This is a genomic window from Gordonibacter sp. RACS_AR68, from assembly GCF_030418485.1.
In the GTDB taxonomy this organism is placed as follows: Bacteria; Actinomycetota; Coriobacteriia; order Coriobacteriales; family Eggerthellaceae; genus Gordonibacter; species Gordonibacter urolithinfaciens.
Window position 1 is genome coordinate 342,913 of the sequence record NZ_JAIPUP010000004.1, and the last position, 57,671, is coordinate 400,583.

Genomic DNA, 57,671 nt, shown 5'->3' on the forward strand with positions numbered 1-57,671 from the left:
ACGCCGCGCGCCAGCCGGACGCCTCGATCATCGCGCTCGTGGCCGGCGAGAGTATCACGCCGCCGATGCCCGACCCCGAAAGCGCGATGGACACGGCCAGCCCGCGCTTCAGCGTGAACCAGTTCGAGATGATCACCGACACCAGAAGGCGCGTGCCGGCCACCACCACCATGCCCGCCACCACGCACAGCGCGTACAGCTGCCACACGGCGGTGATCTGCGACAATCCCACGAGCACCACCGAGCTCGTGAGCACCGTGACCGCCCCCAGCACCCGCGCGGAGCACTTGTCCGTGAGCTTGCCGATGACAAGCGACGCGAACACCGCCACCACGGTGGTGATGGACACGCCCGTGTTGAACTGCCCCACCGTGAGGCCCAGGTCCTCCACGATGTGCGTCTGGAACAGCGGGATGCAGTTCACGAACACCGTGTAGCAGGTGGCCATGATCAGCAGGCCGCCGATGACGATCCACCACCCGTAGAAGAACTTCCCCTGTTTACGCCCCTGATCGGCCATGGTTCCTCATTTCCCCAACTGGTCGAGATGCCGTATGAACTCCACGTAGAACCCCACCCCGCGCTTGAAGCTGTCCACGTCCAGGTTCTCGTCCTGGCCGTGGATGCGGGCTCGCTGGTCGCCCTTGAACAGGAAGCCTGCGAAGCGGTACGTGCGCGGGCAGACGCGCGCGAAGTGGCGCGCGTCGCTGCAGCTGGACTGCACGTAGGGCGCGATACCGGCCTCGGGGTACGCGGCGTTTATCGCGCGGCGCAGGTAGTCGAAGGCGGCGTCGCCCTCGAACGGCGACACGGGCGACGGCTCGCTCACCTCGAAGGTCGAGAACTCCGTGCGGCCGTCGAAGCGCTCCTCGATGCGCGCGAGGGCCGCCGCCACGTCCTCGCCGGGGTCCACGCGCACGTTCACCGTGGCCTTGGCCTGCTTGGGGATGATGTTGTGCGCCGGCGCCCCCGCGAGCTGCGTGAGCGCGTAGGTGGTGCGCACCATGGCCGCCGTCTCGGGGTTGCCCTTCATGATGCGCACCACCAGGCGGCGGAAGAGCCAGAGGTTGCCGAACACGATGCGCAGCGCGAAGCTGCCGTGCGAGGCCAACTCCCGCAGCATGGCCGCCACCGGGGCCGACAGCGCCGCGCGCGGCGGGTTCTTCTGCAGCGCGTCCAGCCCCGACACGAGCTTCGCCGTGGCGTCCTGGAGCGTGGGCGTGGCCGCATGGCCGCCGTCGGCGTTCGTGGTTATGCTCGCGTTGAACACGCCCTTCTCGGACACGCCCACCACGGCGAACGGGATGTCCACGCCGAGCGGCGGGTTGTCGATGACCGCGCCGCCCTCGTCCACCACCATGTACGGCACGCGCCCGATGCGCTGCAGGTGCTCCACCATGTGGGGCGCCGTGTCGCCGCCGTCCTCCTCGGTGTTCGACGAGAAGAAGTACACGTCGCGCGGGGGCGTGAACCCCTCGGCTATCAGGCGCTCGGCAGCCTCCATGAGGCCGGCCCACACGCACTTCGTGTCCACCGCGCCGCGCGCGTAGATGCGGCCGTCGTCGATGTCCGCCGCGAACGGCTCGTGCGTCCAGCCCACGGGGTCTGCGTCCACCACGTCGTGATGCGCCATGAGCACGATGGGCGCGAGCTCGCAGTTGGCGCCCTTCCACAGAAGCGAGATGCCGCGGCCGTCGATCAGCTCCAGCTCGCAGGCTTCGAACACGGCCGGGTACAGCCGGCGCAGCGCGGGCACGAACCCGTCGAAGGCCGTGCGGTCGGCATCGGGGTTGCGCAGGTCCCACACCGTGGGGATGCGCAGCAACGCGCGGAAGCGCTCGACCGCGGCGTCGTCGCCCGCCGCCGCGGACGGCGGCAGCGGATCGGGCACGGGCGTTGGCTTGAGTCGGGCGGCGTTCGCCACGAGGACGACCGCCAAGACGGCGACCGCCGCCGCCAGAACGATGAGAACAACCATGGAACCCCCTCCTTGGACGCCCGGCTCGTGCAGGCGGCCGACAGCCCCGCCCCCTGCGGCAAGCGCAGGGGGCGGGGGCGATGCCTTGTGCTGCCGGCCATTATACGCCCTGCGCAGACGGTTGCCCGGCTACTCCTTGTCTCTCAGTTCCCTTAGCCTTCGGAAAAACGTCGAGACGCTGATACCGAGCTGCGCTGCGGCCTCTTCGGCGCTCGCCTCGCGCGCCTCATACGAGGCTATCGTTTCGCGTAGCACCAGCTCATCGATCGGCTTGCGCTTACGACCATGATAGGCGCCTCGCTCGGCAGCAGCCTGCACGCCCGAAACACGAGCCTTTTCCCGGTAGCGGTAGGCCTTCTCGTACAGGGGCAAGAGCACTCCATGCAGCGCCGCCCGACCTTCAGCGGAGACGTCCTCGCCATCCAAAACAAGTCCGTCACCTCGGCACAGCGCAACGAGCAGCACCCTGAGAGCCTGCTCGGAGCTCACCGCACGCCCGATCGATCCCGATACGTCGACGCAAGCCGCGCCGCCGTCTTCGCGAGCCTCTCGAACGTAAAGACCGTCTCCGATGTAGCGTGTATCCGTCCTGATAAGCCACTCGATTTTGTCAAGGTACTCCATATCCAATGCATCGAGAAGCCGCCAGAGATCTTCGCGATTCTCCGAAGGAGCCCGCTCGCTCACGAATGTCGGAGTCAGGTTTTCGCGAACATATTCTTCCTTGCGCAACGAGAGATCGAATCCCGGAACGCCCTGGAAATCCGGCGGTTGCAGCAAGTCGATAACCGCCCAATTGGGCACAAAGACGTATCGGAACGTCTCGTCCTCGCGCACCGTGCACGCTATCGTTCCCACGTCATAAACCAAGCCTCCCGGCCCGTCCAGACTTATCGTGCCCTTCGTCGTTTTTTCCTTCATACCTTCCTCCCCGCAAGCGCCGCATAGGACGTTTCGAGAATGAGCTCAAGACGCGCTTCGATGATATGGTTGTAAAAGTCTCTTCGGCGATCGCTTATACCCGGCACCGATGCTATCAGCCGATGGATCGAGCTGCGGTCAACCCGCCCCAAGACGCTCTGCAAAGCGCGATTGCACTCGTCGAATTCCAGACTCGCTATAACGTCGTAATACGAGCTTTTCCGACCTCGCAGTCGAATTTGGCTTGTGGGGAACCGGTACACCCGTTTGGCCGTCTCATCTTCCGAATCCATGATGTGCGCCATCTCGTCCTCGTCGACAAGGCTGGGAAAGAGGCACGACCCGTTGTCGAAAACGGGCGCGAGCGAATAAGCGCCGCCTTGCTTGATAAACCCCCAATTCGAGCCATGGCGGTCGAAGTTGCCAACCAAGGCATCGACGACGAACATCTCCCAAAACATGCTTATGGTTCCGGATACGTCGGTGAGCTTGGAGTTGTCGCGGAGCATCTGCATGATGTCGGCATATTCGTACTGGTACCGCTCCTTGTCCTGATCGAGCGTGCTCTCACCCACCTCGTTGAAGGGGACGAACTGCTCCCCGATCCCAACGAAACTCTTGCAGGCAACCACCTCCTCACCCGCGAACGTACCGAGGAAAGTTTTCTGCACATCGAACCCGAGCAATTCGAAAATATGAGATCCAAGGTATTCCGAAACATGGTTGAACCGTGCGCCGAACGGCGTTCTTTTTCGGAACTTTATCATGTACTCGCTAAACGTTCCATCCCCATTGGGAACGCGGACAGACTCCTTGCGCTCTGACCCGCCGTAGTTTATTGCGCCACGTTCGAATTGGGAGAAGTCGATTATGTCCAGAGCGCTCATAGGCAATCACTCTCATTAATGTTAGATTTACTATTTGATAGTATACTATGAGGAAGAGAGACTATCAAAATTAATTTCTATTGTTAATGATAGTAATCGGCGGCGTGAAAGGCGCGCGACAACCTTCGACCTCCTTACGGCAGCGCCACCAGCAGGCCCAGAACCACCACGGCAATGCCGCTCAACAGGTTCACGGCGTCGTTCGTGACCCAGGCGTAACCGGACACCAGCGTGTAGCCTGCTGCCCCGCGCGCGGGCGCGGCCTCCACGAGCGCCCCGTCGGCGGCGAGGGCCGCGGCGCCGGCGCCGGACAGTGACCCGGCCTCGACGGCCGCGCCGGGGCCGCCGCCGTCGCCGGCCGGGCCGCCCGCGCCCGAGCCGCCCGGCACGCGGTACTTCGCCTGCAGCAGCACGCCCAGGTAGCTGTCCACCACCGAGCCCACGATGCCGCATGCGATGACGAACAGGAACGCTGTCGGCCCCGCAGGCACCGCGAAGCCGAACGCATGGAACAGCAGCATGGCCAAGAACGCCGAGCTCACGGCGCCCACGGCCGTGGCCGCCAGCCCAAGGGGGCTCACGCCGCCCGAAAGGCCGCGCTGCATAGGCTCGCGCGTGACTATGTTCACCGGCGGCTTGCGGCTGTACATGCCCACCTCGGACGCCCACGTGTCAGCCGTGCTCGCGGCCAGCGCACCGGCCGACACGATGAGGAACCATGCCTCGCCGGTGGCCGCGTACGCCAGCGCGCACGCGAGAAACGGCACGCTGTTCGCCAGCACCTGGCGCAGCTTGCGCGGGCCGCCGCCCTTCTCGGCCGGATGCGCCCCGCGCACCCGCCGTATGAGCTTCGAAGCCACGTTCGAGCTGCCGAAGAACCACATGAGCAGAAGCCACAGCGGCCAGCCGCCGAACACGAAGGCGAGCACGCCCACGACCACGGCTCCCAGCGTCCCCGGCACGGTGAGCAGCCCGAGCCGCAACGCGGCCAGCGCCACAGCGCCGGACAGGAGCAAGCCCGCAAGCGCCGGCGTGAAGGGGCTCGCGGGCAGGAACAGCACCGCGTACAGCCCCGTCACGCCCAACGGCACGCTCAGGTTGTCGAGCCCCGCCGGCGACACAGCCTCCAGCGCCGTAGCGGCAACGGCCAGCCCCAGCGCGGCGAGCACGGACGCCGCCGCAACGCCCGGCGTCAGGCCCGCGCCCGCCGCCGGGCCCGCCGCGAACCATGGCACCGCGCCCTCCCAGCCCGCCGCGGCAGCCGCCAACAGCACGCCTGCGCACGAGACGAAGCTCACCCCCAGCATGGCGGCGCTGCCCGCAAGCGACTTCCCGTCGCCCGCGCCCGGCAGCGGGCGGCTACCGAAGCGCCTGCCCAGCACGGCTGCAAGGCCGTCGCCGAACGCCATGCAGAACACGCCGAGCGCGCCTGCGTACGGTGCGCCCAGGCCGAACGAGAACAGCGCGAGCAATGTGAGCGACACGGCGTAGTACACGGTTCCCGGCGTGTCCTCCCCCTCGCCGCGCGCCATGAAGGCGAGCTTCTGCCTGCGCCAGGCCAGCGCGTTCACCACGATGAACGCGGCCGGCAGCGCAGCCGCCCACCAGGGCGAGGTGAAGGACAGGGCCGCGACCACCCACCAGCCGCCCAGCGCTATGTGCACGAGCTTGCGCGTGCCCTCCTCGCCCATCCCGCGCCGTGCGAGCAGGCTCGAAGCCGCCAGCACCGCCAAGACGTACACGAGGGACAGCCCCATCCCCACGGCGTTCTGCATGACCGTCACCTGCCTTCCGCGGCCAGCGCCGCCTTCTCGTCCCGCGCGAGCAGCGCCCGGGCCTCGTCCACGAGCGCGGCCGCGCGCTCCTTCGTCACCGCGCTTCGCCGCTCGAGGCAGCTATAGCCGTCGGCGCGCACCTGGTCCATGATGCCCCGGTACAGGAACAGCGACGAGAGCGCAGGCAGCCGGCTGTCCTCGTCCAGCCGCAGGATATCGCGTTGCAGGGGCAGGTACAGTTCCTCGGACCTCCGCGCCACGCGCTCCCATGCGCTGCGGAAGGCGGCATTCGCCCGGTGCGCCGCCAGATCGTCGCGCGTGAGGCCGGCCTCCTCCATTACGGCGGCAGGCAGGTAGACGCGGCCGGCGTCCCAATCCTCGCCCACGTCGCGCAGGATGTTCGTGAGCTGCATGGCCACGCCCAGCGCCACGGCATCCGCCCGCAGCGCGTCGTCGACGGGCCGCCCGGCGCGCAGCAGCGGCAGCAGCATGAGACCCACCGAACCCGCCACGTAGTAGCCGTAGTCCTCCAGCTCCCCCAGATCGGCGGGTTGGCGGAACGACAGGTCGCGCCGCTGCCCCTCCAGCATATCGAAGAAAGGGGCCGTGTCCTCGTCGAAGGCGCCGAACACCACGCCCAGAGCCTGCCACAGCGGCCCGCGCGGCATGCCGCCGGCGTCGAACCGCTCCAGGTCGCGCTGCAGGCCGTCCAGCCGCTCCCGGCTGGCCTCCACATCCACGCAGTCGTCGGCTGCGCGGCAGAACGCGTACACGGCATACACGCCCTTGCGCTTGCGCGGGGGCAAAAGCGAGAACGCGCGGTAGAAGCTGTGCGAGTTTCGCCTGATCACATCTTCGCACCAGGCGAAGTCGTCCGCGTGCTCCTCGAACGGGTCGCGTGCGGCGTACATCACGCACCGCCTTCCGCATCGCCGGGCACCGCGCGGGTCGCGGCGCCCGGCGCGCCTCCCGGCGCCACCGAGCCGCCTGCCGCGGCCTCGGCGGCGGCACCGCGCGCGGCCACCACGGCCACCTGGCCGGCCACCTCGCGCTCGGCCGAGGCGGCCTCGGCGTCGTCGCGCAGGAGCTCCTCGGCCGCCAGCCGCGCGCTCAAGAGCACGATGGGCACGCCGGCCCCCGGATGCGTGCTGCTGCCGCAGAAGTACAGGTTGTCGCACGCCTCGGCCTTGTTGTGCGGCCGCCAGTAGTTGCTCTGCCGCAACGTGGGCCGCAGCCCGAACGTGGCGCCCCGGGCGGCGTTGAACCGCTCGGCGAAGTCGTTCGGCGTGAAGACGCGCTCGAACGCTATGTGGTCGCGCACGTCCTCGTACACCGTCTCCCGCTCCACCAGGTCGAGCACCTGCTCGCGGTACGCGGCCACCTCTTCCGCACCCCATGCGGGGCCGCCCTCCGCCAGCGGCGGCACCGGCACCAGCACATAGAGCGTCTGGCAGCCCTCGGGTGCGAGCGACGCATCGAGCGAGCACGGCGCGTAGCAGTAGAACGAGGGGTCGTCGGGGAAGCGCCCGTCGTCGAAGATGTCGGCGATGTTGCGCTCGAAGTCGGGCGCGAACCGGATGGAGTGCACCGCCTCCGCCGGGTAGCGCTTGTCCAGGCCCAGGTACAGGATGAAGCACGAGCACGAGTACTCCATGCCCTCGAGCTTCTCGTCGGTGTAGCGCCCACGGGCCTCGTCGGCCAGCAGGTTCTCCATGGCGTAGGGGAAATCGGCGTCGCACACCACGTAGTCCGCGCGCACCAGCTCGCCGCCTGCCACCACGCCGACGGCGCGGCCGCCCTCCACCGCGATGTGCTCCACGGGCGCCGACGTGTGCAGCTCGCCGCCCATCTCCTCGAACAGGCGCGCCATACCCTCGGCCATGGCGTACATGCCGCCCGGCATGAACCACACGCCGTACAGGAGCTCGATCAGCGGGATGATCATGTACAGCGAGGGCCCCTCGTACGGCGAGATGCCGATGTAGAGCGTCTGGAACGCCAGCGCCTTGCGCAGCCGATCGTCGGACACGTAGCGCGACACCGACGAGTACGCGTCGCCCAGCGTGTGCAGGCGGAAGCCGGCGATCAGGCTCTTCGGGTTGTAGAAGTCGGTCGGCTTGCGGAACGGGCGCTGCAGGAAGTTGTCCTTGGCAATGCGGAAGCGCTTGTAAAGCAGCGCCAGGTACTCGAAGTAGCCCTGCGCGTCGGCCTCGCTCACGCCCTCGAGCGTGGCCGTCAGGTCGGACAGGTCGTTCGACAGCCGCACGCGCTCGCCCGGGCCGAAGGATATCTCCATGAGCGGCTCGACCTTCTGCAGGGGGATGTAGTCGTCAGGATCGCGGCCGGCAAGCTCGAACACCTCGCGATACAGCGCGGGCATCATCACGATGGTGGGACCCACGTCGAAGGTGAACCCGTCGCCGACGATGCGGCTCATCTTGCCGCCTACCTGCGGCTCCTTCTCGTACAGCGCCACGTCGTACCCGGCATGCCGCAACCGGACGGCCGCCGCCAACCCGGCGGCGCCCGCCCCCACCACGATTACCCGTTTCATGCAACTCCTTAGCCGCAACCGATATGCTATCCGGTTATGGTATGGGTTGTCGCACGGGAGCAGTCCCCGGGCGCGCCATCGTAGGGCAAGCCGTTTCGGCTGCGTCAGGCGTCCGTTGACGGGCCGGACCATTCCAGCGGCCCGGCATCCGCCGACAGAGGTCCCCCCTCCCGCTTGATCGCCTCCTTAGCGGCCGCGGTGCTTCCGCTTGCGCTTGGCGGTGCGCAGCTCGAAGACGCGGCGGGCCTCGGCCTCGCGGCGCGTGCGGGCGTCGGCGCGGCGCTCTTCCTTACGCTCCTCGTAGGCGGCGGCGAGCGCCTGCTGGGCCTTCGTTCCCACGCCGTGGCGTGCGGCCTCCAGCGTCTTGCGCGCCTCGCGCTGGGCGCGCTTCGGATTGCGGCCGCCCGCAGCCACGGCCGACGCGGCCGACGCACCGGCCTCCTCCCCGCCGTCCGCGCACATCCTGAAGTCGAGCCGGCCCCATTGGCCGCACACGAAGGCGAGCACGTCCTCGTCGGCCGGCTCGGGGCCGAACACGAAGCGGCACGCGCCGTAGAGCGCGCCGTCGCGCCGCTCGCATATGCCTATCCAGAATTGGCCGTCGTGAAGTATCGTCAACGTCGATGAGATGCTGACCTGCATGATTCCTCCTTATGTCGTTGTGAACGAACGAAGAAGGGACAACCAGGAGGCAGGTTACAGGCAGCAGGGAGACGCGCGCCGGGGCGCTTTGCCAACCGGCCGCGCGCTCCGGACGGCCGCGCGCCGCCCTGCCGCACCCCGACTACCCGACGGGGTCGTGTTTTTATCTTCGCACGCGCGAGTATAGCACGGCCCGCAACCTCCGTCCCGAACCTGCTCGGGCGCCGCCCACCAACCGGCGGATCGCCCACGGCGCGGGCACGGTGCAGCCGATCCTCGCCGATCCGCCGCACCGCTCGACGCCCAACTGTGGCATCATGAGAGCCGACGAACGAACCGAGGAGGACCGCACCCATGCCGAACGACAACCCCGCCGAGCGCCCGCACCCCAAAGACCCGCTGCACGGCGTGACGCTGGAAGCCATGCTCACCCGCCTGGTGGACAAGTACGGCTGGGACGAGCTGGCCCGCCGCATCCGCATCAACTGCTTCGCGAAGGATCCCAGCATCAAGAGCTCGCTCAAGTTCCTCCGCAGAACCCCGTGGGCCCGCAAGAAGGTGGAGGACCTCTACAAGGGCACGACGTTCTAGCCCCCCAGCACGCAAAAGCGCCTCCCCCGCAGCGGGCGGGAGAGGCGCTTCGCGCAAGCGAGACGGCTGCAGCCCTGCCGGCTGCCCTACCCGTTCGCCGGGCGGATATCCTCCAGCGGCATGGGCACGTCCGGCATCTCCTCGGGCTCGCGCGGCGCGCCGACAGCCTCCTCGTGGCCCGGCAGAATCACGTTCATCAGGATACCCACGATCGACCCCACGGCCAGGCCCGACAGCGAGATGGTGATGCCGCCCATCGGCAGCACGATAGCGCCCGCCGCGCTGTAGGCAATGCCCAGCGACAGCACCAGGATCAACGCCGTGATCAGCACGTTGCGGCTCTTCATGAAGTCCACGTGGTTCTCAACCAGGTTGCGGATGCCCACGGCCGATATCATGCCGTACAGCACGAGCGACACGCCGCCCACCACGCACGCCGGCATGGCCGCCACGAGCGCCGCGAACTTCGGCGAGAACGAGAACACGATGGCGAAGAGGGCCGCAATGCGGATCACGCGCGGGTCGAACACCTTCGTCAGCGCCAAAACGCCGGTGTTCTCGCCGTACGTGGTGTTCGCCGGTGCGCCGAACAGCGATGCGATGATGGTGGCCAGGCCGTCGCCCAAGAGCGTGCGGTGCAGCCCCGGCTCGGCGATGTAGTTGCGGTTGCAGGTGGAGCTGATGGCCGACATGTCGCCGATGTGCTCGATCATCGTGGCGAACGCGAGCGGCATGATGGTGATGATGGCCGTGATGGCGAGCCCCGCGTCGAACGTTTCACCGAACAGCGAGAACACCGTGTTGTCCCACGCCACCGGAAGCCCGACCCACGGGGCCGCCGCCACGGTGGAGAAGTCCACCTCGCCCGCAAACGCCGCCACGGCATACGACACGATCACGCCCAGCAGGATGGGGACGATCTTCACCATGCCCTTGCCCCAGATGTTGCACACCACGATGACCGCGATGGCCACCACGGCAATGAGCCAGTTCGACGAGGCGTTCGTGATGGCCGAGGAAGCCAGGATGAGCCCGATGCAGATGACGATAGGCCCCGTGACCACCGGCGGGAAGAACCGCATGACCCGGTCGGGCCCGAACACGCGGAACAGCGCCGACAGCACCAGGTACAGAAGGCCCGCACACGCGACGCCCAGGCACGCGTAGGGCAAAAGGTTCGCCTCGCCGTTCGGCGCGATGGCCGCATAGCCGGCGATGAACGCGAACGAGGAACCTAGGAACGCCGGCACCTTCCCCTTCGCCAGGAAATGGAACAGCAGCGTGCCCAAGCCCGCGAACAGGAGCGTCGCCGACACGGAAAGCCCCGTGAGCGCCGGCACGAGCACCGTGGCCCCGAACATGGCGAACATATGCTGCAGGCCGAACACGCCCATCTTCGGCACCCCGAGCGGGCGCGCGTCATACACCGCGTCCGGGCTGTCCTTGGCTCCCATGGTCGGTACCGGTCGATCCTTGCTCATCGGCAAAACCCCTCTCGTATCGCTCCCCTGCGCGCGGCGCCGCCTCCCGGCCGCGGGCGCGCGCAAACCTTCGATATTATGCTACAAGAAAGGCCCGTCGGATGCGGCAACGGGGGAAAGCGTCCTGCTTTCCCGTCGGAAGGCGCACGCGGCGCGCGGCGTCTGGCCGGCGGCACGACACGCGGAGTTTGGCCGGGCAGTGCGGCGCACGGCGCCCAGCCGGGCAGCAAGCCGCTCCTTTTCCGGCGTCGGGAACCGTCGCGCACGCCCGCCGTCGCGCCTGTCCCCTCTCAGCGGCTCGCCTTCACCGTTTTCACGATGGAGTCGACGGCGTCGATGGCGAGCGCGAGCACGATGAAGCCGCAGAACGCGGTCTGCGCGTTCGACACCGCCCAGAGCACAGGCCCGTTCGGCGCAGCGCCCGACGCCTGCATCGCCTGGAGGATCGCCTGGCTGTCGACCAGCTGGAAATTCGTCAGCCAGAAGACGGCGAGCGCCGCGACCACGAGGTCGCTCGCGAGCGTGACAACCAGCAGGCGCGGTGTGTAGCGGCCCTCCACCAGCTTGAAGCTCTCGGCCCCGATGCACACGACCGTCCAGGCGATGATGACCCATGCCGACGAGCGGATGGCCTCGGTGTTGAAGGGGTCGAACGGCACGCCGTCTCCGCGATGGCTGAGCGCGTTCAGCACGTCGGGGAACAGCAGGAACACGATGGCGCCCACGATGGAAAACACGATCCCAGCCACCGCGTCGCCGCGCGCCGGGTTCTTCGACTCGCGCGGCACGGGCGGCAGATCGTCGAGCGAGCCCATCACCTCCACGTCGACGCCGCGACGCGAGAAGAAGGCGAACAGCAAGGTGACGAACGCGAAGGCGAAGACGAGCGCCGCGATCAGCGAGCCGACCGCTTCGAGCACGCTTCCGAGCACGCCGCCCTCCGCGCCCGTCGCCAGCGACAGCGCGCCGGCCACGAGCATGCCGCCGGCCACGCAGGCCAGCACGATCTTCAGCACGTAGAGGTACTGCGCGTAGTACGGCTGGCCGATGAGGCACGCGTCCTCGTCGGCGGTGTACTTGCGCACCACCTCGCCGGGGGTTCCCAGCTCGGTGAGCACGACGCGCACGTCCTTCGCCGTGGGCGGCAGGTTCCCGCAGCGCTCGTCGAGCATGTCGGAGATGAGCGTGCGCAGCTCCTCGGCCACGTCGGCGCGCTGCTTGGCGGGCAGCCGCCGCGTGATGGCGTACAGGTAGCGCTCGATCAGGTCGTTATCGTTCGGCATCCTTGACATCCTTTCCTTGTTCGCGCATATCAGCACCCGGAGCATCTGCGTCCTCGCCCGCGCGCAGCAAGGCATTCACGCCGCTGCACAGCGCATGCCACTGGGCCTCCACGTCATGCAGCACGCGCAGGCCTTCGTCAGTGGTTCGGTAGTACTTGCGCGGCTTCGAGCCGCCGTTGTCCCATTCGCTTTGCAGCAGCCCCTGCGACTCGAGCCGCCGCATGAGCGGGTACAGCGTGTTCGCCTCGATGGGAATGCCGTGGTCGGCCAGCGATTTCACCAGCGCATAGCCGTAGGCCGGCTCACGCAGCTGGCCAAGCACCAACATGACCAGCGTGCCGCGGCGCAGCTCCAGCACCATGCTCGACACCACGTCGTCGTGCCCCATGCCCCCTCCTCTCGCTTACTGTGTGTTGCACACTATAACATATATTGCACAGTAGTGTGTGGCGCACAGTAAAAGGAACTGCAGCCGAGGGATCACTGACGCCACGGGCGCCTGCGAGCAGCTTAGGGGCGCCTGTCGCGTTTTATCGGCCCAACTGCCAAAAACGAGCCGGTTTGGCAATCACGATGGGTTTTCAGGCCCTTTGCGCGCAATCGCGAAGATGGCCCTCGCGATCACAGGTCATGGTTTCTCCAGATCGCAGCCCCGCATCGCTTCCCAGCCTGCCAATCGGCGCTCTCGGCCGATTGCCAAAACGGCTCGTTTTTGACAGTTAAGGCCGTTTTGCCGTACAGACCGCATGCCCACGCCTTCGGCTATACTCGAGGCGATGGAATTCGCGAACAAGCGACAGGAGGCAGCCATGCCCCGCATGACGGACGAGGAGTTCGAGGCCGCGGTCGAAGAGGCCCTGGAGAGCATTCCCGAGCGGTTCCTCGAGGCGCTGGAGAACGTGGCGGTGGTGGTGGAGGACGAGCCCGACGACTACCATTTCGATATCCTTGACGAGCCCGAATGCCGGGGCGCGTCGATACGCGGCGACGAGCTGCTGGGCCTGTACGACGGCGTGTCCCTCCCCGACCGCGCCGACGGCTACGACGGCGACCTGCCCGACGTGATCACCGTGTTCAAGGGACCGCATGAGCGCTGCTTCGGCTCGCGCGCGGAACTGGTGGCGGAGATCGGCAAGACGGTGGTGCACGAGATAGGCCACTACTTCGGCATCGACGACGCGCGCCTGCGCGAGATGGGCTATTAGGCGTTTCCGGAAAAGAACGCGCGACCTGCATGGACGCGCGCGCCGTTTCACGTATAATCTCCCCAGAACATCACCGAGAACGAGGAGGATACCGCATGGATCCCAACAAGCGCCCCGAGGACATGGAGCGAATCACCACGCCTGAGCTGGCGAACGCGTTCATCGACGAGCAAGTGGAGGCCATCCGCGCCCAGATCGGCGACCGGAAGGTGCTGCTGGCGCTGTCCGGCGGCGTGGACTCGTCCGTGGTGGCGGCGCTGCTGATCAAGGCCATCGGCAAGCAGCTCATCTGCGTGCACGTGAACCACGGCCTCATGCGCAAGGGCGAGAGCGAGCAGGTGGTGGACGTGTTCCAGAACCAGCTCGACGCGAACCTCGTGTACGTCGACGCCACGGACCGCTTCCTCGACCTGCTCGAGGGCGTGGCAGAGCCCGAGGCGAAGCGCAAGATCATCGGCGCCGAGTTCATCCGCGTGTTCGAGGAGGAGGCCCGCAAGGTGGGCGACGAGGTGAGCTTCCTCGCGCAGGGCACCATCTACCCCGACATCCTGGAGTCCGACGGCGTGAAGGCGCACCACAACGTGGGCGGCCTGCCCGACGATCTGCAGTTCGAGCTGTGCGAGCCCGTGAAGCTGCTGTACAAAGACGAGGTGCGCGTCATCGGCCGCGAGCTGGGGCTCCCCGAGGGCATGGTCGAGCGCCAGCCGTTCCCGGGCCCGGGCCTAGGCGTGCGCTGCCTCGGCGCCATCACGCGCGACCGCCTCGAGGCGCTGCGCGAGGCCGACGCCATCCTGCGCGACGAGTTTGCCGCGGCCGGCCTCGAGGGCAAGGTGTGGCAGTACTTCGTGAGTGTCCCCGACTTCCGCGCCACCGGCGTCCGCGACGGCGTGCGCGCCTTCGAGTGGCCCGCCATCATCCGTGCGGTCAACACCGTCGACGCCATGACCGCCGAGGTTCCCGAGCTCGATTGGTCGCTGCTCAAGAAGATCACCGCGAGGATCCTCGCCGAAGTCCCCGGCATCTGCCGCGTGGTCTACGACCTCACGCCGAAGCCGATCGGGACGATTGAGTGGGAATAGAAGAATCGCTGAAAGGAGTTGTCATGAACAAGGAGACGTTCGATTACGTGGCCGAGCGCGTGGACGCGCTCGCGGATTCCGAATTCAGCACGCAGGTGACTAAGGATGCTGCACAGGCATGGAGGGATGCGGTAGCAGCCGATTCGAGCGACGCTGCTATCGACACGGCAACGAACGACCTGCTCGACGTCCTCGAAGGGCGTCCGACGACGATCGACGGCGTGATAGCCTTCCTGCAAGGGCCGGCAATCGAGATGCTTGGCGAAGACGCGGCTGCAAGCGCGCTTGCAGCCCAACAGCAACGCAAGGAGGCGAGTGCGAAGTACTGCGATTGCGAGGCATGCTCCGCAGCCACGGAGATCCTCGCGAAGTTCGACCGCATAGAGCTCTGATAGCGAGATATCGGAGCCTCCCACCGAGTCCGATAAACGATCACGAGCCATCGATGCGAAAAACGGGGGCTGCGTACCTTGCGACGCGCAGCCCCCGCTGTACAGGCTTGCTATACCCGCTTTCGAACTACGCAACTCCCGCTGTCGCTCGCCATCCGTGCGAGCAGCTTCCTGCGCACGGGAGAGCATCCGGAGCGGCATTAGAAGACGGCGGTCAAGAACGCGGCGGCCGCGAGAAAGATTCCCGGCACGTTGGCCACCACGATCGGCCAGTCCCGCTCCTTCTTGAAGAGGCCGTAGATGGTCCAGAACAGGCAGTTGAAGAACGCTGCCAGGGGCTGCACAGGATTGCCGGGGTGCCCGGCCAGGTTGTCCATGATCTGCGGAATGTAGGAGACGTACATACACACCGACAGCACCGAGGCTATGCGCCCCACTATAGCGATGGGCCTCGCATGGCGCTTGTCGCCTCCCTGGTGCACCGATGCCTTCTGCACCATGCGTCTATGCGTACCGGCCTTCACGTTCATCGAGCACCCTCGTGTTCGCGGATGGGAATCTCTGCAACTCGATGATAGATCGAGGCATTCGAGGCCCCCGCGGGCGCGATGAACCGTGACGCAAAGGCGAGCAGGGGGTAAGCGCGCCGTTTACCGCGCTAAAAGCCGCAGAGCCAGTCCGCTGCCCTTGCGGCATCTACCGAAACGCCATCCGACAAGCCAACGTTGCGCTTTTGCCAGACCGCAAAGTGCGCGTTCACGCGCGACGCCGAAGGGAGCTACGGGTCGGCGACGGTCGACCTTGCCGCCCCTCGACATAGGTTCAGCTGATCCCCCCATCGGAAGACTTTCCTACCATCTCCCTCCGCACGAAGCAATCCGCCACGTGGTCGTTCACCATGCCGATGGACTGCATATAGGCATACACGATGGTGGAGCCGACGAATTTGAAGCCGCGCTTCTTGAGGTCCTTGCTGATACGGTCGGACAGCGGCGTGGTGGCCGGCACATCCGCTTGGGTCTTCCAATGGTTCACGATAGGCTCGCCGTCCACGTACCCCCAGATGAACGCGTCGAAGCTGCCGAACTCTCGAGCCACATCCAAGAACAGCCCCGCATTGGCCACGGCCGCCTCGATCTTGCGGCGGTTGCGAACGATCCCTGCGTTCGCCATGAGCTCCTCGACCTTCGCCTCGTCGTAGCGCGCCACTTTGGCGGGATCGAAGCCGTCGAAGGCCTCGCGGTACGCCTCCCGCTTCTTGAGGATCGTAAGCCACGACAGGCCCGCCTGCGCGCCCTCCAGAACCAGCAGCTCGAACAGCTCGCGGTCGTCATGGGTGGGTCTTCCCCACTCGTTGTCATGGTAGTCAACGTAGATCGGCGTGTCGCCCGCCCACGAGCACCTAGTCCGCTCCTCCACTGAGCCTCCTAGCGAAACGTCATCCGGTACGCAAGCGTCGCACGCTCGCCCGGCGCGAGCACGCGCACGCCGGGCCTCTCGGCCAGCTCGCGCGGGGAGAAATGCGCATCGGGCAGCGCCGACCAGGGCTCGAGGCACAGGTAGCGGGCATCGGCCTGACCCGCCTTCGTCCATATGCCCAGGTAGGGGAAGTCCGGGAACTCCACCTCCACCTCATGCGGATTCGCGGCGCTGGCGAGCACGACCCTGCCGCCGGGCACGTTCTCCAGCACGACGGTGTCGATGCCCAGCTGCTCGGGGGTCTTCGTCAGGCGCCCGTCCTCGAGCGGCACCTCGATCTTCGGCAGTGCGAGGATACCCTCCTCGTCCATGTCGAACATCCCGAGCGCGTCGGCCCCCTCGAAACGCACGTAGTAGTCGGCCATGCGCTCGCCCGGCAGCAGGCGCGTCTCGTACGCCTCGTGGCCGCCCAGCTCGAACGGCATCGGAACCTCGCCCGCGTTCTCCACGGTGTGCGTCTTCACGATGGTTGCACCCTCGAGCGAGAAATCCACGCGCAGGAGGAAGTCGAAGGGAAAGACCGCCCGCGTCCCCTCGTCGGAGGTTGTCTCGAAGCGCGCATGCGTGCCCGACACCTGCTCGGCCGCGAACGCGCGGTCGCGGCAGAATCCGTGCATGGGAGCGTCCACGCGCTCGCCGCCGTTCGCGTACCAGCCGTCGCGCAAGCGCCCGATCAGCGGGAACAGGAGCGGCGCCCGACGGCCCCATACCGCAGGGTCGCCCGACCACATCCGCTCGATCCCCTCGCACACGACGCTCTGCAGCTCTGCGCCCTTGCTCGATATGCGCACCGCAAGCGCATCGTTCTCCAAGACCATAGCCGTCGCTTCCATCGCAGGCCGCCTTTCGCTTCGATTGCGTGTCCAGAACATGCTAGCGCATACGCACGCATCCTGCAGATCCGTCGGCACATTGAAGTCTGCGGATCCTGCAACCGCCCCTGGTATCCACCTCTTCACCGAAGTCCCTATTTCTGCTCATTTTGCAACCTACCCGTTATCTGACGGTATAATGGACGCGAAAAGACCGAACACCGCACCCAACCGCATAGAATTCGCTCGCGCTCCGTCCGGGCCTCCAACCTGGACGGAGCGCTTTTTCGCGCGCGCCGGACGGACCGACACCAAGAAGAGCAGGGCATGCAACGCGACAAGATCAAACCGATACTTTTCAGCATCATCAAGCACTCCAGCAAAGAAGAGCTCAAGCGGCAGCTGCCCAAGGACGTTCTCTCGGGCGTCATGGTGGCCGTGGTGGCGCTGCCCCTCTCCATCGCGCTCGCCATCGCCTCGGGCGTGAACCCCGAACAGGGGCTCTACACGGCCATCGTCGCCGGGTTCCTCATCGCCTTCCTCGGCGGCAGCCGCGTGCAGATCTCGGGGCCCACGGCGGCGTTCGCCACCATCGTGGCGGGCATCGTGGCAACCGATGGCATCGACGGCCTGGCCGCGGCCACCGTCATCGCCGGCGTGCTGCTCGTGCTGATGGGCTTCTTCAAGCTGGGATCCCTCATCCGCTTCGTCCCCTACACCATCACCACGGGCTTCACGGCGGGCATCGCCGTGACCCTTGTCATCGGGCAGGTCAAGGACTTCGCCGGCCTGGCATTCCCCACCGGCACCCCCACCGTCGAGACCATGGACAAGCTGCAAGCCGTCGCCCAGAATATCGGCACGGCGAACTGGCAGGCCCTCGCCGTGGGCGCGGTGTGCCTTGCCATCCTCTTCCTCTGGCCCAAGGTGAGCGAGAGGATCCCCGGATCCCTGGTGGCGCTCATCGTGGGAATCGGCATGGTAAGCTGCCTTGGGATGCAGGCGAGCACCATCGGCGACCTGTACACCATCGGCAGCAGCCTGCCCACGCTCCACGTTCCCCAGCTAAGCGTGGAGCTGCTAAGCGACCAGCTGCCGAACGGCATCACCATCGCCATCCTGGCGGCCATCGAGTCGCTCCTGTCCTGCGTCGTGGCCGACAGCATGATCAGCTCGCACCACCGCAGCAACATGGAGCTGGTGGCGCAGGGCGTGGGCAACATCGGCTCGGCGCTTTTCGGCGGCATCCCGGCCACCGGCGCCATCGCGCGCACCGCGGCAAACGTCAAGAACGGCGGGCGCACGCCCGTTGCCGGCATGACCCACGCGCTGGTGCTGCTCGTGGTCCTGGTGTTCTTCATGCCCTACGCCGCCCTCATCCCCATGCCCACCATCGCGGCCATCCTGCTGCACGTGGCCTACAACATGTCCGGCTGGCGCAACTTCGTGCACCTATGCAAAACGGCCTCGCGCGGCGCCGTTGCCACGCTGCTGCTCACCTTCGGGCTGACCATCGTGTTCGACCTGGTGGTGGCCATAGGCGTGGGCATGCTGATCACGGTCGTCCTGTTCATGAAGACGGTGAGCGAGGAGACCGAGGTGCGCGGCTGGAAATATTACTGCGACGAGGACTCCGAGGTCACGCACCTGCGCGAGCTGCCCGCAAGCGTGCGCGTGTACGAGATCAACGGCCCCATGTTCTTCGGCATGTCGGACCGCATCTCCGACATCTCGGTGAAGGAGTTCACGAAGTACCTGATCATTCGCATGCGCGGCGTGCCTTCGCTCGACTCGACGGGCATGAACGCGCTCGAGAACCTCTACGAGCACTGTCGCGAGAACGGCGTCAGCCTCATCTTCTCGCACGCGAACGAGCAGCCGATGAAGACCATGCGCCGCGCAGGCTTCGTGGGCCTTGTGGGCGAGGATCACTTCCGCAGCAACATCGACGACGCCATAGCGTACGCGCGCCAGCTGCTCGACGAGGAAGGGAGGGCAAAAGGAAAAGCCAGGGCCTCGCTGCCGTAGCTTCTCCCCTAACGCGCATCCAGATTTCGGCAATTCCAGATGACGAGGCGGGCCGCCATCAAGAGGAGCGGACTCGCTGGCAAGATCGCCAACGGGCAGCATCAAGGCGAACGAAATCCTCATCGAAACCTTCGAGGGGACGATGCGCGTGCTACCATGTATTCATAATCTAGCCAATCATGATAACGTGATCGATCTCAAACGCGGAAGCGCGTGCCTCCGCACCTGAACGCGCGCGTAGAGGGGACAATGCTATGAAGCAGAACGCGAACGCATCGGTCTGGCTGCCGAGGGCAATCGCCGTTATCCTAGCCGCTCTGATGACGCTGTTCTTCGCGATCACCATAAACAACACGATGACCCTCGGCGCCGAAACGGACCGGACAAAGAACGGCCCCTACCCCGTGTCCGTGGCAGCAGGGCGCGTGGAAACGCTGCTCGTGCAGTGCCGGACCCTTGCAGACCGGCCGCTGTTCACGCGCACGGACAGCGCCATCAACGACATCGAGCGCTCCTACGCCGTAGCTGACGCCGATTTGCGCGAGAAGCTGTCCTTTATGGCAACGGCACACGAGTCCGACCCCGAAGCCGCCCGCAAGCTTGAGCAGGGCTATGAATCGCTCGACGTCGCGCAACGGGAATACGTCGCCTTGTGCCGCAACGCCGATGTAACTGACGAGGAGATCGAGGCCTATGTGGACGGGATCATCGACCCCGCCGTCGAAGAGCTTCTGCGCATAGACGCCGGCATCTTGGACGAGTCGACCGAGTCGGTGGAGCAGCTCTATAGCATCGTGAAAGAAAGGGGGCGGCAGACGGTAGGCTGGGCGGTGGTGCTCATGGCAGGAGTAACCGTGTCGCTGGCGGTGTACCTCACGCTCATGTACCGCAACCGCATGCGGGAAGGCCGCCTCAAGGCCGACCTGCAGGAGGCGCTCGCCCTCGCGCAGTCCGCCAGCGCGGCGAAATCGCAGTTCCTCTCCAACATGTCCCACGACATCCGCACCCCTATGAACGCCATCGTCGGACTCACCGCCATCGCCAAAACCCACCTGCACGAACCTGACCGCATAGCCGCCTGCCTCGACCGCATCCAGTCCTCCTCACGGCACCTTCTGAGCCCGATAAACGACGTGCTCGATATGGGCAAGATCGAAAGCGGCAAGATCGTGCTGAACGAGGACCGCTTCAGCTTTCCCGAATTCGTCAACGGCGTTATCGCCAGCGTCCAGCCCCAGGCCCGCGCGAAGAACCTGTCGCTCGACATCACCGTGGGCACCATCCAGCAGGAAACCGTGATCGGCGACTCCATGAGGATGAACCAGGCGCTCATCAACCTTGTCAGCAACGCCTTGAAATACACGCCCGACGGCGGATCGGTGCGCCTTTCCCTAAGCGAGGGGCCGTCCCGCCGCCCCGGCTGTCGTGACTACCGCTTCGTGGTGCAGGACACGGGCCTGGGCATGTCACCGGAGTTCATCGAGCGCCTGTTCGACCCCTTCGAGCGGGAGGAAAGCGACATGACGGAGCGGATCGAGGGCACCGGCCTGGGCATGGCCATCACGAAGAACGTCGTGGATATGATGGGCGGCTCCATCGAGGTGGAGAGCGCTTTGGGCAAGGGATCGACCTTCACCATGACGGTCCCCCTCGCCCCGATCGACGAGGAGGAGGACTTCTCGCTCGCAGGGCTGGAGTCTGCACGCGTCCTCCTGGTAGACGACGACCGGGATGTGGTCGAAGGAACGCTGCTCATCCTAGACGAGCTCGGCCTTTGCGGCGACGCAGCCTCTTCGGGCCTCGACGCCGTGCCGCTGGTTGCACGTGCCCATCGCGAGGGGAGGGACTACCGCTTCATCATCGTCGACTGGGTCATGCCGGGCATGGACGGCATCGAGACCATCCGGCGCATCCGCTCGGAAGTGGGAGACTCCACGCCCATCGTATTGCTGACAGCCTACGATTGGCACGAGATAGAAGATGACGCACGCGCCGCAGGCGTGTCGGCTTTTGTATCGAAACCCCTGTTCAAATCGCGCTTACATCGCGTTCTGAAGCATTTCTCCCACCCGGACGACCCGGCCGAGGACGCCTGCGAGCCAGCCGAGGCGCATGTTGAGGGACGCGTGCTGCTCGTAGAGGACAACCAGCTGAACCTCGAGATAGCCTCGGAGCTTATTCGGCGCATCGGCGCCGAAGTCCACCAGGCGAGCGACGGGCAGAAGGCCGTAGATGCCATGGCGAACGCTCCCGAAGGGTATTACGACCTCGTGTTCATGGACGTGCAGATGCCCGTCATGGGCGGCATCGAGGCAACCCGCGCCATACGCGAGCAGGAGCGCGAGGTCGGGCGAAAGCCCGTTCCCATCGTGGCCATGACGGCCAACGCCTTCAACGAGGACCGAGAGCGTGCCCTCGCAGCCGGCATGAACGGCTTCATGACCAAGCCCATCGACACGGCGAAGCTCAGGAGGATCCTCGAGGAATACCTGACAAATCCCCTATAGGCAGACGCAGGGCGACGAGGAACGGAGTCAGGGAGGGGGAGGTGCGCGACGGCGCCAATACGCACCACGCCCCCTGCTGCGCGCCGCTCCCCTACATGGCGCCTTCTGCGATCTCGCCGGTGCGATACGCCTCCAGCAAGCGTTCAAGCTCCGCGATCTGTCGTTTGAGCTCGGCTCCGTTGTCGGTGTCGGCCACGAGCGTGCGCTTGTCCGGCTGCTCCACCACGCTGCGCGACGAGTGGATGTCCAGCTCGTTCACCACGGCGGCGCGCGCCGACGAGAGCGGCTCATGGGCGGCCAGCACGAAGCCGTACGAGTTCGAGATGAGCGTGTAGCCGGCGATGCCCGTGGTGGGCTGGTAGGCTTTCGAGAAGCCGCCGTCGATGGTGAGCACCTTGCCCCCGCACTTCACCGGATCCTCGCCGTCCTTCACCTTCACGGGAATATGGCCGCACACGATGCGCGAGGTCTCGGGGTCCATCCCGAAGTCCTCGAAGACGCCGGCCATCACGCGCTCGTCGTCAAGGTAGGTGTAGAACGGGTTCTTGACCTCCTTGCGTGCCTCCTTCTCGGCTATGAGGTACAGCTCGAACGTGGCCATCTTGCTCTTCGCGAACAGGGGCGACCCCTCGCCCAGCCACATATACCACAGCAGGTCGCGGCCGCGCTTGCGCATCTCGGGGTCGGGGTCGTAGAACGCCGCGCGCACGTAGCGCTCCATGACGTCGTAGAGCGCGCGCCCCTTGTACTTCTGGCCGAACACGTCCGTCTCCCTAAGCGAGCCGTCGGCGTTCAGCGGCACGCAGGCGTGGAACAGCAGGCTGCCGTTGTACACCTTGTAGAGGCTGCCGACCTCCAGGAAGAAACGCATGTGGCGCTGCAGCTTCTCGCAGCCCGTGAACGCCTGCTCCAAGCGCTGCATGACCTCTTCCTCCTCGGGCGTGAGGCGGTAGGGATCGCCCGGGTTCACCGTGGGGAACACCGTGTCGGTGAGCGCGTACTCCACGCCGTCCAGCATGACCGTGCCACGCTCGTGGTCGATCTTGTCCAAGAGCTTGCGGTCTGCAAGGCCGAATCCGGGATTCTCGTCGATGAGCTGCGCCTCCACCTTGAACTGGATGATGGCCATGGCCTTCTGGATCTTCACGTTCATCTCCAGCTCCTGCGGCGGCAAGTCCGGGTTGCCCTTGAGGCCGAACGCGACGCACGGGTCGTCGGCGTATGCGCTCGTCGCGAACGCCGCGAGCGGCAGGATGTTGATGCCGTAGGCGTCCTCCAGTATGGACAGGTTGCCGTAGCGCGCGCAGTTGCGCACCACGTGCGCGATGCAGCCGCGCTGGCCGAGCGCGGCGCCCATCCACACGATGTCGTGGTTGCCCCATTGGATGTCGAGCGAGTGGTAGCCCATGAGCGTGTCCATGATGACGTCGGGGTACGGCCCGCGATCGTAGATGTCGCCGATGATATGCAGGTGATCGATGGCCAAGCGCTGGATGAGCAGGCAGAGGGCCTCGATGAGCGCGCCCACGCGGTCGGTGCGGATGACGGCGTCGATGATGGCCGCGTAGTAGGCCTTCTTGTCGGCACCCTGGCTGTTCTCGGTCATCAGCTCCTCGATGATGTACGCGAAATCGCGCGGCAGCGCCTTGCGCACGCGGGAGCGCGTGTACTTCTGAGCGGCGCGCTTGCACACGGCCACGAGGCGCGGCAGCACGGTCTCGTACCATGCCTGCGGGTCGTCCACTTGGGACAGCACCAGCTCCATCTTCTCGCGTGGGTAGTAGATGAGCGTGGCCAGCGAGCGCTTCTCGGCCGCGCTCAGCGTGTCGCCGAACACGTCGTCGATCTTGAGCCTGATGGAGCCCGAGCCGTTGCGCAGGATATGCGAGAACGCCTCGTACTCGCCGTGGATGTCCGAGGCGAAGAACTCGGTGCCCTTAGGCAGGTTCAAAATGGCGCTCAGGTTGATGATCTCCGCCGAAGCCTTGGCGGCGGTAGGGAACGACCGCGAGAGAAGTTCCAGGTACCGCTTTTCCATCGCATCCATGTAGGGCCTCCTTGTGGGTGTTGCCGCGCTTGCACGGCCCTATGGTACCCGCATCAGGCCCACACCGGGCGAAGCGACACCGAAACGGCGCGATTATTCGACGGAAGCGCTGAAGTCCGACTCCCGGACGACACCCGGACAACGTAACGAAGATCACGCGAGCGACGCGCACGAAGTGTCGCCGCCATACTACTGCTCCGGCGGGCTACTCCCACCCTTTCCACACGTCGGGCGCGTAGCCCACCGTGGCCTGCTTGCCGTTGCGCACCACGGGCTCGGCCAGCACGTGCTGGTTCTCCAGCAGCTTGTCGAACTTCTGGTCGGGCGAGAGGTATGCGAGCAGCGCCACCGTGTCCTGGTCCTTCGCCTTGGGGTCGACGAGCGCATCGATACCGCCCACCGCCCGACGCACCGACTCCAGCTCGCCCTTGCTCATCCCCTTCTCCGCCAGGTCGATGAACTGGAACTTCACCCGCCGCTCCTTGAAGTAGCGCTGCGCCTTCTTAGTGTCGAAGCTCTTCTTGGTGCCGAACACCTGGGTTAATTGAATTTTGTAAAGCAATGAATTGTGTGATGAACAGGTATTTTGCGTTTAGTTATTCGACTTCGTGGAAAGAGGCAGTTTCGTTTTTGCGTTTACTATTTCCAAAGTCGTTTTTTTGCTTTCGATTGTGAAGACTCTTTCGAATATAGACATACCTGTTTAGACCCCCTGTTATAAAATCGTAAGACTTAATGCAACGATTATTCCGCAGGACGGCGCAGATGTTCCTATTCGGTTGTCCCCCCGCTCGGGCGGCTTGGCAGTTGCTTTCCTTGTCCTATCGGGCCAGTATGTCCTTGATCAGATAAGGCCTCATGACCACTTCGTCGGGTTCGAGGAGCGCGTAGCTGAGACCGTCCACCAGCTCACCCAGCCCTGCCTTCCTGGCATTGGAGATGGGAGACGTGTAGTTGAGCCGTGGCCTCAGGTACGAGTTGAGGTGCGAGCCCAGCACGGCCATGTCCGTCTTCTCGAACTTCCTGAGCGAGGTCCCCTTCGGGATGATACGCCTCAGCTCGGCATGGTTTCGCTCGCAGAAGCCTTTCTGATCGGAGCGTTGCGGATCGCAGTAGTAGACGCTGCAGCGCTTCACGCCGTTCTTCCCGTATTCGATCTTCTGATGGTCTTTGAACTCGCTCCCGCGATCCGTGAGGATGACCTCGAAGAGCTCGGCGAACGAGTCCCCCAGCAGCGATTGAATCTGGTCGATCGCCAGTTTCACATGGATCTGGTCTTTGCGCTCCAGGTACATCAGCACCTGGAACTCCAGCAAGGGGAACGTGAGCGTCAATATCGCCGGCACCTCTCCCTGCCTCCCCTCGACGCAGTCCATCTGCACCGCCTTGGCGCGCTTCTCCTCCGGCAGGGCGAGGAAGTCCTCGTACAGATGTCCTTCCATGCTGGGCGCTTCTTCCTTCGGCCCGTCCTTCTTCTTGCGGGGCTTGTAGCGGTTGCGTTTAGGAAGGTGGAAGTTGATGACGTCCACGATCCCGGCCTCGACGTAGTTGCGATAGGTGCGGGGGGGGTTATCGAAAGCTCCTGGGCATGGGAGGCCCAGACGTGCTCGGGGCTCTGTCCCTGGTGGACCAGGGGGGTCACAATGAAGTTGATGCGCTCCAGCTCCTCCTCAGTGCAGTCGATTCCCGCCCGCGATTCGGACCTCCGCTTCTTGGCAAGCTCGTTTGCCATGTAAGGATCGTAGAACATGTAGGGGTGATCGCACCCGTGCCCGTAGCGGTTGGCGCATTCGTTGCAGCAGTACGGCGGCTTTTCCAGCATCGGGCACGGGTCCGCCAGGAAGTCGGAGCACAGCTCGTTGCATTTGCCACCCTGGCAGTTCCTGCAGAACATCATGCAGCCGTTATCGCATAGCCCGGCCTTTTTGCACAGGCGGGCGCGAAGGCAGATGTTCCTGGCCTGCGCCACGAGGTACCTCGAGGACTCCGGAACGCGGTTCCGCTTGATTTCCCTGATCACGCTGGAGGGGGAAGCGCCGATCTCCCTCGCGATCTTCGACATCGAGTCCTTTCTCGCAATCCCCCGTTCGATATGCAGCCTGTCGTCGATGCCGATCTGAGCGTTTCTTCCTGTGTCGGGCATGCTCGATCACCCCCTTCCGAGCCCGAGCGGTTACGCAGATGCTACACTACGGATGAACTGCGGGCAACGGGAGTAGCGAGGAAGGGGGCATGCGGCGATGGCGGACAGCCTGGAGGATCCGGAGGCCCTCGTCATGCGCTTCCGCAAGGACAGCGGCTTGACGAGCGCCGTATCGTACGCCTACGCCAACAACGCGCTGAGGTTCGTGCGCGACCTCGAGGCGAAGGGGATCGGGCTGGACGACGTCACGCCGGATTTGCTCGAGTCCTTTCTCAAGAGGCTGGCGAGGAGTAGCGGGCAGCACTCCTGCGAGAACGTCCGCTCGGCGGTCAGATCCTTCTTCAGGTGGTTAGAGTCCGAGGGAATCCTCGCCGATGCCGCGGGAAGGGTCGGGCGGCGCGGCGGCCACGGGCCGAACACCCGCCGCTCGATGAAGTCCGCCAAAGGAGATGCGCCGCGAGGCGAGCGAAGGGGCCGCTTCGGGTCAATCGACCTCCAGATCATGGAGTCCTTCGAGATGGAGCGCAGGTCGCAAGGCTACAATCCGAGGCCCTACCTTAACGCCGTGAGGATCTTCTCCCGGTACCTGCAAGATACGGGCGTCTCCTTCGACAAGGTGAGCCCCGCTACCCTTAAACGCTTCATGGCATGGGCGGAAGAGGCTTATTCGGCGAACTCCATATCCACCATAGCGGGAGGGGTCAAATGCTTCTATCGCTGGCTTGAGGCCAAAGGGTACTGCGACGATGCCGCCCGCAATCTGACCGCGCCTGCAGCCAAGAGGAACTCGACCCCTCGCGCCCCGCTCGGCGTCGACGACGCGCGGCGGGTCATCGACGCCGCGGGGGACCAGCCGGGCGAGGAGGTCTCGCTTAGAGACTCCATGGTCGTCAAGCTCATGCTGCTCGGGACCTTGCGCCAATGCGAGCTGTACCGAGCCGACGTGGGAGACGTGTCCTACGTCCGCGACTTCGCATTGATCAGGCTTCGAGGTTCGGCCAGCCGGCCCGGAACCGTCGCCTACCTGCCCCCTACGGCGGCCTCGGCGGTCGCCCGCTACACGGCTTTCAGGAAAGCGGGCCCGGAAGACCCTCTCGTGGCCGCATGCTCGAACTCGCATCGCGGCACCAGGCTCACCGACGTGTCGATATCGGTGATAATCAACGGCGCCTTCAGGCGAGCGGGGATAGAGGGGAGGCCCTCGGAGTACAACCTCTCGCAGACGGCGATCGACATCGCCATGGCCGAGGGCTACGGCAGGGCCGCCACGCTGCAGCTGGCGAGGCCGGGGAGCTTCTTCTCCCTCCTTCGTCTCGAACAGGGGCACTCCAAGGCCTCCGAGCCTATCCAGGACCAGATAGAGCGGATGCTCGCCGTGCTGGACGGCGGGAGGAGCGTCCTCGCGAGCGCCGGCGAGATCCGGGCCATGCTGGACGGCGTCCCCGACGAGGGAGAGGTCGTCGTCTCGATAGGCGACGGCGGCGGGCTCTCGATCGAGCGTGTCAGGCCCGCCGGCTCCTGACCCAGGCCCTCGTCTTTCGACCGCGGCATGGCTCGCCTTGCGGTCGCTTTCCCGCCTTGCCGTTCGCGATGCCCTACGTTGAAAGACTTATTGCAACGGCTTTGCAATTCTGATTTCAATTGAGCTGCCGAACACCTGGATGTTCATCGCCTTCGCCTTCCCGCTCGACCGCGCTTATACTGTTTCTCGAAACACTCCACCTAAGATTTTAAGTCACGAAGGGAAGCCGCGCATGGAACTCGTCGAAATCCCCGAAGCCGACAAAGAGAGGCACCTCGACCTGCTGCTCATCGCCGACGAGTCGGCGGACATGATCGAGCGGTACCTGCACCGCGGCGATCTGCTGGCCCTCATCGAGGACGATGAGGCGCGGGCGCTCTGCGTGGTGACGCAGGAAGAGCCCGACGTGTTCGAGATCAAGAACATCGTCACCGTGCCCGAGCACCGGCGCAAGGGCTACGGGCGGCGGCTCATCGCGCTTGTCGCCGAGCGTTACCGGAACCGAGGGGGCTGGCTCCTCGTCGGCACGGGCGACGTGCCCGGCATCCTGCGCTTCTACGAGCGGTGCGGGTTCGAGCGCTCGCATGTCGTGGAGAACTTCTTCGTCGACAACTACGACCATCCCATGTACGAGGACGGCCACAAGCTCATGGACATGGTGTATTTGAGGATGCGCCTCTAGCGCACCGGATCGTAGTTCAACTCGGCGGGAATGTCGGTGGCCTCGAGCTTCATGATGACGGGGCGCAGGCCGTCGTTGCAGCTGACGATGGCGCATCCGGGCACGCGCATCCAGTCGTCGAAGTAGAACGTGAAGTCGCCGCCGCCATGGGCAAGCGCGAACACGTACTGGTAGACGGCCTTCCACGCCTCGTCGCAGAAGTCCTTGGGCTTGGCGTAGTCGGCGAGGAAGACCTGCCCGGCCTTCATCATGGGGCACGGCGCGAGCCCCTCGGCGCCGTACTCGGCAGCCAGCTCCTCGTCGAACGTGGCCTTCAAAACGGTGATCCTCACCTTGGTCATGGACATGGCGCATCCTTTCGCGAACATCGTCCTTTCTTTGCCGCCTCTCGTTATACTGTATGGGACGACCGCAAAGGAAGTACGGTCTTTTAGAACAGGTACTATCCCGAAAGGAAGCGCTATGAGCATGGAGCCCTACGAGGGAAGCCTCTCGTCGCTCGCCGACACGCCGTTCGGCTACACGCTGTCGATGATCGGCGGGAAGTGGCGGCTCGTAATCATGTACTGGCTCGTGGAATGCGAGACCATGCGCTTCAACGAGCTCAAGCGCAAGATCGGCCGCATCACCGACAAGACGCTCAGCAGCCAGCTCAAGGCCATGGAAGCCGACGGGCTTGTCGTGCGCACCGAGTACCCCCAGATCCCGCCGAAGGTGGAATACCGCCTCTCCGAGAAGGGCAAGTCGCTCTACCCCCTGATGGAGGCCATGTGCGAATGGGGACGCGAGCACGGCACTTTCTATTAGGGTGGCTACTGCGGTCGCTCCGCTTGCTCGGCATGACAACATGTCGATCTTGCCTTAGCGCCGATACGGGCTTCTAGTCACAGTTTTGGCCGCTCTGAAGCCTTTTCGTGCGCGCAGAGTTCGGTTTCGACGGCCGGACGGCTGTCCTCTGCGTGTTTGCGCAGGTCGCGAATTGCGCCGAAGCACCTGCTAACCGCCGAAAAGCTTCAGAGCGGCCAAAACTGTGACCAGAAGCCCGCGATTCTGCGAAGGACCCCAACACGGGGTGCCAGACAGCGCAGCCAAGCTCGTCCAATCCCACGCAGAGGTAGCGGGGAGAGTCGCGCTATAATGCAAGGCCGACGAATCAGCCGCTCGAGACCTCAGGAGTTCGCTCCATGCCCACCATCCAAACCACGCTCGCGTGCGAGCTCAACCTGACCGCGGCGCAGGTCGCGGCCGTTATCGCCCTGGTCGACGAGGGCAACACCATCCCATTCATCGCCCGCTACCGCAAGGAGGCCACGGGCGGCATGGACGACGCCCAACTGCGCGCGTTCGACGAGCGCCTAGCCTATCTGCGCAACCTCGAGGCCCGCAAGGACGAGGTGCTGCGCGCCATCGACGAGCAGGGCAAGCTCACACCCGAACTGCGCGCGAAGATCGAGAACGCCGCGGTCATGCAGCGCGTGGAGGACCTGTACAAGCCATACAAGAAGAAACGCGCCACCCGGGCGTCGAAGGCGCGCGATGCGGGGCTGGAGCCCCTTGCGCTGCTCATCCTGGCGCAGGGCCGCTCCGACAAAACGCCGCTCGACCTCGCGGCCGGGCTCGTGAACGCCGAGGCCGGCTTCCCCACGCCCGAGGCGGCGCTGCAGGGCGCCCAGGACATCGTGGCCGAGGTCATCGCCGACGACGCCGAGCACATCGAGGCCCTGCGCAGCTTCACCAAGCGCACCGGCGCGCTGGCCGTGGAAGCGGTCGACCCGCAAGAGAAGACCGTCTACGAGGCGTACTACGACTTCTCGGAGCCGCTCTCGCGCATCCCCAACCACCGCGTGCTCGCCGTGAACCGCGGCGAGAAGGAGGGCAAGCTGCGCGCGAAGGTGCGCGTGGACGCAGACGCCGCCATCGAACAACTCGAGCGCCGCGTGGTCAGGAACCCGGCAAGCCCCTTCGCCCCCGTGCTGCGCGAGGCCGCGGCCGACGGCTACAAGCGCCTCATGGCCCCCGCGCTCGACCGCGAGATGCGCAGCCTCCTCACCGAGCGCGCGCAGACCGACGCCATCAAGGTGTTCGCCAAGAACACCGAGAGCCTGCTTTCGCAGCGCCCCGTGCGCGGCGCGCGCGTCATCGCCATCGACCCGGGCTACCGCACCGGCTGCAAGGTGGCGGTGCTCGACGAGTACGGCAAGCTGCTCGACTTCACCACCGTCTACCCCACCCCGCCGCGCAGCGAGGTGCGCAAGACGCAGGACAAGCTGGCCGGGTTCGTGAAGCGCCACCGCGCCAACACCATCGTCATCGGCAACGGCACGGGCAGCAGCGAGACGGAGGAGGTGGTGGCCGACCTCATCGCCAAGTCGGACGCGCCCCTGCGCTACACCATCGTGAACGAGGCCGGCGCGTCGGTGTACTCGGCCTCCCAGCTGGCCAGCGAGGAGTACCCCGACCTCGACGTCACCACGCGCGGCGCCATGAGCCTGGGCCGCCGCCTTCAGGACCCGCTCGCCGAGCTGGTGAAGATACCGCCGCAGTCCATCGGCGTGGGTCAGTACCAGCACGACCTCAACCAGGCGGAACTCGGCCGCGCACTCGCGGGCGTGGTGGAGCGCGTCGTGAACCGCGTGGGCGTCGACCTCAACACGGCCAGCGCGAGCCTGCTGGGCTACGTGTCGGGCGTGAGCGCCGCCGTGGCGAAGAACATCGTGGCCTACCGCGAGGAGCACGGGCGCATCTCCGACCGGCGGGAGCTCAAGAAAGTACCGAAGCTCGGCGCCAAGGCCTACCAGAACTGCGCCGGCTTCCTGCGCGTGACCGGCGGCGCGAACCCGCTCGATGCCACGAGCGTCCATCCCGAGAGCTATCCCGTGGCGCGCGAGCTGCTGAAGCGCGCGAAGGTGAGGCCGGAAGCGCTCGCGCGCGGCGGCGTCCCCGACATCGCAGGTCGCCTCGGCGACCTGCCCGCCCTCGCGGCCGAGCTGGGAGTGGGCCTGCCCACCCTGCGCGACATCGTGGCCGAGCTGGAGAAGCCGGGGCACGACCCCCGCGACGGCGCGCCGGAGGTGGTGTTCAGCAAGGGCATCCGCTCCTTCGACGACCTCGTGCCCGGCATGGAGCTCACCGGCACCGTGCGCAACGTGGTGGACTTCGGCGCGTTCGTGGACGTGGGCGTCAAGCAGGACGGGCTCGTGCACGTCTCCAAGCTGGCCGACCGCTTCGTCAAGCACCCGAGCGAGGTCGTGGCCGTGGGCGACACTGTCACCGTCTGGGTCACCGCCATCGACAAGGACCGCGGCAAGATCTCGCTCTCCATGGTGAAGGGAAAGGCGTAAGGGGGCGGTAGCCGCCCGTCCCCCGTCATAGGTAGTCATAGGGCATGCGGCGGGCGAAGGCGTAGAACAGGAGCAGTGCCATGGCAACGAGCGGCGGGAGCGCTACGGCGGCAGCCAGCGTCAGCACCCGCGCCACGTAGAAGGCGAGCCGCTGCCAGCCTGCGCGGGGGCGCGTCTCGCACGTCATGCGCACGAAGCCGCCTCCGAGCGTGCGGCCCTGCCGAAGCCACGGGACAACGCCCTCGAACACGACGAACACCGCAATTGCGGCCGCTCGCTCCCACCAGCCGCCGTCGGTCCACGAGGAGTCCCCCGCCGCATGCAGCACGACGCTCGCGGCGGCGAGCAGGACGACAAGGACGGCCCCCATGACGGTCAGGTCGATCCAGTACGCGACAGCGCGACGCACGAAGCCGGGCCGGTCAGTCACGCGTCCCTCCCGGGCCGACTCGCTCGGCGGCAGCAGGCGCCCGGCGAGCACGGTGCCGGACCACCCGAAAGCAGCGCCCATCGTGTTGCAGAACAGGTCCAGCACGTCGAACATCCGGTACGCATAGGGATACAGGCCGAACAAGCCGGTGAGCTGCGCCGTCTCAATCAGCAGAGAGGCGCCGAAGCCCAAGGCGAGCGTCGGTGCGAACCGCCAGCGCAGCAGGCGCCCTGCGATGAAGCCGAGCGGGACGAAGAACGCCACGTTCGCCACCATGTCCGGCAAGGCGCGGACGCCGTCTTTCGCGAGGTCGTCCAAGAAGCCGAGCGGATTGAACCGCGGCTCGATGCCGTAGGTGATGCCGGGGCCGGAAGCGCCGTCGGGCAGCGGATAGAGCGTGAAGCACCCGAGTCCCAGCACGTAGAGCACGGCGAGGTAGGCCGATACCGCCGAAGCCGCGCGCAATCGCCCGTCCCGATGGTACAGGTAGGCGAGGATGGGCAGCGTGAGCACCATCGATGCGAGCGGCCAAAGCGCCACCGCCGCCGCGAAGCTCTCGCTGAATCGTCCGAGGAACTGCGCAAGGTATCCCATCTCCTCCTCCTTTCCCCGTTGTCCCGCGCGCGGGTTCCAGTATGGTGCAGCCTCCTTGCGTCGGCCTTGCCTGTCGCTTACGGCGCGCTTACTTCTTTGTAAGGCGCAGGTGGAGAAGAGCAGGCATCTCGCGACGAAACGGGCCGAGCGCTACAATAGCGGAATGGATACTTCTCGAAACATCCAACCGCCCGCTCCGTATGCGCCCGACCACATCCAGGTGCGCGGCGCCCGCGTGCACAACCTGAAGAACCTCGACGTGGACATCCCGCTGAACCAGTTCGTGGCCATCGCGGGCGTGTCGGGCTCGGGCAAGTCGTCGCTCGCGCTCGGGGTGCTGTACGCGGAGGGCTCGCGGCGCTACCTCGAGGCGCTCTCCACCTACACGCGCCGCCGCCTCACGCAGGCAGGGCGCGCCGACGTGGACGAGGTGCTGCACGTGCCCGCCGCCCTCGCGCTGCACCAGCGGCCCGCCGTGCCCGGGGTGCGCAGCACGTTCGGCACCTCCACCGAGCTCTTGAACAGCCTCCGACTCCTGTTCTCGCGCGTGGGCAGCCATGTGTGTCCCAACGGCCACCGCGTGCCGCCCACGCTGAACGTGGCTGCCGAGCGCCCCATCACGTGCCCCGTCTGCGGCGTGGAGTTCTTCGGCCCGAGCGCCGAGGCTCTGGCCTTCAACGGCGACGGCGCCTGTCCCGAATGCGACGGCACCGGCATCGTGCGCACCGTGGACGAAAGCTCCCTTGTGCCCGACGAGTCGCTCACCATCGACGAGGGCGCGGTGGCGTCGTGGGGCACGCTCATGTGGGACCTCATGAAGCAGGTTGCGCGCGAGATGGGCGTGCGCACCGACGTGCCGTTCAACCAGCTCACGCCCAAGGAGCGCGACATCGTGTTCCACGGCCCCGCCGAGAAGAAGCACATCCTGTATAAGACGAAGAAGTCCGACACCTTCGCCGAGCTCGACTTCACCTACTACAACGCCGTCTACACCGTGGAGAACGCGCTGGCGAAGGTGAAGGACGAGAAGGGCCTGGCGCGCGTGGCGCGGTTCCTCAAGCAGGGCACCTGCCCCGTGTGCCACGGCACGCGCCTGTCTGCCGACGCGCTGAAGCCGCAGGTGGCGGGCGTCAACCTGGCCGAGGCCACCGAGAAGACGCTCGACGGCCTCACCGGTTGGGTGGACGCCGTGCCGGGCGGGCTCGCCCCCGAGATGCGCCCGATGGCGCGAAACATCTGCGAGTCGTTCCAGCACACGGCGCGCCGTCTCGTGGACCTGGGGCTGGGGTACCTCTCGCTCGACCGCGCGGGCTCGACGCTCTCCACCGGCGAGCGGCAGCGCGTGCAGCTGGCCCGCGCCGTGCGCAACCGCACCACCGGCGTGCTCTACGTGCTGGACGAGCCGTCCATCGGCCTGCACCCCCTGAACGTCGACGGCCTGGTGGAGGTCATGCGCGACCTTCTGGCCGACGGCAACTCGGTGGCCATGGTGGACCACGACGCGCGCATCCTGCGCGCGGCCGACCATATCGTGGAGATAGGCCCTGGAGCGGGCGCCGCGGGCGGGCGCGTGATCGCGCAGGGCTCCGTGGCCGAGATCGAGGCCGACCCCGCCTCGCTCATCGGGCCGTTCCTGTCGGGTGCGCGCACCGTCTGCGTGCGCGACCGGGCAGATGCGGACAACGTGTTCGCCCTCGGCCGCATCCATCTGGAGACGGACGCGCTCCACACGGTCAAGCCGCTTGCCGTGGACGTTCCCCGCGGCCGGCTCACCGCCGTCACCGGCGTGTCGGGCTCGGGCAAGACCACGCTCGTGCTGGAGAGCCTCGTGCCTGCGCTGAAGGCGTGGGCCGCCGGCGAGAGGCCGCCCGCCCACGTGCGCGCCCTCGAGGCTGCGGGCATCGAGCGGGCGAACCTCATCGACGCCTCCCCCATCGGCATCAACGTGCGCTCGACCGTGGCCACCTACGCGGGCGTGCACGACGAACTGCGCCGCGCCTTCGCCCGCACGCCGGACGCGAAGGCGGCGGGGCTCAAGGCGGGCGACTTCTCGTACAACACGGGAAAGCTGCGCTGCCCCGTATGCGACGGCACGGGCTCCATCAGCCTAGACGTGCAGTTCCTGCCCGACGTGGACATCACCTGCCCCGCCTGCCGCGGCTCGCGCTACGCCCCCGATGCCGATCGCATCCGCCGCCCGCACGCCGACGACCCGGTGGACCTCGTGTCACTGCCCGACCTCATGGCCATGAGCGCGAGCGAGGCGCTGGCCGCCACCTCCGACCTCAGAAAGGTGGCCGCTAAGCTGCAAACCCTCTGCGACCTGGGGCTGGGGTACCTCACCCTCGGCGAGGCCACGCCGGCGCTTTCCGGCGGCGAGGCGCAGCGCCTGAAGCTGGCCAGCGAGATGAAGCGCACGCAGGACGATGCCGTGTTCGTGTTCGACGAGCCCACCATCGGCTTGCACCCGCTCGACGTGGCGCAGCTGCTCGAGGTGTTCGACCGCCTGGTGGTGCAAGGCGCCACCGTGGTGGTGATCGAGCACGACCTGGACGTCATCGCAAACGCCGACTACGTGATCGACCTCGGTCCCGGCGGCGGCGCGTCCGGCGGCCGCGTCGTCGCCGCCGGCAGGCCCGAGCAGGTGGCCGCCAACCCGGACAGCGTCACGGGAAGGTACCTGTAGAGGCGTGGTAGAATCTAAAAGTGCGACCTTCGAACAGCCTCGAAGACAGGGAAGGCCTCCATGACAGAACAGGACTTAAGCGATCTCGATTACGCCACCGGCTATGAGAAGATGTACGGCGTCACCGGCGAGCGCGAAGATTATCTGCGCCTTCTTCAATATCAACTTCATCGCTTCGACAATCACCCCGCAGCTCCGAACAGCGACAAAGCCCTTATCGAGCGTCTTGGGGACCAGAGAACGATCCTCGCCGAGCACGGTTTCGACCCCACGAAGGAAGACCATATCTTCGAGACCGTCAAGGTTGACTTCGTACATACCACCGCGCGCATCGAGGGCAACACGCTCTCGCTTAAAGAGACCGGATTGGTGCTCGAGGAAGACGCCGTCATTCCCGGAAAACCCTTGAGCGAGCACCTGGAGGTCGTCGACATCGCCCGTGCGTTCGACCTCATGGTCGAGTTCGTGCGCAACGGCACACCGGTTTCAGAGAAAGCCGTCCTCGCCATCCACGAAGCCGCGTCGGCGCATTTGGACGACTGCGAGCCGGGGGAGTACCGCTGGGACCAGCGCTATATCTCATCCTCCCCTATCATCCCACCGCCTCCCGCACGCGTTCCCCAGCTTATGAAAGGCCTGATCGCCTGGGCGGCGAAGGCCGAGGGCCCCGCGATCGAGACGGCGGCGCTCTTCCACCTCGTCTTCGAGGACATCCATCCCTTCCAGGACGGCAACGGTCGCACGGGACGCGTGCTGCTCAATTTCATGCTGATGAGCGCCGGCTACCCCGCCGTGAGCCTCAAAGCGGACGAAGCGGGCATCGCCGCGTACTACCGGGCCATCGAGTCGTTCACGCGCGACATCGAGGGTCGCAACGGCTCGGCGATGGTCGACCTCGTCGCCCATCGGCTGGAAGACTCCGTCGGCCAGCGCATGCTGCAACTGGAGCAGGCGAGAAGCTAACGCCCCTCCCCTCCGAGTTCCGCAGACGGATCTCGCTCCTCGGCGACGATCTCCCAGATATCTTCGAAGGCGATGCGGGTGCGGACGATGGTGACGGTGCGTGCCGCGAGGTCGATGTCGCTCACCAGGCCGTGCGTCGTGACGTACGCCTCGCCGTCGTAGTGGACGACGCTCGCCATCGTGCGGCGCTCCATCCGGGCGAGGCGCTGCGACAGCTCGAGCGCCTGCTCGTCGGTCAGCTCGCGCTTCGGCTCCACCACGCGCTCGCGTTCGCGGATGAGATCGTAGTAGCCTTTGAGCGCGGCGAAGGGCATGAACTGCTGGGCGCGGTCGGCGCGCGGTCGGCGCTCAGGCATGGTGGCCCCCGATCTGCTCGTTGCGCTCGCGCGCCGTGGCCTTCTCCTTCAAGCTGGTCCCGCGCAGAAGCGCGTTCTTCCCGAAGCGCCCCTTCACGGCCAGCACGGCCTGCTGCAGCCGGAGCTCCTCGGCCTCCGCCTCCGCATCCGAGAACAGATCCATCGTGGCGAATTCCTCGGGGAGCACCCCGCCGACGCCCACGTTGATGCGGCGGATGGGCGCGTCTTTGCGCGTGGTCTCGTCGAACAGGTCGAGGAAGCGCGGCATGAGCTTCGAGTAGAGGTTCGTGCGATCCGCCTGCCTGCGCGTGGAGCCGGTGTGAGGGAAACCGCGGCGGCCGCTTGCGGGGCGCCTGCCGTGGCCGCCGTCGAAGAAAGCGCCGTCCGCTTCGCCCGCAGGCTCGCCTGGACCTTTCGCGTACCCCACGTACAGCGATATCGATCCGGCTACGAGGCGCTTCTCCACGAGGTCGAGCACGAGCTGGTCCACCATCTCCTTGAGCACGTCGCGCGCTTCCTCGAACGAGTAGTCGCAGGGCAGCACCTGGCCGTTCCCCAGGGAATGACCGCTCGGCTCGTAGGCGTGGATGTCGGCGATGGTGCACGGTTCAACGCCATGGGCATGGTCGATGAGGTACTCGGCGTTCACCCCGAACTCGCGGTAGAGCGTGGCCTCGCTCATCTCGCACACGCCGTGCAGATCGTACACGGCGTACTTCGCCAGCCTCTTCGCGATGCCGGGGCCGATGTTCCAGATATCGGTGATGGGCCGGTGGGTCTGGATCGAGCGCTCGAACTCGGCCTGATCGAGGTAACCGATATGGTCCTCGGCGTGCTTCGCCGTGATGTCGAGCGCTACCTTGGCGAGGAACAGGTTCGGACCGATGCCCGCGGTGGCGCAGACGCCCGTGTCGGCCAGCACCGCGTCCATGAGCATGACGGCGAACTCCTTGGCGCCCATCCGGTACAGCGCGAGGTACGGCGTCGCGTCGATGAAGCACTCGTCGATGGAGTACGCGTGGACGTCCTCGGGCGACACGTAGCGCAGGTAGATCGAGTAGATGTCGGCCGACACCTCCATGTAGCGCTGCATGCGCGGGCGCGCCATGACATAGTCCACGCCCTCGGGAATCTCGAACACGCGGCAGCGGCTCGACAGGCCGAGCGCCTTCATCGACGGCGTGATGGCCAGGCAGATGGTCTTCTCCGTGCGGTCGGGATCGGCCACGACGAGGTTCGCCTTCAGCGGGTCGAGCCCGCGATCGACGCACTCGACGCTGGCGTAGAAGCTCTTCAAGTCGATGCACACGTACGTGCGCTCCTTCGCCACCGCCGCCCTCCTCCGAACTCTCGTTTGATGAAACGTTTGTTCGTGAAGTATACCACAGCCCGCAAGCGGAGAGCGCAGCCCGGCGGCACTCATTCAACCGCTACCGGCGCTCAGGTGCGATCGGGCGCTTGGCCGGCCCTTCCAGCACCGACCCGTCGGCAGCGAAGCGCGAGCCGTGGCAAGGACAGTCCCACGAGCCCTCCACGTCGTTGCGCTCCAAGCAGCAGCCCAAATGCGAGCAGCGCCGCCCCGGCTTCACCAGGTTCGCTGCCGACACGCCCGCGTTCGAGAACAGGCTGGGCGTGAGCATGGATCGCTGCGGCGAGAACAGGGCCTCCACCGGGCTCCGACCGCGCAGCACGAGGTCGGCGATGGCGCGCGCGGCCACGAGCGCGCCCGTCATGCCCCATTTGCTGAACCCCGTGGCCACGTACTGGCTCGGTCGGCTGCGCCGATGCACGCCGATATAGGGCACGTGGTCCAGGCTCATGCAATCCTGCGTCGCCCACGCGTAGCGCTCCTGCGCGCCCGGGTACGCCTCGGCGGCGAACGCCCGTATCTTGGCATAGCCCTCCGTGGGCTTCGGCCCCTGCCCCGTGCGGTGCCCGCCTCCTCCCACCAGCAGGTACTCGCCGTACGTGCGGAACGAGAAACCGCCCGCGTCGCCTATGAACATGCCGTCAACAAGCGGGGCGCCTTCCAGCGCCACCGCGTAGGAGCGCTCCTGATGCTCCTTCATGAAATACAATCCCGGCACGTTGACCAGCGGATAGTGCGTCGCAAACACGATATGGTCGGCGGTTATGGAGCCGCGGTCCGTGCGCGCCGTGTTCCCGCTCACGTCCGTCACGAACGCGTGCTCGTACACGTCGACGGACGGCATGAGCCCGAGCAGCCCGAACAACAGCTTCAGCGGGTTGAACTGCGCCTGACGCTCCATGCCCAGAGCGCCCCGGTTCGCAACCGGCACCGGCGCGCTGGGCAGCACGTGGTGCGGGATGCCCAGCTGCTCGTAGGCGGCAAGCTCGCGCTCGATGCCCGCCGTGGAGCCCGTGGCGTACACGTAGGCCGTCTTCTCCTCGAAGTCGCAGGGAGCATCATCGGCCAGCTGGCGCAGCCCCGCCACCGCCGCCTGGTTCGCTTCGAAGTAGAGGCGCGCGGCATCGGCGCCCCTCTTCTTGATCAGCCGGTCGTACACGAGATCGTGCTGGGCTGTTACCTTCGCAGTCGTGTTCGCCGTCACGCCGGCGCCCACCTGGCCGCCCTCCACCAGCGCACAGCGGCATCCCGCCTCCGACAGCAAATACGCGCAGAGCACGCCCGCCATGCCGCCGCCTATCACCAGCACGTCGGCGGAACGGTCGCCTTCGAGCGCCTTCGCGTAGCCCTGCGGCCGCACGGCGCTCGCTTCCCAGAGAGAGGTCATGCCGAGCCCTTTCGTCTTCAAGAGGAACGATCAGGCATCAGGGTACCCCCGCCCGCCACTAGGAAAGCGGCCCGCCAGAGCGCGTTTGCCGCGCTTTGCCGAACGGTTTCGCACACGTGAGCGGAAACGCCATTCGCGCACCTTGGCCTCACCCGCGTCGCAGCGCCTCCCCAACACGCGTCATCTTGGGATCGGCGAGCCGCGGGCGCTCGCGGCAATACCATGCGTAAGCGCTCCGCATGCCCTCGGCGAGCGCCACGCTCGGCTGCGCCAGGCCGAACCGCGTGGCCTTTCCCGTGTCCAGCAGGTAGGTCTGATCCCGGAAGGGGAAGAACTCGCGCGCCTCCATGGCGCCGCGATAGTCGACCGGCACGATGCGCGGCTCGACGCCGGCCGCCGCCGCGGCGGCTCGGACGAGGTCGCCCCATCCCACCGGCTCGGGGTGCGCGCAGTTGAAGGCCTCGGCTTCCCACGGCTCGGCCTCGAGGACGCTCACGACGAGGCGCACGAAGTCGTCGATGTGGAGGAACTGCGTGAGCGCGCCGCCGACGGGCACGGGGACGGGATGGCCACATTCGAGGCGGTCGAACAGATAGGCCTCGCGGTAGAGGTTGTTGCCGGGGCCGTAGAAGTAGGCGGGTCGCAGGATCGTGAGGGAGCAGCCGCGCTGCGGACGCTCTGCTACGAGCAGCCGCTCGGCCTCGAGCTTCCCCAGCCCGTAGGCGCCCCAAACCTCGTTCTCGCCCGTCGGCGCGTCCTCGGCACGTGCCGCATCGGAGGGCGCGTACACCGCCCCCGAGCTCACGAGCACGTAGCGCGCCCCGTCGAGCCGAAGCGTGTCGAGCACGGGAGCCACATCGGCGGCAGTGTAAGCGGACACGTCCACCACCGCGTCGAAACGCTCGCCTGCAAGCTCGCGCAGGCTGGCCGGGTCGCGCCGGTCGGCTCGGTAGTGCCTGGCGAGGCCGCCGTACGCCACCGGCAGGCGGCCGCGCGTGAGGATGGACACGTCCCAGCCGCGCGCGATCAGCCCCTCGGCCACGGCCCGTCCCACGAACTGCGTTCCCCCGAGCACGAGCACGCGCATGGCGCTCCCCTTCCATCAGGCGTCGATGCGCCCCATGGTACACTATCCGGCGTCGAAGAGGGAAAGGCGACCGATGGCGAAGAACCCCGGCAGGGACGCATGGGCGAACGGCGGCAAGGGAAAAGTTGCAGGCCAGCCACGCGGCCAACAACTGCGCGCAACTAAGGGCCTGGGGCCCAACAAAGCCTCCGGCCACAAGGGCGGCATCTCCCGCCAAGGATCGAAGCGCGGCTGAACGAAAATGTCCCGAATGGGACCGCCCCCTATTGGGGCATTCACTCCAGATACGCCCCCGTCTGCCTGCTCCACAGGTTCGCGTAGGCCCCGCCGGCCTCGATGAGCTCGGCGTGCGGGCCGTCCTCCACCACGCGGCCGCCGTCGAGCACCACGATGCGGTCGAGGCTGGCCACCGTCGACAGCCGGTGCGCCACCACGATGGCCGTGCGCCCGCGCATGAGCGTGGCCAGCGCGTCCTGCACCAGCTGCTCGCTCTCGGAGTCGAGCGCGCTCGTGGCTTCGTCCAGCACGAGCACCGGGCAGTCGGCCAGAAGCGCTCGCGCGATGGCGATGCGCTGGCGCTGGCCGCCCGACAGCTTCACGCCGCGCTCGCCCGTGACGGTGTCGAAGCCCTGTGGCAGCCGCTCGATGAACTCGAGCGCGTTCGCCTGGCGCGCCGCCTCGCGGATCTGCTCCATCGTGGCGTCGGGCCTCCCGTAGGCGATGTTCTCCGCGATGGAGCGGTGGAACAGCAGCGCCTCCTGCGGCACGTAGGCGATCTGGCGGCGCAGCGATTGCTGGGCGGCCTCGGAGATGTCCTGCCCGTCCACGAGGATGCGCCCCTCCTGGATGTCGGACAAACGCAGCAAAAGCTTCGTGAGCGTGGTCTTCCCCGCCCCGCTCGCACCCACGAGGCCCACGCGCTGGCCGGCGGGGATGTGCAGGTCGAGGTCGTCAAACACCCGCGTGCGCGCCTCGCCGTCGGTGTACCAGAAGCCGATGTCCTCGAAGTCGATGGCGCCCTCGCGCACCTCGAGCTCGGGCGCGCCCGGCTTGTCGGCCACCAGTCGCGGCTCGTCGAGGATCACGGTCATGCCGCTCGCGTCGCCGAACGCGCGGTTGAAGCGCTGCAGGCCGTTGTTGATGAAGTTGAACTGGTTCGTCACCGTGTAGGTGTACGTGAACATCACCACGAGCGTGCCCGGCGTGATGCCGTACCACGCGTTCCCGCCCGCGATGAACACGGCCACCACGCTCATGATGGCGATGGTGATGCACGCCGTCACGATGCCGCGCGTGAGCGACGCCCACATGCGCTTCGAGTCGCGCGCCACCACCTCGCGGTTCGCCTGGTCGAACAGCCCGCGCTCGTAGTCCTCGCGCCCGTAGGTCTTCACCGCCAGGATGTTGGCAACCGAGTCGGACAGCTCGCCCGACAGCTGGTTCTGCGCGCTGGCCGCCTGCTCGTTCAGGTGCAGGATGCGCTTGTACATGTAGTAGGACACGCCCGCGTACACCGCGAGCAGCGCCATGAGGATGGCCACGTACACCGGCACGCGCGGCGCGAGGATGGCGCACGTGAACACCACCGAGCAGATGACCGGCAGAAACGGGAAGGTGATGGTTTCCAGCAGCAGCTGGTAGGCGCTCATGAACTTGGTCGTCTGGCTCACCAGCGTGCCGCCGAAGCGATTGGAATGAAACGACATCGACTGGTTGGACAGCGCGTCGAACGACATGGTGGCCAGGTCGTAGGAGGCGGCGATCTGCAGCCGGTACATGGCGTAGTCCTGCACCTTGCTGGCCGCCTGGCCGGCCACGTTGATGAGGATGAGCGCGACGATGTAGGGGCCGAACACCGCGAACACCTCGGACGTGCCCACCGAGCCCGCGCTCACGCGGTCCACCACGAGACTCATGACGTAGGGGTTGCCGTACGACAGCAGCGCCACGAACAGGAGCGTCGCGGTCATGAGCGTGGCGAACAGCCCGAGGTGCTTTCGGGTGACCAGCCAGAAGTAGTGCAGCGTGCGTCGCGTCGTCGACGGAGCAGCGGATCGTGCCATAGGATTCTCCTTCTCGTATTTCAAGAAGATTATCGCACACCCGTGCAACCCCGGCCGCGCGGCCAGCGCGCCCTACCCCACCAGCTTCGAGGACTCCACCTGCTCCACGTACCAGCTCATGAACTTCGCCAGCGGCTTGCGCAGCACGAGGCCTATGACGGCCGCCGGTACCAGGAACAGCGCGAGCAGGCCCATCTCCCACCAGAAGTCGCCCCCGTAGGTGCCGAACATGGCCGCACGCATGGCGTTCACCACGTGGGTGGCCGGCAGCCAGGGACTCAGCCCCTGGATGAACGGCGGCAGCAGCTGCAGCGGGAACGACCCGCCGCACCCTGTCACCTGTATGATGAGCAGCAGCACCGCCACGGCCTTGCCCAGGTTCGCGAACGCAGCCACGAGCGCGTATATCAGGAACGTGAACACGAGCCCGGCGAGCCAGAAGCACAGCATGAACAGCAGCGGGTGCGTCACCTGCACCTGCAAGAACAGCAGGTTCCCCAGGCCCATGACCGTGGTCTGCGACAGCGACAGGAAGGCCATCACGCCGAAGCGCCCGAAGAACAGCTGGCGCGGCTGCGGATCGGCCAGCTGCGCGCGCACCCGGCCGGGAACGGTAGGCTTCACTACCACCAGTATCAGCAACGACCCGATGAACAGTGCGAGCGTAGTATATAAAGGCGCCATAGCCGAACCGAAGTTGTCCACGGGGAACACGGCCACGCGGTCGATGCCCACAGGCGCCGCAAGCGCCTTCGACAGCACCTGCGTGTCGGAGCCCAGCACCTCGCGCAGCAGGTCGGCATCCCCGGCAACGAGCGCCTGGTCGATGCCGTCGGCCAGCTCGCGCAGCGTAGCGGAGGCGCCGTGCAGCTCGCCCACGGTCGCATCTATCTTCTCCGCCGCCCCGCCCAGCACCGCCGCAGCGGAATCGGCCGAATCCGACAGCCCGGATCCCGCGGCGCGCAGCCCGTCCAAGCCTGATCCCACGCTCGCGACCAGCGAGGACGCCTCGTCGGCCAGCTTCTGGAGCCCCGGTTTCAGGCTAGTGTCGAACTCGTCCCGCATCGTAGCCGCACCCTGCTGCGCCTCGTCGGCCAACCGCTTGATCTCCGCGCGCTCCGCCTGCACGTCGGCGCTGCCCGCCTCCAGCTTGTCGGCGGCGCTTCTCATGGTGTCGCGCATGTTCTCCAAAAGGCCGATGGTGGCGTTCATGCGCGCGATGACGCTCTCGAGCGCCTGCAGGTACTCGTCGGGCACCTGGTCGCGCAGCGCCTCCAGCTGCGCGACGATGCTCCGGCATGCCGCAACCTGCCCGTCCAGGGCATCGGCCTGCCCGCGCAGCGCGGCCACGCTGTCCTGCGAGCCGGTGGCGGCGGCATCGAACAGCGCATCCGCGGATGCCGACACGGCGGCGAAGCCCTGCCCGCCGTCCGCGAGCGCCTGGGACAATCCATCCGCCGCCTGCCGCAGCGCATCCACCAGGCTTGCGGCCGAGGCCGCACCCTGCGACGCCGTGCTCCCCAGGCCGTCCGCCTGGTGCTGCGCAGCCTCCACCAGCTGGGCGGACTCGCCCACGAGCGACTGGGCGGCCCCCGCCAGCGACGAGTACAGCGTGAGCACCGACGCCATACGGTCCACCTGGTCGCCCATGGAGCGCACATGCGCTGACAGATCGGCGATGCGGCCGCCCGCGTCGGACTCGTCGGCGTAATGGGAAAGCGACTCGGCAATGCTCAACGCCACCTCGGAGAGCGTCTCGGCAAACACCTCGTTCACCTGGTATGACACCGAGTCCGCACCCCTGTCGGTGATCTTGGGGGCAATGGCGCTCTTCTTCTCGTTCGCGTAGTACACGATCTTGGCGTGCTGTACGTCATCGGAGTAGAACGTCAGCATGTCGCGGCTGAAATCGTGCGGGATGACCACGGCCGCGTAGTACCGCCCCGACCTCGCGCCATCCACCGCATCCTCCTCGGTGGTGAACGTCCAGTCGATCTCGTCGTTGGCGCGCAAGGCGGACACCACCTGCTCGCCGATGTTCACGCGCAGGGGCACGAGGTCGCTCTCGTACCCGTCGTCCACGTTCGCCACGGCCACGGTGAGGTTGCCCGTGTTGTCGAAGACGTTCCAGCACGCGATGATGTTGTACCAGGCGAAGATGGACGGCATCACCACGAGCCCGACGGTGATGATGATGTTCATGGCGTTCGAGAACAGGCGCCTCATGTCGCCGCGGAACAGGTGCCAGACGCTGCTCATCGCACGGCACCCCCTTCCGCACCGTCGTCGCCGTCCGCGGCCGAGCGCTCCATCTCGTTGCGCGAGGCGCCCAGCTCCAGCAGCCCTTCGTCGGTCATGTCGTCGAGCCTCATCTGGCGCTCGAAGCTGTCGCGCAGGCTCTCGACCACCACCAGGAATACGAACACGGCCACAAGCCACGCGAGCCACGCCGTGAGCAGCCACACCTTCTCGGCGGGCGTGAGCGCGAACACCACCGCCAGCGCCACCGGCACCGCAAGGCCCAGGGCCACGGAGCCGCGGATAAGCCGCGGGTACCAGCGTGTGAAGCGCTCGTAGCGTACGCGCAGCTCCTCGCGGTACTCATCCCTGCCCGACAGCGCGCGGAACAGCTGCGAGAAACGGTACGGGCGCGCGGGGATCTCCACGTCCTCGCCGTTGAAGATGCCGCCCTGCCGCACCTGGCCGGCCACCATGCGGTTGACGTTCGCCATCAGGGGCCGCAGCAGGATGCCGAAGGCCATGAACAGCACGAAGAAGAACGCCAGCATGCCGATGGCGTCGCCGTAGTGCGAGCCGTAGAAGCCGCAGATAGCCTCGCGCATGGCGGAGATGCCGTACGTGAAGGGGAAGAACGGGTACACGGCCTGGAAGAAACCCGAGGTCATCTCGATGGGGTACAGCCCTGTAGCCCCGGGGATCTGCGCGAACACGAGCACGATGCAGATGCCCTTGCCAATATGCTGCAGTGTCACCGAGAGCGCATAGATGATGCTGAGGTACGAAAGCGACGCCACCGCCGCCGCGAAGAACAGCGCCGGCGCACTGACAGCCTGCACCCCGATGACCAGCACTCCCGCACAGCAGATCACCGCCTGCAGCACGGCCATCACGGCGAGCAGCGCAAAGCGCCCTAGATAGCGCTGCGTGACGGTAAGATTGCGGATGCCCTCGCCGTCCACCTCCTGCTTCATGATCACCAACAGCATGAACGCGCCGATCCAAAACGTCAGGTTCATGAACAGCGGCGCCATGGCCGAACCGTAGGCGTTCAGCGGGTAGAGCTCCTCTGTCTTAAGCTCGGTGGGCGATCCCATGAAGTCGGCGATCTTCGACGCGTCGAGCCCGTCCTCTCCCACCAGCTTCGCCAGCACGCCGGACTCGCCCAGCGACAGCACGTCCGTGCGCACGGTGTCCAACCCCTCCTCCAGGCTGGCCAGGATGCCGTCGGTCTGCCCGAGCGCGTCCTTCGCGGTGCAGAGCGTGGATACCAGCTGGTCCAACACGAGCGAGGTCTGGTCCACCAGCAAACGCTGGTTCGAGACAGCGGTTGCCAGCGACGACGACGCCGCGCCCAGCTGCGCCAGGCTCCCGTTCACGGCGGGGATCGTGGTGCCGAACAGGTTGTCCGAATAGGCCTGGGCGCCCGCGACGGCCTGCTGGACGGCGGCGTTCAGGTCGTTGCCCGCTTGGGCCGTGGCCTGCGAGATGTTTTCGGTGTCTGCGCTGATGCGGGTGAGGTCATCGAGCGTGGCCTGGGCGTCTGCAGCCTGCTGCTCCAGCTGCGCGGCAGCCTCGGCAAGCGGCTGCTTGCCCGGGTTGTCCTCGGGAAGCCCGTCGGCGACGCTCTTCAGATACGCCGCCAGCGCCTTGTCCTCGTCCACCACGGCCTGGGCCTGCGCGAGCGTCGCCCGCACGCTTCCCTGCGCCTCACCGATCGTGCCCGCGATGTCCCCCACCGCCTGGTTCGCCTTCGACGAGGCCTGCGACACCGATGACAGGCCCGTGCCCACCGCCGGCATGGCCGCGGCGGAGAAGCTCGCCAGCCCGTCCTGCATCTGCGTCGTCAGGCCGGACACGGTCTGCAGCGCGTCGGACGCCGTCCCCAGGTCGGCGCGCACGCGGCAGAGCGCGTCCTTCGCGCCGCCCACCTTGGCCTGCGCCTCGTCGGTGGCCGACTCGATGCCCGCAAGCGAATCGCGCGCCTCGCCTACCGTCTGCACGGCCTGGGCGATCTTTTCCACCGCCTGCGAGCGGGACGCGTCCAGCTTCTCGCGCGACTCGCCAAGCGCCTGGTCGATGGCATCGGCGGCCACGTCGCTCACGGTGGAAACGAACGTGGAGTTGATGGTCTCGTCGAGCGTGCTGGCGCCGGTGTCGGTGATCTTCGGTGCCACCGGGCCCGCCTTCTCGTTCACGAAATATTCCAGCTTGGGCTGCGTGAAATCGCCGGTGGTGAGCGAGAGCAGCTGGGAGGTGAAGTCCGCGGGTATCACGAACGCGGCATAGCTCTTCCCCGCGTCAAGCTCCGCCATGGCGTCGTCGCGGTCGACGAACACCCAGTCGAGCTGCGTGTTCCCGTGCAGCTCGTCCACTATCATGTCGCCCACGCGCAGCTCGCCGGTCAGCTCGCTCGAGCCGCCCTCGTCCTCGTTCACCACGCACACGCGCAGCGCGCCCGTATTGTCGTAGGGGTTCCAGAAGCCCACGACGTTGTACCAGGTGTACACCGACGGCAGCACGAGCAGCGCCAGCACCACCACGAGCGCCGGAGGCGTTTTGAGCAAGCGCAGCACATCGCGCTTGAGCACCCGCAAAACGTTTCCCATAGCCGCTGCCGCGCCCTTTCTCCGCCTGATAAATACCGAACAATGATAACCCTCTCGGCACGTAACGTCACGCAAGATTGACGAACACGTTACATTCGTCAACCTCTCGGCTGCCGGCAGCCGAGGCGGGCGGAACGCGGCGTGCCGAACCGGACGGCCCGCACCGCGCGAAGCCGAAGCGCCGCGCGCATTCCATCTCGCCCGAACCCGACAGGACCCCGGCGTTCAATCCGCCTCCCGACGTATGGCGGGCCCCGGGGCGTGATGCCCCGGGGCCCGCCGCTCCCCCGCAAACGCGGGCGCTACCGCGTCTCGTCGTCCTCGTCGTTGCCCAGCTCCTTGGCGGCGGCCTTCTGCTGCTTGTTGAACTGGTCGGCGCTGCGCTTCTCGTACTCGGTGGCCTTCTTGAACACGGTGGGCTGGTTGATCACCACCTGTGGGAACGGGATGCTGATGTCGTGCTTGTCGAAGATCAGCTTCATCTCGCGGTTCAGGTCGCGCTCCAGCTGCAGGCGGTCGCTCTCGGCGCACTGCACCACGATGCGGATGGTCACGCTGTTGTCGCCCAGCTCCACCACGCCCTTGTAGAACGGGCCGTCGATGATGGCCGGCAGCCGCTTGCGGATGTTCGGCAGCTCCTTGGACAGGATGTTCTCCACGCGCTCAAGCGACTCGCCGTACTCGATGCCCACATCGCACGAGGCGTAGGACGTCTCCTTCGTCATGTTGACCACGTTGCTGATGTCGCTGTTGCGGATCACCTTGATGTTCTGCGAGCCGTCCTCCACCTTGGTGGTGCGCACGCCTATCTCCACCACGGTGCCGCGCCAGTCGCCCACCTTGATGATGTCGCCCACGCGGAACTCGCCCTCGAAGATGATGAACAGGCCGGAGAGGATATCGCTCACCAGCTCCTTCGCGCCGAAGCTGATGGCGATGGACAGGATGCCGGCCGAGGCCAAAAGCGTGGTGGTGTCCACGCCCACCAGCATGAGGCAGTAGTACACCATGCCGATGATGGTGGCGTACTTGATGAAGCTGCCCAGCAGGCGGCACACGGTCTCGCCGCGCGCGCCCAGCACAGTAGCCAGCAGGTTCAGCAGCTTCTGAACGAGCGTGACCACGGTCAGCGCCACGCACACGAACATGATGCACGCCGTGAGGGCGAACACGTTCACGCCGCGCTCCCAATTACCGCCCAGGATGTAAGAGAAGATCGAGCCCTGGCCGAAGATGCTCTCCTGGAACACCACAGCTGCGAACACGGCGATCACGAACACGCCCACGAGCCAGCGCACCACCGTAGCCGTCTTCTGCTCGGCCGTCTTCTCGCTCCACTTGAACGAGCGGGCAATCCAGCGGCTGGCTGCCGATTCGGTCTTGGCCGTGCGCCCGCTCGGCATCTTCACGTCGATCATGCGCGCGTCGGCCTCGACCGGCGCCTTGGCCACGGTCACGCTGCCCCTCGGTTCGAAGGCCAGCAGCAGAAATATCACCACGAGGCACACGAGGGCCACACCGCCCGTGGCCACGGTGAGCGGCACGCGCTCGGCCATGAGCTCGCCCTCGGTGCCGGCAACGTACAGGAAGTAGTTCTCCGCCTCGGCCGACGAGACGTAGTACGTCGTTCCCTCCACGGTGAGGTAATCGCAGTAGCCGTCCTTCAGCTGGCTCTCCGTCATGCCGTGCGCGAGCGCATCCTTGCCGACAAGTCGCTGGTCAGGGAAGTACGCGAACGTATGGTCATCCTTGCTCACGGCGAATGCGAACCCTTCGGAGCCCACCTTCACGCCGCCCAGCACGCTGTCGACGGTGACGGTCTCCAGCAGGTTCTCCAGGCGCGTCGCGCGAATGCCGATCTGCACGGCGCCGTCCACGGTGCCGGCCGCGTCGTGCAGCGGCACGCCGATGTACTGGCGCAGCTGCCCGGATATCTCGTCGGGCTGCGCTTCCTGCACCACCGAGTCCGCGCCCTGGAGCAGCTTGCGGAACTCGGAGGACTGGTCCTCGGGGTCCTCGCTCAGGGTAAAGTTCGCGTAGGAGGAGTTCGTTGCGGTCATCACGCCGTTCCCGTCGTACGTGAACACGTACTGGATCATGAGGACGTCCGCCAGCTTCTGCAGGTCGTCGCGGTTCTCGAGCGCCGGGTTCTGGTCCAGGATGTAGCCGGCCACGCGCGCCTTGCCCAGATAGCGCTCGTCATACTGGCTGATGAGTTCGTCCATGCGCGCTTGGGTACGCTGGGTGGTCTCCACCACCTCGGCGGCGCGCTCGTTGTTTGCCACGGATTGGGATGACAGGGCGAACAGCGTCTGCATGTAGAACGATACGCCCAGGATGGCCAGAAAGCCCACGAACGACAGCACGGCGGCCTTGCGCCCTATTACCTTGTTGTAGCGCAGCGGCCCGACGTGACGGTAGTCCTCGGGACTGCGCCCCTCGCGCTCGTCCTCGCGCATGACGAAGATGCCGTACATGATGACCACGGCCATGACCGCGAAGAATATGAAGAGGATCACGCCCACCGTGACGTTGCGGGTAGCGGCCATGTCGCTCTCGGGCACGGCGGCGATATAGTAGGTGTCGCCGATCTTGCTCACATGGCCGTACAGATTCTCGCCGGCAAGAACCATCCACGCGTACGCGCCGTCCTCGAGGTCGGCTACGTCGATGCCGCCATCGATGGCGTCGGTGCCCACAAGAAGGTCGTTCGGATGGTACTCAACCAAGCAATCCTGCGCCGACACGGCGAACATGAAGCCATGCTGGCCGATGGCGATGTTCTTGAGCACGCTTTTCGTTGAGCCCGTGTCCTCCACGAGCTGGCGCAGCTCGGCCGGGTCCTGCTCGACCACCACCATGGAACCATCGTCGATGCGGGCAGCGTAGTAGCGCTTGAGCCAGTTCTGCTCGGGCAGCTCCACCTCCACGGCCGCGGAGGGCTCGCCGTTATCGAACACGGTGCGCAACTGGTTGAAACGCGCGTAGGCGAAGTCCGCCGGGGTGTCCTGCGCCTTCGCGACGATAGCGCCGTCGCGCGACACCACGAGCACGTTGTCGACGCCTAAAAGGTCCTGGTACTCGACCATCTTCGCATCGGTCGCTGCGAAGCCGGCGTCGTTGTTCGCCATGAAAGCCACGCTCGCCGCCTTGGACTGGTATATCTCGTCGAAGGTGACGGTATTCTGCTCCACGCCTTCGTCCGCTGACGCCAACAGGCCCTCCAGCGCGTCGGATTCTTGCCGCATCTCGCTCGCGTAGCCGTCCAGCGACAGCTCGGTCTGCATCGTGGACAGCAGAACGCCCATGACCGCCATGCTCGCGGCTGCCACCAAAACGAGGACGGCGATCTTGACCTTGAGTTTTCTCGACATGCCCCATCGCCTCCCTAGTTCCACTTGTCCGTGAGCACCGCAATGGTGCCGTCGTCGAGCATGCCCTGGATGGCGTCGGAGACCGGCTTGCTCAACGCGGAGCCCTTCTGCGTGGCAACGCCGTATTCCTGCGTGTCGATGACGTAGTCGAGGATGCTGCGGTCAGCGTTCAGGTAGGTATGCGCAATGGCGCCGTCCATGCAGGCCGCATCGATGGATCCTTCTTCGAGCGCCCGGCTGAGGTCCTGGTAGGACGCCATCTGCACGAGGCGGAAGTTGTCGAACCGGGTCATCGAGTGGTCCTCGGTCTGCTCCAGCGCCTCGCCCGACGTGAAGCCCGACTCCGTCAGCTTCAGCGCCAGCTGCGGGGCGGTGTTCGTCCCCGCCATGGTGCCGAACGTGAGGCCCTTGAGGCCATCGATGCCCGACACGAGCGAACTGTTCTCCACCATCACAATGGAGGCGTCCGTGTAGTAGGACGGCGAGAAATCGAAGTTCTTCTCGCGCGACTCGGCGATGGAATAGCAGGCTACCATGCAGTCGACGTCGCCGTTTGACAGCATGTCCTTGCGGGTGTCGGGCGTCACGGTCACGAATTCCACGGTGCCGTAGCCCATGCGCGCGGCCATCTCCTCGGCGATGTCAATCTCCAAGCCGTAGTACTTGCCCGTTCCCTCGTTCAGGTAGCCGAAGCCCACCACGTCGCTGCGAACGCCCACGCGCAGCGCCTCGCCGTTCGCCGGGGTGCCCTTGGCGCCCTCGCCACTGCCGCATCCTGCCAGCCCTGCAAGCGCCCATACCAGCGCCAGGGCGACGAGTAGAAGCGTCGCGCCCCTCGTCCTCACCTTGCCCATGTGCTTCCTCCCATCGGATAAACCTCCGCCCGGCCCCGCATGCCTGTCACGCATCTGCGGGCCTGCCCCGAAACATGCGCTCGGCCGCGCAAAGGCGGCAAAGCGCATCAAAGCCGCGGCGGCGCGGCTCCAAGAAGGTAAGTATGCCAAACCGGAACTTGCGAACATGCGCGATTGCCGGTTCAAAATTTTTTTAAGGGGCTGGTCAGACGAGGGTATGTGCTTCTATGCCGACAACCTCGCATGCGGAAAACAGCGGCGCCCGGGAAGGATCCCGGGCGCCGAGGAACTTGGTGAGGGAGGGGCGCGCCGCCGCGCCTTTACGCCGCCAGGCGCTTCGCGATGGCGAGGATGAAGTCGCGGGTGGAGAGCTTCACCGGGTTCGGCAGCGTGGTGATGAGGGCCAGGTCGCCCGTCATCTCGCCAGCCTCGATGGTGTCGAGCGTGGCGTGCTCCAGGCGGTCGGCAAACGCCACGAGGTCGTCCAGGCCGTCCAGCTCGCCGCGCTTGCGCAGCGCCCCCGACCACGCGAAGATGGTGGCCACCGAGTTGGTGGACGTCTCCTCGCCCTTGAGGTGCTTGTAGTAGTGGCGCTGCACGGTGCCGTGCGCGGCCTCGTACTCGTAGTACCCCTGCGGGCTCACCAGCACCGACGTCATCATGGCGAGCGACCCGAACGCACTCGACACCATGTCGCTCATCACGTCGCCGTCGTAGTTCTTGCACGCCCAGATGAAGCCGCCGTCGGCCTTCATCACGCGCGCCACCGCGTCGTCGATGAGCGTGTAGAAGTACTCTATGCCGGCTTCCTCGAAGCGCGCGGCGTACTCGGCATCGTAGATCTCCTGGAAGATGTCCTTGAAACGGTGGTCGTACTTCTTCGAGATGGTGTCCTTCGTGGCGAACCAGATGCCCTGCTTCACGTCGAGGGCGTACTCGAAGCAGCTGCGTGCGAAGCTCTCGATGGACGCGTCGAGGTTGTGCATGCCCTGGGCGATGCCCGGGCCGTCGAACTCGTGGACGAGCTCGCGCGTCTCGGTGCCGTCGGCCGCAGTGTACACGAGCTCCACCGTGCCGGGACCGGGCACGCGCAGCTCCGTGTTCTTGTACACGTCGCCGTAGGCATGACGGGCGATGGTGATGGGCTTTGCCCAGTTGCGCACGCACGGCTCGATGCCCGCCACGGTGATGGGCGTGCGGAACACCGTGCCGTCGAGCAGGGCGCGGATGGTGCCGTTGGGGCTCTTCCACATCTGCTTCAGGTCGTACTCGTCCATGCGCGCGGCGTTCGGCGTGATGGTGGCGCACTTCACGGCCACGCCCAGGCGCTTGGTGGCCTCGGCGGAATCCACGGTCACCTGGTCATCGGTGGCGTTGCGGTGCTCGAGGCCCAGGTCGTAGTACTCGGTCTTGAGGTCGACGTGCGGGCAGATCAGCTCGTCCTTGATCATCTGCCAGATGATGCGCGTCATCTCGTCGCCGTCCATCTCCACCAGCGGCGTGGTCATCTGAATCTTCGCCATTGTCAGCCTTTCCCTCGTTGCGCGGCTCGCCCGCATCCCGTGTGTACTGCGCAATCATACCCCAGCCCAGGCCCGCGCAGGCGCATCGCGCGCAAAACCAACGACATCACCGGTTTTTGGAAATGAGCGCGAAACAAAGGGCTCATCGGGCAGCGAGCGCCATGTAACCGTCTTCAAGGGTGGGCTCAACGGGCGCCGATCCTGCGGGCGGCGCGTCGCTCACTATGCGGTAGCGCGTGCCCTGGGCCGTGGTCGCCGCATTCACCACGACGGCTCCCGCCGGTGGGGCCATGAGCGGCGGCGTGAGCCAGGTGCGTCCGTGCGCGCCGTCGATGAGGCCTGCGGTGGCACCGTCGTACTGCAGGCGTCCCCCGCGAAGCACGCACACGTAAGGGCAGGTCTGCGCCACGTCGTCGAGGATGTGTGTGGACAGCACCACCGTGCGCTCGCCGCCGAGCGTGGCCAGGAGCGTGCGGAAGCGCATGCGCTCCTCGGGGTCGAGGCCGGCCGTGGGCTCGTCCACCACGAGCAGGCGAGGGTCGCCCATGAGCGCCTGGGCGATGCCCACGCGCCGCCGCATGCCGCCCGAGAAGCCGCCGATCCGCCGCCGACGCACATCGGTCAGCCCCACGCGCTCGATGAGCTCGTCGGCCTGGCGGCGCCGCGCACGCCGGTCGTCCATGCCCTTGAGGACTCCCACGTAGTCGAGGAACTCGGGCGGCGTGAGGTTGGGATAGGGCTCGATGTCCTGCGGCAAGTAGCCGAGGGCCTTCTTGAGCGCGCGGCGGTTGCGCGGCTCGGACAGGTCGCGCCCGTCAACAAGCACGCGTCCGCGCGTGGGGCCCACGATGCCGCAGAGGATGCGCATGAGCGTGGTCTTGCCGGCGCCGTTGGGACCGATGAGCCCGATCATGCCGGAAGGCAGGTCGAGCGTGAGGCCGTCGAGGGCGCAGGGCTTCTTCGGGAAGTCCTTGCCCAGACAGTCGAGGGAGATGAACATGGGGGTTTCCTTTCTTGAGTGCTCAGCGGCGCCAGTAGGCTCGCCTGCGGGCGATGGCGCCGGCCGCCGCGATCAGCGCGACGGCGATGGCGAGCTCGAGGGCGAGCAGCACGACGGACTCGAGGGGCGTAGCAGCCGCGACGGTTGCGGCGGATTCAGGGGAATCGAGCAACGGCGTGCTGCCGAAGAATGCCTGCGCCACGGGATTGGCCGCGATATGGACCCGCAAGCCGCCTCCGGCAGTGGGAGTCGGCACGAACACGGTGAGGAAGAGCACCCCGATCCAGGCGACGATAGCCGCGATCCGCGCAAAGGCCCGCGGCAGGAACGAGCCGGCAAACGCCGAAAGCGACGCCGCGATGAGCGCGGACGGCAACACTATGCCGATCAGCAGGAAAGCCGCCTGGGGCATCGCCCACGCGTTGCCGTGCAGCATCTGGCCACCCGCGCAGAACAGCAGCACCCCTGCGGACGGCAGCGCCATCGCCGCAAGGGAACCCGCCACACGCGCCGCAACCAACTCGAACGAAAGCACGGGTGCGGACGCCTCGATCTCCGAGATGCCGAGTCGCTCCGCCTCGGCGGCCAGGTCGGTGAAGGCCGCCGCGTAGGCGATGGGAGGCAGCAGCGTGAGCATCTGCGCCGTCAAAGCGAGCGCGGTCGGATTGCCCGTCTCAAAAGAAAGCCCGGGGTTCACGGTGATCGTGATCGACAGCAACGCGAGCGCGAACGACACGATCCAAAGCGCCCGCTGCCGTGCGGCTAAGCGGAAATGCGTGCCCGCCAACGACAAGAACCTCATCGCGCACCTCCCAGCTTGCGCCACGCGTACTCGGACGCGCCAAGTGCGCGCCAGACGCAAGCGCAGAGCAAGCACAGCACGAGCAGCGGCAGCCCGCGCTGCAGCACGAGCTGCGGCACGTTCGGATCCCAAACGAGTGCGAAGAACAGCCAAACCGCCACGATGACGAGCGCGGCGCTGCGCGAAGAACCCGCGAGCGCCGCGGCCGCGTACGCCGCCAGCACCATAAGCGTCGCGCCGCCCACCGGCGTGATGGCTCCCGCCCACCCGATGTCGCGGTACACGAGGCCCAGCGCCTCGAGCGGCACGAACATCACGAGCGCGCCGACTGCTGCCGCCGCCAGCACAATGGCTCCGCGCAGCGTCTGCACCGCACGGAACTCCGCCGGCGTGGCCGCCTGCACCTCTACGAGCGGGTCGCCCGTGAACACGGCGACGGCGCAGACGCCCACCGCAAGGGGATACGCCTGCGTGAAGGCGAGCATCGCATGCGTAGCCGCCATCGCGCCCGCCGCGAGCACCCAGCATGCGCCGACGGCGGCGATGCACGCTCCAACGGCCACCGGCACGACGATGCCCACGGCCCGCACCCGCCGCGTCTGCGCAGCTGCGAGCGCGCGCAGCTGCGATCCGGTCAAGCGGCCGTTGCCGCTGCCATACCCTGCATCCATGCGAAGCCTCCTCAATCTCATGCCGCCTCCATGTGAGCGACCAGCGCCCTGCGCGCCGTGACCACCGCAACCGCAAGCAGGACGCATCCCGCCGCCGCCATCGCTCCAGGCCCGACGGCGCCTTGCAGCTGCGCGATCACCGAAAGTGCACCGCCGCCCGCCGCCACACGACCTACCGGTACCACGAGCGGCACGAGAACCGCGCCAACCACCGCGCCTGACCACGGCGCGTTCGACCACACCGCGACGAACGCCGAGGCGCCCGCGACAACGGCGAGGGGCACGAGCCACGAGGACACGAGCGCTCCGAGCTCAACCGGCGCGCCCCACCAAGCGAACGCCGCCGAGGCAGCGAGCCCGGCGAGCGCATCGACGCCCAGCACCACCGCCAGCCGCGCGAGCAGCACGGTCTGCGGCCCCAGCGGCATGGCCAACGCCAGCAGGCCGGCGGCATCGGTCGAGAGCGCGGCCGTCACGGTGAGCGCCGCACCCAACAGCAAAAGCGCCGAGAGCCACCAGACAGCCCCATCCCCATCCCAGCCTGCGTCGACGAAGCACGCCACACCCACCGCCAGCGCGGCCATGACGAGCGCCATCGGCAGCACCGCCCACGGCATCGCGCGCACCTGCGCAGCCGCCAAGCTCGCCGCCAGCCGCGCGCTTTTGCGCACCGACCAAGCCGGCGCCTCGAAGATCGACGGCTCGCCCTCGATGTGCGCCGCGATGCACGCGAACGGGGGCACGTCGGACGCGCACGCCCGTTCCTGCATCCTCATCGCCTCGCGCAACGCCGCGCGCGGCTCGGTTTCATCCGTGTTCATACTCGCCTCCCCAAGGTCTTCTGCAACAGGGCTCGCGCGCGGGACACGCGCGACTTCACCGTGCCCACCGGCACGTCGGTCACTTGGGCGATCTCCGCATAGGGAAGCTCGTGCAGCCAAGCGAGCCGCACCGTTTCAGCCAACGCCGGCTCGAGGGCGTCAAGCGCGGCCACGATCTCGTCGAGACCCGCTTGCGCAAGCAGCACCTCCAACGCATCGCCCGTCTCGTCGGCCAGCTGCTCCGTCCCGTCATCGAGCGCGCATTCGACGGGACGGGCGCGTCGCATACGCACGTACACCTGGCGTTTCGTGATGCCCAGCAGCCACGTGAGCACCCGGCTGTCGCCGCGAAACGCGCGGGCCGAGCGCCAGCAGCCCAGCCACGCGTCGGCGGCCGCCTCTTCGGCAAGCTGGCGATCCGGGCAGCGCGCCAAGGCGAACGCGAGCACGGCCGGCGCGTAGCATCGGTACAATTCCTCGAGCGCGCCTTCATCGCCGCGCGCCATGCGCGCAAGCGCGGCGCGTGCCCGCCCATCGTCCGCTTCGCACTCCTCCATGTCACCGCCCCTCATTCCCGTCGTCGCGTTCAACCCCTTAGTAGCGCCGAAGAAGCGCGAGGTTCACGGGTTCCCGATTTTTTCGCAACCGCACCGTCCGCCTCAAAAATCGCCCTCAAATGCAGCTGGCCCGGAGCGCATGCTCCGGGCCCGTCGATTCTGTCTGCCGGAATGGCCTCGCACGGTCGCGGGCGCAGCCGTGCCGACACGGCCGCGTCTCAACCAAGCGCGTCGGAGCCTACTCCCCCAGCTCCTCCGCAAACCCCACGCGGTAGTTCTTGAACACGGCCTCGCCTTCCTCCTGGGTGGCGTCCAGATCCACGTCGGCCGCGATGGCGAAGTCGTGGTCGCCCTCCGGGTCGCTGAATATCTGGCGCACGTGCCATACGCGCTCCGCCTTCTCGTTCGCCTCGTCGATCGCCAGGTAGGCCGCCGAACGGGCGTCGGCGTCGATGGCAATGGCCTCGTGCGCCTCGAAGTACGCGTCGAGCGCGCGCTGCCAGCGCGGCTCGCCGCAGCCCCACTCCTGGTCGAGCTTCCCCAGCTCCGCCGTGCGGCCCTGCGCCGCCAGCCGCACGCGCTGGAAGAGCGCGTTGCGCACGAGCACGGTGAGGCCTCGGCGGTCGCGCACCACGGCGTCGGCAGCCGAGGGCGGCGCGGCCTCGAACATCGAGCCCGCGCTCTCCCATTCGTCCACCAGGCTCGAGTCCACCGAGCGCACCACGAAGCCGAGCCATGCGATGATGTCCTCCAGCCGCTCGTCGCGTTTGTCGGCAGGAATCGTGCGATCGAGCACGCGGTAGGCGTCGGCCAGGTAGCGCAGAAGCGTGCCCTCCGAGCGCGCGATGCCGTAGCGCTGCACGTAGCCCTTGAAGTCCGCCGCACCCTCCAGCATGTCGCGCAGCACCGACTTCGGCGCCAGCGCGAAGTCGCGCGCC

47 protein-coding genes and 1 pseudogene (2 of these 48 only partly in view) are annotated in these 57,671 nt (G+C 66.5%); 12 read left to right on the plus strand and 36 right to left on the minus strand.

Annotated elements, in window-relative coordinates:
* From K9U15_RS10685 to K9U15_RS10720, 8 genes are all read right to left on the minus strand, one after another.
* Window positions 1-520: the 5' end (the start) of an MFS transporter gene (locus K9U15_RS10685; protein ID WP_154270912.1), read on the minus strand. It extends 830 nt beyond the left edge of the window; 520 of the gene's 1,350 nt are visible here — the first part of the coding sequence; its start codon is at window positions 518-520; the stop codon falls past the left edge of the window.
* A 6-nt stretch (window positions 521-526) separates the two neighbouring features.
* Window positions 527-1,978 carry a M20/M25/M40 family metallo-hydrolase gene (locus tag K9U15_RS10690; RefSeq protein ID WP_301156075.1) on the minus strand — a complete coding sequence of 484 codons (1,452 nt, stop codon included), beginning with the start codon at window positions 1,976-1,978 and terminating at the stop codon, window positions 527-529.
* Between the two features lie 129 nt (window positions 1,979-2,107).
* Window positions 2,108-2,899, minus strand: coding sequence for a hypothetical protein (locus tag K9U15_RS10695; RefSeq protein WP_096227071.1), 792 nt, complete (start codon window positions 2,897-2,899; stop codon window positions 2,108-2,110).
* Window positions 2,896-3,786 carry a HipA domain-containing protein gene (locus tag K9U15_RS10700; RefSeq protein WP_227153710.1) on the minus strand — a complete coding sequence of 297 codons (891 nt, stop codon included), beginning with the start codon at window positions 3,784-3,786 and terminating at the stop codon, window positions 2,896-2,898. Before K9U15_RS10700 ends, K9U15_RS10695 begins: the two co-directional genes overlap by 4 nt.
* 134 nt (window positions 3,787-3,920) lie before the next feature.
* Window positions 3,921-5,561, minus strand: a complete 1,641-nt coding sequence (locus tag K9U15_RS10705) for a DUF92 domain-containing protein (RefSeq protein ID WP_301156076.1) — start codon at window positions 5,559-5,561, stop codon at window positions 3,921-3,923.
* Window positions 5,562-5,566: 5 nt separating this feature from the next.
* Window positions 5,567-6,472, minus strand: coding sequence for a phytoene/squalene synthase family protein (locus K9U15_RS10710; RefSeq protein WP_087191694.1), 906 nt, complete (start codon window positions 6,470-6,472; stop codon window positions 5,567-5,569).
* Window positions 6,472-8,115 carry an NAD(P)/FAD-dependent oxidoreductase gene (locus K9U15_RS10715; RefSeq protein WP_096227074.1) on the minus strand — a complete coding sequence of 548 codons (1,644 nt, stop codon included), beginning with the start codon at window positions 8,113-8,115 and terminating at the stop codon, window positions 6,472-6,474. Before K9U15_RS10715 ends, K9U15_RS10710 begins: the two co-directional genes overlap by 1 nt.
* Window positions 8,116-8,301: 186 nt before the next feature.
* Window positions 8,302-8,757, minus strand: a complete 456-nt coding sequence (locus tag K9U15_RS10720; RefSeq protein ID WP_096227075.1) for a YjdF family protein — start codon at window positions 8,755-8,757, stop codon at window positions 8,302-8,304.
* A gap of 354 nt (window positions 8,758-9,111) precedes the next feature.
* On the opposite strand from K9U15_RS10720, the gene K9U15_RS10725 reads away from it, so the two are divergent.
* Window positions 9,112-9,348 (plus strand): VF530 family DNA-binding protein, encoded by a 237-nt coding sequence (locus tag K9U15_RS10725; RefSeq protein ID WP_096227076.1) that lies wholly within the window; start codon window positions 9,112-9,114, stop codon window positions 9,346-9,348.
* Window positions 9,349-9,434: 86 nt separating this feature from the next.
* On the opposite strand, the gene K9U15_RS10730 is transcribed toward K9U15_RS10725, so the two are convergent.
* The 3 genes from K9U15_RS10730 to K9U15_RS10740 form a co-directional block, all read right to left on the minus strand.
* Entirely contained in the window at window positions 9,435-10,829 is a 1,395-nt protein-coding gene (locus K9U15_RS10730) for a uracil-xanthine permease family protein (RefSeq protein ID WP_096227077.1), read from the minus strand.
* A gap of 290 nt (window positions 10,830-11,119) precedes the next feature.
* Window positions 11,120-12,112, minus strand: coding sequence for a hypothetical protein (locus K9U15_RS10735; RefSeq protein ID WP_301156078.1), 993 nt, complete (start codon window positions 12,110-12,112; stop codon window positions 11,120-11,122).
* Window positions 12,099-12,500 carry a PadR family transcriptional regulator gene (locus K9U15_RS10740; RefSeq protein WP_301156079.1) on the minus strand — a complete coding sequence of 134 codons (402 nt, stop codon included), beginning with the start codon at window positions 12,498-12,500 and terminating at the stop codon, window positions 12,099-12,101. The genes K9U15_RS10735 and K9U15_RS10740 overlap by 14 nt, the downstream gene beginning before the upstream one ends.
* Before the next feature lie 421 nt (window positions 12,501-12,921).
* On the opposite strand from K9U15_RS10740, the gene K9U15_RS10745 reads away from it, so the two are divergent.
* The 3 genes from K9U15_RS10745 (at window position 12,922) to K9U15_RS10755 (ending at window position 14,788) form a co-directional block, all read left to right on the plus strand.
* Window positions 12,922-13,317, plus strand: a complete 396-nt coding sequence (locus tag K9U15_RS10745) for a metallopeptidase family protein (RefSeq protein ID WP_123674212.1) — start codon at window positions 12,922-12,924, stop codon at window positions 13,315-13,317.
* A 95-nt stretch (window positions 13,318-13,412) separates the two neighbouring features.
* Window positions 13,413-14,396 carry a glutamine-hydrolyzing GMP synthase gene (gene guaA / locus K9U15_RS10750; RefSeq protein WP_123674211.1) on the plus strand — a complete coding sequence of 328 codons (984 nt, stop codon included), beginning with the start codon at window positions 13,413-13,415 and terminating at the stop codon, window positions 14,394-14,396.
* 23 nt (window positions 14,397-14,419) lie between these two features.
* Window positions 14,420-14,788: a 3-hydroxyisobutyrate dehydrogenase gene (locus tag K9U15_RS10755; protein ID WP_123674210.1), complete on the plus strand. Its 369-nt coding sequence runs from the start codon at window positions 14,420-14,422 to the stop codon at window positions 14,786-14,788.
* Window positions 14,789-14,988: 200 nt separating this feature from the next.
* On the opposite strand, the gene K9U15_RS10760 is transcribed toward K9U15_RS10755, so the two are convergent.
* The 3 genes from K9U15_RS10760 to K9U15_RS10770 form a co-directional block, all read right to left on the minus strand.
* Complete coding sequence (locus K9U15_RS10760; RefSeq protein WP_224768032.1) at window positions 14,989-15,318, minus strand: SWEET family sugar transporter; 330 nt, start codon at window positions 15,316-15,318, stop codon at window positions 14,989-14,991.
* 292 nt (window positions 15,319-15,610) lie between these two features.
* Entirely contained in the window at window positions 15,611-16,207 is a 597-nt protein-coding gene (locus K9U15_RS10765) for a DNA-3-methyladenine glycosylase I (RefSeq protein ID WP_096227081.1), read from the minus strand.
* An 8-nt stretch (window positions 16,208-16,215) separates the two neighbouring features.
* Window positions 16,216-17,100 (minus strand): aldose 1-epimerase family protein, encoded by an 885-nt coding sequence (locus K9U15_RS10770; protein ID WP_301156080.1) that lies wholly within the window; start codon window positions 17,098-17,100, stop codon window positions 16,216-16,218.
* A gap of 306 nt (window positions 17,101-17,406) precedes the next feature.
* Between K9U15_RS10770 and K9U15_RS10775 the strand changes: the two genes are divergently transcribed.
* Window positions 17,407-19,107 (plus strand): SulP family inorganic anion transporter, encoded by a 1,701-nt coding sequence (locus tag K9U15_RS10775; protein WP_301156081.1) that lies wholly within the window; start codon window positions 17,407-17,409, stop codon window positions 19,105-19,107.
* 254 nt (window positions 19,108-19,361) lie between these two features.
* Window positions 19,362-21,614: a response regulator gene (locus tag K9U15_RS10780; protein ID WP_301156082.1), complete on the plus strand. Its 2,253-nt coding sequence runs from the start codon at window positions 19,362-19,364 to the stop codon at window positions 21,612-21,614.
* A 91-nt stretch (window positions 21,615-21,705) separates the two neighbouring features.
* Here the strand turns inward: K9U15_RS10780 and K9U15_RS10785 are convergent, their stop codons facing one another.
* The 4 genes and pseudogenes from K9U15_RS10785 to K9U15_RS14560 form a co-directional block, all read right to left on the minus strand.
* Window positions 21,706-23,661, minus strand: a complete 1,956-nt coding sequence (locus K9U15_RS10785; protein ID WP_227153706.1) for a fructose-1,6-bisphosphatase — start codon at window positions 23,659-23,661, stop codon at window positions 21,706-21,708.
* A gap of 205 nt (window positions 23,662-23,866) precedes the next feature.
* Window positions 23,867-24,196 carry an arsenate reductase family protein gene (locus tag K9U15_RS10790; RefSeq protein ID WP_301156084.1) on the minus strand — a complete coding sequence of 110 codons (330 nt, stop codon included), beginning with the start codon at window positions 24,194-24,196 and terminating at the stop codon, window positions 23,867-23,869.
* Window positions 24,197-24,482: 286 nt separating this feature from the next.
* Window positions 24,483-25,190, minus strand: coding sequence for a hypothetical protein (locus tag K9U15_RS10795; RefSeq protein WP_301156085.1), 708 nt, complete (start codon window positions 25,188-25,190; stop codon window positions 24,483-24,485).
* Window positions 25,191-25,714: 524 nt separating this feature from the next.
* Window positions 25,715-25,804: pseudogene (locus K9U15_RS14560) on the minus strand (hypothetical protein); the annotation flags it as partial.
* Window positions 25,805-25,901: 97 nt separating this feature from the next.
* On the opposite strand from K9U15_RS14560, the gene K9U15_RS10805 reads away from it, so the two are divergent.
* Complete coding sequence (locus tag K9U15_RS10805; RefSeq protein ID WP_096227086.1) at window positions 25,902-27,326, plus strand: site-specific integrase; 1,425 nt, start codon at window positions 25,902-25,904, stop codon at window positions 27,324-27,326.
* A gap of 232 nt (window positions 27,327-27,558) precedes the next feature.
* Window positions 27,559-28,008: an N-acetyltransferase gene (locus tag K9U15_RS10810; protein ID WP_096227087.1), complete on the plus strand. Its 450-nt coding sequence runs from the start codon at window positions 27,559-27,561 to the stop codon at window positions 28,006-28,008.
* On the opposite strand, the gene K9U15_RS10815 is transcribed toward K9U15_RS10810, so the two are convergent.
* Window positions 28,005-28,355, minus strand: coding sequence for a TIGR04076 family protein (locus K9U15_RS10815; protein WP_227114856.1), 351 nt, complete (start codon window positions 28,353-28,355; stop codon window positions 28,005-28,007). The genes K9U15_RS10810 and K9U15_RS10815 overlap by 4 nt on opposite strands.
* A 115-nt stretch (window positions 28,356-28,470) precedes the next feature.
* On the opposite strand from K9U15_RS10815, the gene K9U15_RS10820 reads away from it, so the two are divergent.
* Both K9U15_RS10820 and K9U15_RS10825 read left to right on the plus strand, forming a co-directional pair.
* The gene (locus K9U15_RS10820; RefSeq protein WP_096227088.1) at window positions 28,471-28,815 is read left to right on the plus strand and encodes a helix-turn-helix domain-containing protein; all 345 of its coding nucleotides are present in this window, start codon (window positions 28,471-28,473) and stop codon (window positions 28,813-28,815) included.
* A 377-nt stretch (window positions 28,816-29,192) separates the two neighbouring features.
* Window positions 29,193-31,349 (plus strand): Tex family protein, encoded by a 2,157-nt coding sequence (locus K9U15_RS10825; RefSeq protein WP_301156087.1) that lies wholly within the window; start codon window positions 29,193-29,195, stop codon window positions 31,347-31,349.
* Between the two features lie 25 nt (window positions 31,350-31,374).
* Here the strand turns inward: K9U15_RS10825 and K9U15_RS10830 are convergent, their stop codons facing one another.
* Window positions 31,375-32,373: a VanZ family protein gene (locus tag K9U15_RS10830; protein WP_096227090.1), complete on the minus strand. Its 999-nt coding sequence runs from the start codon at window positions 32,371-32,373 to the stop codon at window positions 31,375-31,377.
* 163 nt (window positions 32,374-32,536) lie between these two features.
* Here K9U15_RS10830 and K9U15_RS10835 point away from each other — a divergent pair, with 163 nt between their 5' ends.
* Together K9U15_RS10835 and K9U15_RS10840 are read left to right on the plus strand one after the other, a co-directional pair.
* On the plus strand, window positions 32,537-35,059 hold the full coding sequence (locus K9U15_RS10835; protein WP_301156089.1) for an excinuclease ABC subunit UvrA: 2,523 nt from the start codon (window positions 32,537-32,539) through the stop codon (window positions 35,057-35,059).
* A gap of 60 nt (window positions 35,060-35,119) precedes the next feature.
* A complete protein-coding gene (locus K9U15_RS10840) occupies window positions 35,120-36,022 on the plus strand; it encodes a Fic family protein (RefSeq protein ID WP_096227092.1) in 903 nt (300 codons plus the stop codon).
* Here the strand turns inward: K9U15_RS10840 and K9U15_RS10845 are convergent.
* The 16 genes from K9U15_RS10845 to K9U15_RS10920 form a co-directional block, all read right to left on the minus strand.
* Window positions 36,019-36,378 carry a hypothetical protein gene (locus tag K9U15_RS10845; protein WP_096227093.1) on the minus strand — a complete coding sequence of 120 codons (360 nt, stop codon included), beginning with the start codon at window positions 36,376-36,378 and terminating at the stop codon, window positions 36,019-36,021. The genes K9U15_RS10840 and K9U15_RS10845 overlap by 4 nt on opposite strands.
* Window positions 36,371-37,708, minus strand: a complete 1,338-nt coding sequence (locus K9U15_RS10850; RefSeq protein WP_096227094.1) for a DNA repair protein — start codon at window positions 37,706-37,708, stop codon at window positions 36,371-36,373. Before K9U15_RS10850 ends, K9U15_RS10845 begins: the two co-directional genes overlap by 8 nt.
* Before the next feature lie 100 nt (window positions 37,709-37,808).
* Window positions 37,809-39,134, minus strand: coding sequence for an FAD-dependent oxidoreductase (locus K9U15_RS10855; protein WP_096227095.1), 1,326 nt, complete (start codon window positions 39,132-39,134; stop codon window positions 37,809-37,811).
* Window positions 39,135-39,282: 148 nt separating this feature from the next.
* The gene (locus tag K9U15_RS10860; RefSeq protein WP_096227096.1) at window positions 39,283-40,221 is read right to left on the minus strand and encodes an NAD-dependent epimerase/dehydratase family protein; all 939 of its coding nucleotides are present in this window, start codon (window positions 40,219-40,221) and stop codon (window positions 39,283-39,285) included.
* A gap of 275 nt (window positions 40,222-40,496) precedes the next feature.
* Complete coding sequence (locus K9U15_RS10865; RefSeq protein WP_096227097.1) at window positions 40,497-42,284, minus strand: ABC transporter ATP-binding protein; 1,788 nt, start codon at window positions 42,282-42,284, stop codon at window positions 40,497-40,499.
* Window positions 42,285-42,356: 72 nt separating this feature from the next.
* Window positions 42,357-44,543 carry a YhgE/Pip domain-containing protein gene (locus tag K9U15_RS10870; protein ID WP_301156092.1) on the minus strand — a complete coding sequence of 729 codons (2,187 nt, stop codon included), beginning with the start codon at window positions 44,541-44,543 and terminating at the stop codon, window positions 42,357-42,359.
* Window positions 44,540-47,131, minus strand: a complete 2,592-nt coding sequence (locus K9U15_RS10875) for a YhgE/Pip domain-containing protein (RefSeq protein WP_096227099.1) — start codon at window positions 47,129-47,131, stop codon at window positions 44,540-44,542. The genes K9U15_RS10870 and K9U15_RS10875 overlap by 4 nt, the downstream gene beginning before the upstream one ends.
* 302 nt (window positions 47,132-47,433) lie before the next feature.
* Window positions 47,434-50,505 carry a mechanosensitive ion channel domain-containing protein gene (locus K9U15_RS10880; RefSeq protein ID WP_301156093.1) on the minus strand — a complete coding sequence of 1,024 codons (3,072 nt, stop codon included), beginning with the start codon at window positions 50,503-50,505 and terminating at the stop codon, window positions 47,434-47,436.
* 14 nt (window positions 50,506-50,519) lie between these two features.
* Window positions 50,520-51,359 (minus strand): transporter substrate-binding domain-containing protein, encoded by an 840-nt coding sequence (locus K9U15_RS10885; protein WP_096227101.1) that lies wholly within the window; start codon window positions 51,357-51,359, stop codon window positions 50,520-50,522.
* Window positions 51,360-51,679: 320 nt separating this feature from the next.
* Window positions 51,680-52,882 (minus strand): NADP-dependent isocitrate dehydrogenase, encoded by a 1,203-nt coding sequence (locus K9U15_RS10890; RefSeq protein WP_096227102.1) that lies wholly within the window; start codon window positions 52,880-52,882, stop codon window positions 51,680-51,682.
* A gap of 142 nt (window positions 52,883-53,024) precedes the next feature.
* A complete protein-coding gene (locus tag K9U15_RS10895; RefSeq protein WP_096227103.1) occupies window positions 53,025-53,882 on the minus strand; it encodes an ATP-binding cassette domain-containing protein in 858 nt (285 codons plus the stop codon).
* Window positions 53,883-53,904: 22 nt separating this feature from the next.
* Window positions 53,905-54,669, minus strand: coding sequence for a hypothetical protein (locus K9U15_RS10900; RefSeq protein WP_301156097.1), 765 nt, complete (start codon window positions 54,667-54,669; stop codon window positions 53,905-53,907).
* Window positions 54,670-54,680: 11 nt separating this feature from the next.
* Window positions 54,681-55,355 (minus strand): hypothetical protein, encoded by a 675-nt coding sequence (locus K9U15_RS10905; RefSeq protein WP_096227105.1) that lies wholly within the window; start codon window positions 55,353-55,355, stop codon window positions 54,681-54,683.
* Window positions 55,356-55,372: 17 nt separating this feature from the next.
* Window positions 55,373-56,176 (minus strand): hypothetical protein, encoded by an 804-nt coding sequence (locus K9U15_RS10910; protein ID WP_096227106.1) that lies wholly within the window; start codon window positions 56,174-56,176, stop codon window positions 55,373-55,375.
* Window positions 56,173-56,733, minus strand: a complete 561-nt coding sequence (locus tag K9U15_RS10915; RefSeq protein ID WP_096227107.1) for an RNA polymerase sigma factor — start codon at window positions 56,731-56,733, stop codon at window positions 56,173-56,175. The genes K9U15_RS10910 and K9U15_RS10915 overlap by 4 nt, the downstream gene beginning before the upstream one ends.
* A 238-nt stretch (window positions 56,734-56,971) precedes the next feature.
* On the minus strand, window positions 56,972-57,671 hold the 3' portion of the coding sequence (locus tag K9U15_RS10920) for an RNA helicase (protein WP_096227108.1). 1,922 nt of this gene lie beyond the right edge of the window; the window shows 700 of its 2,622 coding nt (coding positions 1,923-2,622); its start codon lies off the right edge, out of view — the gene reads right to left on this strand; its stop codon occupies window positions 56,972-56,974.

What these genes read in the sequence shown, in the direction of transcription:
- K9U15_RS10865 (WP_096227097.1), bottom strand. Translation starts at nt 42,284, where the DNA reads ATGGCACGATCCGCTGCTCCGTCGACGACGCGACGCACGCTGCACTAC.
- K9U15_RS10805 (WP_096227086.1), top strand. Translation starts at nt 25,902, where the DNA reads ATGGCGGACAGCCTGGAGGATCCGGAGGCCCTCGTCATGCGCTTCCGC.
- K9U15_RS10815 (WP_227114856.1), bottom strand. Translation starts at nt 28,355, where the DNA reads ATGTCCATGACCAAGGTGAGGATCACCGTTTTGAAGGCCACGTTCGAC.
- K9U15_RS10835 (WP_301156089.1), top strand. Translation starts at nt 32,537, where the DNA reads ATGGATACTTCTCGAAACATCCAACCGCCCGCTCCGTATGCGCCCGAC.
- K9U15_RS10770 (WP_301156080.1), bottom strand. Translation starts at nt 17,100, where the DNA reads ATGGAAGCGACGGCTATGGTCTTGGAGAACGATGCGCTTGCGGTGCGC.
- K9U15_RS10895 (WP_096227103.1), bottom strand. Translation starts at nt 53,882, where the DNA reads ATGTTCATCTCCCTCGACTGTCTGGGCAAGGACTTCCCGAAGAAGCCC.
- K9U15_RS10705 (WP_301156076.1), bottom strand. Translation starts at nt 5,561, where the DNA reads ATGCAGAACGCCGTGGGGATGGGGCTGTCCCTCGTGTACGTCTTGGCG.
- K9U15_RS10885 (WP_096227101.1), bottom strand. Translation starts at nt 51,359, where the DNA reads ATGGGCAAGGTGAGGACGAGGGGCGCGACGCTTCTACTCGTCGCCCTG.
- K9U15_RS10740 (WP_301156079.1), bottom strand. Translation starts at nt 12,500, where the DNA reads ATGGGGCACGACGACGTGGTGTCGAGCATGGTGCTGGAGCTGCGCCGC.
- K9U15_RS10860 (WP_096227096.1), bottom strand. Translation starts at nt 40,221, where the DNA reads ATGCGCGTGCTCGTGCTCGGGGGAACGCAGTTCGTGGGACGGGCCGTG.
- K9U15_RS10890 (WP_096227102.1), bottom strand. Translation starts at nt 52,882, where the DNA reads ATGGCGAAGATTCAGATGACCACGCCGCTGGTGGAGATGGACGGCGAC.
- K9U15_RS10810 (WP_096227087.1), top strand. Translation starts at nt 27,559, where the DNA reads ATGGAACTCGTCGAAATCCCCGAAGCCGACAAAGAGAGGCACCTCGAC.
- K9U15_RS10845 (WP_096227093.1), bottom strand. Translation starts at nt 36,378, where the DNA reads ATGCCTGAGCGCCGACCGCGCGCCGACCGCGCCCAGCAGTTCATGCCC.
- K9U15_RS10690 (WP_301156075.1), bottom strand. Translation starts at nt 1,978, where the DNA reads ATGGTTGTTCTCATCGTTCTGGCGGCGGCGGTCGCCGTCTTGGCGGTC.
- K9U15_RS10830 (WP_096227090.1), bottom strand. Translation starts at nt 32,373, where the DNA reads ATGGGATACCTTGCGCAGTTCCTCGGACGATTCAGCGAGAGCTTCGCG.
- K9U15_RS10755 (WP_123674210.1), top strand. Translation starts at nt 14,420, where the DNA reads ATGAACAAGGAGACGTTCGATTACGTGGCCGAGCGCGTGGACGCGCTC.
- K9U15_RS10775 (WP_301156081.1), top strand. Translation starts at nt 17,407, where the DNA reads ATGCAACGCGACAAGATCAAACCGATACTTTTCAGCATCATCAAGCAC.
- K9U15_RS10735 (WP_301156078.1), bottom strand. Translation starts at nt 12,112, where the DNA reads ATGCCGAACGATAACGACCTGATCGAGCGCTACCTGTACGCCATCACG.
- K9U15_RS10820 (WP_096227088.1), top strand. Translation starts at nt 28,471, where the DNA reads ATGAGCATGGAGCCCTACGAGGGAAGCCTCTCGTCGCTCGCCGACACG.
- K9U15_RS10760 (WP_224768032.1), bottom strand. Translation starts at nt 15,318, where the DNA reads ATGAACGTGAAGGCCGGTACGCATAGACGCATGGTGCAGAAGGCATCG.
- K9U15_RS10715 (WP_096227074.1), bottom strand. Translation starts at nt 8,115, where the DNA reads ATGAAACGGGTAATCGTGGTGGGGGCGGGCGCCGCCGGGTTGGCGGCG.
- K9U15_RS10910 (WP_096227106.1), bottom strand. Translation starts at nt 56,176, where the DNA reads ATGAACACGGATGAAACCGAGCCGCGCGCGGCGTTGCGCGAGGCGATG.
- K9U15_RS10745 (WP_123674212.1), top strand. Translation starts at nt 12,922, where the DNA reads ATGCCCCGCATGACGGACGAGGAGTTCGAGGCCGCGGTCGAAGAGGCC.
- K9U15_RS10825 (WP_301156087.1), top strand. Translation starts at nt 29,193, where the DNA reads ATGCCCACCATCCAAACCACGCTCGCGTGCGAGCTCAACCTGACCGCG.
- K9U15_RS10725 (WP_096227076.1), top strand. Translation starts at nt 9,112, where the DNA reads ATGCCGAACGACAACCCCGCCGAGCGCCCGCACCCCAAAGACCCGCTG.
- K9U15_RS10905 (WP_096227105.1), bottom strand. Translation starts at nt 55,355, where the DNA reads ATGGATGCAGGGTATGGCAGCGGCAACGGCCGCTTGACCGGATCGCAG.
- K9U15_RS10875 (WP_096227099.1), bottom strand. Translation starts at nt 47,131, where the DNA reads ATGGGAAACGTTTTGCGGGTGCTCAAGCGCGATGTGCTGCGCTTGCTC.
- K9U15_RS10780 (WP_301156082.1), top strand. Translation starts at nt 19,362, where the DNA reads ATGAAGCAGAACGCGAACGCATCGGTCTGGCTGCCGAGGGCAATCGCC.
- K9U15_RS10870 (WP_301156092.1), bottom strand. Translation starts at nt 44,543, where the DNA reads ATGAGCAGCGTCTGGCACCTGTTCCGCGGCGACATGAGGCGCCTGTTC.
- guaA (WP_123674211.1), top strand. Translation starts at nt 13,413, where the DNA reads ATGGATCCCAACAAGCGCCCCGAGGACATGGAGCGAATCACCACGCCT.
- K9U15_RS10880 (WP_301156093.1), bottom strand. Translation starts at nt 50,505, where the DNA reads ATGTCGAGAAAACTCAAGGTCAAGATCGCCGTCCTCGTTTTGGTGGCA.
- K9U15_RS10720 (WP_096227075.1), bottom strand. Translation starts at nt 8,757, where the DNA reads ATGCAGGTCAGCATCTCATCGACGTTGACGATACTTCACGACGGCCAA.
- K9U15_RS10840 (WP_096227092.1), top strand. Translation starts at nt 35,120, where the DNA reads ATGACAGAACAGGACTTAAGCGATCTCGATTACGCCACCGGCTATGAG.
- K9U15_RS10700 (WP_227153710.1), bottom strand. Translation starts at nt 3,786, where the DNA reads ATGAGCGCTCTGGACATAATCGACTTCTCCCAATTCGAACGTGGCGCA.
- K9U15_RS10785 (WP_227153706.1), bottom strand. Translation starts at nt 23,661, where the DNA reads ATGGATGCGATGGAAAAGCGGTACCTGGAACTTCTCTCGCGGTCGTTC.
- K9U15_RS10730 (WP_096227077.1), bottom strand. Translation starts at nt 10,829, where the DNA reads ATGAGCAAGGATCGACCGGTACCGACCATGGGAGCCAAGGACAGCCCG.
- K9U15_RS10710 (WP_087191694.1), bottom strand. Translation starts at nt 6,472, where the DNA reads ATGTACGCCGCACGCGACCCGTTCGAGGAGCACGCGGACGACTTCGCC.
- K9U15_RS10915 (WP_096227107.1), bottom strand. Translation starts at nt 56,733, where the DNA reads ATGGAGGAGTGCGAAGCGGACGATGGGCGGGCACGCGCCGCGCTTGCG.
- K9U15_RS10855 (WP_096227095.1), bottom strand. Translation starts at nt 39,134, where the DNA reads ATGACCTCTCTCTGGGAAGCGAGCGCCGTGCGGCCGCAGGGCTACGCG.
- K9U15_RS10695 (WP_096227071.1), bottom strand. Translation starts at nt 2,899, where the DNA reads ATGAAGGAAAAAACGACGAAGGGCACGATAAGTCTGGACGGGCCGGGA.